Genomic DNA, 57,671 nt, shown 5'->3' with positions numbered 1-57,671 from the left:
TGTCCCTGGTGGTCGCCGAACTGCGCGAGGAACTGGAGGAGCACGGCCGTCAGGCGCAGGACCCGGACAGCATTCCCGTGCTCCAGGTGAACAACATCGACTTCGAATACGGCAACGTGCAGGTGCTGTTCGGGGTCGGGTTCGAGGTCGCGCGCGGCGAGTGCCTGGCGTTGCTGGGCACCAACGGCGCGGGCAAGTCGACGATCCTGAAGGCGATCTGCGGACTGGGGACACCGTCGCGCGGCGTGGTGCGGCTGAACGGCCGGACGATCACCTATGTCTCCCCCGAGCAGCGCGGCCGCTTCGGCATCCGGCTGCTGCCCGGCGGCAAGGGCGTGTTCCCCGGCATGACCGTGCGGGACAACCTGGAGATGGCAGCGTTCCAACTGCGCGACAAGGACGCCCGGTTCCGGGCCGATCGCCTGGCCTACGTCCTGGACGTGTTCCCTGATCTCGCCGCCCGGCAGAACCAGCGCGCCGGGTCGATGTCCGGCGGCCAGCAGCAGCAACTCGCCCTCGCCATGGTGCTCATGCACGACCCCGAGGTGCTGCTGATCGACGAACTCTCGCTCGGTTTGGCGCCGGTGGTGGTGCAGGACCTGCTGGCGATCGTCGAGCGGCTGAAGGCCGACGGCCTGACGATGGTCATCGTCGAGCAGTCCCTCAACGTCGCGCTGTCGATCGCCGACCGCGCGGTGTTCCTGGAGAAGGGCCAGGTCCGGTTCACCGGCGACGCCCGCGAACTCGCCGAACGCGACGACCTCGCCCGCGCGGTCTTCCTCGGCAAGGACGGGGGCTGACCGATGACCCTGACCCGCCAACTCGCCTTCGACGGCCTCGTCAACGGCCTCGTCATCGGGCTGCTCGCGATGGGCATCGTGCTCGTCCACCGCGCCACCCGCGTCATCAACTTCGCGGTCGCGAACATGGGCCTGGTCGGGTCCGCGCTGTTCGCGCTGCTCGACGTCCGCTACGGCGTCCCGTTCTGGATCGCCCTGGCGATCTCGCTCGTCGCCGGCACCGCGTTCGGCGCGGTGATCGACCTCGTCGTGGTTCGGCGGCTGTTCGCCGCGCCGCGCGTCATCCTGCTGGTCGCCACCATCGGCGTCGCGCAACTCGCGCTCGTGATGGTCATGGCCTATCCCGAAGTCGACGCGGCGCACACCTACCCGGTGTGGTCGAGCGGCACGTGGCATCCGGGCGGGGTCGACGTCACCGCGACCCAGCTCGCCGTGCTGGTCGTCGTCCCGCTCGCGGCCTTGGCCCTCGGCTGGTTCCTCGGCCGCACCACGCTCGGCAAGGCGGTGACCGCGTCCGCGGACAACCCGGACCTGGCGCGCCTCAACGGCATCAGCCCGAAGGCCGTGTCGACGGCGGTGTGGGCGATCGCCGGGCTGATCGCCACGGTCTGCCTGATCCTGATCTCCGCCCGGACCGGGTCCGTGAGTTCCCCGGCGGTCCTCGGGATGACCACGCTCATGCGCGCGCTCGCCGCCGCGGTGATCGCCCGCATGATGTCCTTCCGCACCGCACTCCTGGCCGGCGTCGGCCTCGGACTGCTGGAAGCCGTGATCCAGTTCAACTGGCTCGACCAGCCCGGCCTGACCGATGTGGTGGTCTTCGCCCTCGTGCTCGCCGCCGTGTTCGTCGCGGGCCGCGGCCGCGACACCGAGGCGTCCGCGTTCTCCTTCGCCCCGAAGGTCCGACCGATCCCGGAGCGGCTCCAGGGGCTGTGGTGGGTGCGGAACCTGGAGCGGTTCACGCTGCTGTTCCTCGGCCTGGTCGCCATCGTGGTGCCGCTGATCGTCACCCAGCCGTCCCGGCACCTGCTCTACACCGTCATCCTCGCGTACGCGATCTGCGCCGCGTCGGTCACCGTGCTCACCGGCTGGGCCGGCCAACTCTCGCTCGGCCAAATGGCGTTCGCGGGCATCGGCGCGCTCACCGCGGCGGCCCTGAGCCGCGGACTGCGCCTGGACATCGGCGGCGGCAAGGTCCTGGTCGTCGACCGCCTGACCTTCCCCACCGCGGTGGCGGCCGCCGCGCTGCTCCCCGCGGCGATCGCGGCGGTGATCGGCATCGGCGCCCTGCGCGTGCGCGGACTGCTGCTCGCGGTGACCACCGTCGCGTTCGCCGTGGCGTGCGAGCAGTGGGTGTACACGCAGGACGTCTTCCACGACAGCCCGACCCGGACCACCGCCACGTTCCGCCGCACCGACGTGTTCGGCATCGACGTCACGTCGCAAAGGTCCTACTACTACGTGGTGCTGGTCGCCCTTGCGCTCGTGCTGGCCGTCACCGGGCGGCTTCGCCGGACGGGTGTCGGGCGCACCACCATCGGCGTCCGGGACAACCCGGCGACCGCGGCCGCCTACACCGTGCAGCCGACCCGGGTGAAACTGCGCGCCTTCGCGCTCGCGGGTGGGATCGCCGGGCTCGGCGGCGGACTGCTCGCGGGGGCCCTGCAGACCGTGCCGTACAGCGACGCGTACTTCCGCAGCGAGGACTCCCTCATGCTGGTGTCCGTCGTCGTCATCGGCGGCCTCGGCGCCACCTCCGGGCCGGTACTGGGCTCGCTGTGGGTGATCGGCCTCCCGGCCTTCTTCCCCGGCAACTCGATCGTGCCGCTCCTGGCCTCCAGCGTGGGCCTGCTGCTCCTGCTGCTCTACTTCCCCGGCGGACTCGTGCAGATCGGCTACAGCGCCCGCGACGCGCTGCTGGCATGGGCCGACGCCCGGCTGGGCCCGGACGTGCCCAAGACCGCCACCACGCTCCCCAAGGCGCCCGCGCGCGCCGGCGACCGGGCACCGCTGCCCGACGGGAAGCCGGTGCTGGCGACGTCGGATGTGCGGGTGCGGTTCGGCGGCGTGACCGCGGTCGACGGCGTTTCGATCGAGGTCCGGCCGAACGAGATCGTCGGACTGATCGGCACCAACGGGGCGGGCAAGTCCACCCTGATGAACGCCATCGGTGGCTTCGTCCCGGCCACCGGCCGGATCGAGCTGCTGGGCCGGGACATCTCCGGCGCCGCCCCGGCCAAGCGGGCCGCGCTCGGACTCGGCCGGACCTTCCAAGCGGCCGCGCTCTTCCCGGAGCTGACCGTGGCCGAGACCGTGCAGATCGCCTTGGAGGCGCGCGGCCGCAGCGGACTGCTGTCCTCGGCGCTGTGGCTGCCGAAGTCGGTGAAGGGCGAGCGCGCGAAGAAGGCGGAGGCGCACGACCTGATCGACTTCCTCGGTCTCGGGCGCTACGCGGGTGCGTTCATCGGCGACTTGTCCACCGGCACCCGGCGCATCGTCGAACTCGCCGGGCTTCTCGCGCTCGACGCCCGGTTGCTCTGCCTCGACGAGCCCACGGCCGGTGTCGCCCAACGCGAAACGGAGGCGTTCGGCCCGCTGATCCTGGAGATCCGCCGGGAACTGGGCGCGTCGCTCCTGGTCATCGAGCACGACATGCCGCTCATCATGGGCATCAGCGACCGCGTCTACTGCCTGGAGACCGGACTCGTCATCGCCGAAGGCGAACCGGGCGCCGTGCGCAACAACCCCAAGGTCGTCGCCAGCTACCTCGGCACCGACGAACGCGCCATCAACCGAAGCGGGGACGACCCCGCGACGTCACCCGCCACACGCGTGCCGGCCGGGGACGGCGCTTAGCGCCGCGGACACCGTAAGCCGGTGCGCGGGGCTGCCGGGGAACCGCGCACCACCTCTTGGCCCGGGCCGCCCTCCGGCCCGGGCCAAGTCGCTCCGCAACCGAGCGGGGACGAGGGAGATGCGACAAGCGAGCGTGGGCGAGGCAATGCAACTGGACTTCGTGATTCTGGGGCTGTTGGCGCTGCGCCGGTTCTCCGGCTACGACCTGGGCAAATGGATGGACGGTCCGCTGCGCCCGCTCGGCTACCGGGTACAGCTGCCGCAGATCTACCGCCGTCTCGGAATGCTTGCCGAACGCGGATGGATCGAATTCGACGTCGACCCGCGCGCAGGCGGCCAGGACGCCAAGGTCTACCGGATGACCGAGGCCGGCCGCGACGCACTGTGGACGTGGGCCAAGTCGCCCTACGAGCCGTCGCCGCGCCCCGCCGACCCGGACTTCATGATCCGGTTCGTCTTCGCTGGACAGCTCGACCGCCGCATCGCCATCGCACTGACCCGCAGCGAACTACGGCACCGGGAGAAGCACGCCGCTGCGGGTGGCGCCTTCGACCACATCCTGATTCCGGAGGCTCAACCGCGCGACTTGGACCCGCATTGGGCACGGGAGATCCGTCTGCTGTCCCACGAACGCAGCTTCGCGGCGACCGCCGCATACATTTCCTGGCTGAAGCTCACCCTGAACAGGTTGGAGCGCAGTCCGCCGGGCTGAGTCCGCGGTAGGCCGACACGACGCAGAGTCGGGTGGTTCCGAGCTTCGACACCGGCATCGGCCGTCCCGGCAGCGACGACACCGGCGAGCCGATCCGCCGGACCCGCCCGGCATGACGAGGGCCTTGTTTTCCGCGACCGCGGAGAATAGATTCCTGCGCCCGCAGACAAATCGCATGCACGTGCGCCCCGCAGAGTCGCGCTCCACCGACGCTGCCGCTCCACCTGCCTCCGCCCCGCCAGGCCAAGGAGTTACCCGTGCCTCTTGCCCCAAAGATTGCCGCTCGTCGTCGTGGTGCCATCGCGCGGAGCTGGGTTGCCGTGGTCATGACGGTAACCCTCGCTGCCGCGGCGGCCGGCTGCACCGTCGAGGACAAGGCAAGCCAAACGGCGACCGGCGGCGGGCCCGGAACGGGTGCGGCCGCGGTGGCGCCCGGCGTGACCGCCGACGCGGTGAAGGTGGGTATCGCGTATCCGGACATGGAGAGCGTGAAGGCGTTCGTGAACATCGACCTCGGCGACTACGAGGCGGCGTACCAGGCCCTGATCGACAAGGTCAACGCGGCGGGCGGGATCAACGGCCGCCGCATCGTCCCGGTGTTCGGCAAGATCAGCGTCGTCTCGCCCGCGGCGGCGCAGGAGGCCTGCGTCAAGCTCACCCAGGACGAGAAGGTCTTCGCGGTGCTCGGCAACTTCGTCATGCCGAACCAGACGAACTGCTACACGGAGACCTACAAGACCGCCCTGGTCGCCGCACCGCAGCCGAAAGAGGCCTACGCCAAGGCCCAGGCACCGTGGTTCGCCGAGAACAGCGGCGACGACCAGTTCGCGGACGCGGTCCGCATCCTCCTCGACCGGGGCGTGTACGCGGGCAAGAAGCTCGCCGTCATCGGCGACGTCCAATCCCAGGCGACCGTCGAGAACAGCGTCCTGCCTCTCCTCCGCAACGCCGGCGCCACGCCGGTGGCGACGGGCTACCTCCCCGCGGTCGGACTCGACGCGGCGGCACTCGCCCAACAGTCCGGCGTCATGGTGCAGAAGGCCCGCGCGGCGGGCGCCGACACCGTCCTCCTGGCCGGCAGCGCGGGACAGACCATGCCCGCCGTGATCGAGAAGACCGACTGGCGGCCCCGCATGACCTTCGTCGGCATCCCCTACGGATACCTGCTGGACAAGGGCAAGCACGACTACTCCGTCCTCGACGGCGCGCAGACCGCGAGCGCCACCCTGGACTGGGACCACGACCCCGCGATGCAGGAGTGCATCGCCACCATGGAAGCCGCCCACCCCGACCTCACGGGCAAACTCGTCGACCCCAACACCGTCCCGTCCGGACAACCGAACCCCAGCGCGTCGCTGTGGACCGCCTGCATCAACGTCACGCTCTTCAAAGCCATCGCCGAGAAAGCCGGCCGCACCCTCGACTACCGCACCTTCCAAGAATCCGGCTTCGGGCTCGGCAGCTTCCACATCCCCAGCTACGCCGAGAACGCCACCTACAGCCGCGACAGCACCAGCGGCTCGATCCCGCTGCACCCGATGACCTACGACCCGGCGGCGAACCGCTTCGTGCCCTCGACGCAGTAGCGGCCGCACCGCGGCACCGCGGCCGCCGGGGGGTCGCGGTGCCGCACCGGTGTGAGCCTCCGTCGCGTCTCGCGCACGCGGGGGCTCACACCTGGCCGGCGCCCGGCATCCGCGCTCTGCCGCCGGTGCACACAAGATCTGCTCCGACGCCTGACCGGTAGGCTGTGCGGCAGGCAGACCGCTGCCGGAATGCGGTACGGCCCCGAGGAGACGGCGGATGAGCGAGGTCAAGCGGCGACCGGGACGGCCGCCCCTCATCAGCCGCCGCAAGATCATCGACGCGGCGCTCGAACTCGACGCCGCCGGACACGTGTTGAGCATGCAGGCCGTCGCCGACCGGCTCGGCGTACCCCGCGGCACGCTCTACCACCACGTCGCCGACCGCGAGGAGATGGTCGCGCTCGTCGCCGTCGCACGCCTTGAAGAGGCCTTCGACGAGTCCTGGATGCCCGCTCCCGACGCCGACTGGCGCACCTGGGCCTCCGCCTTCGCCCAGGTGATGCGGGACGCGCTCGTCGCCCACGGGACGCCCGTCGACCATGTGCTCCTGGAAGGCGTCGCCGGGCAGCGCCAGCTCGCCCAGGTCGAGCGCGTCCTGGAAGCCATGGTGCGCGACGGCTTCACCGCTACGTCCGCCGTGCGTGCCCTCGGCGTCGTTGCTGAGCTTGTCTCCGCCAATGCCCGCGCCGTGTTCGTCCAGCGGGCACAGCAGGCCCACGGTACGGAGACGCACAAGGCGTTCACGGCCATGATCCGCGGCCAGAGCGACTATCCCACGCCCTTGCTGGCGGCCGGTGTTCCCGACGAACAACCGGACCAGGAGGAGCAGTTCGCGACGCTACTCAAGGTAGCCCTCGAGGGAATCGCCGCGGTCTTCCTCGCTGAGCCCCCCACCGCCTGACCGGCGCTCTCCGTCAGGGCTCGATGGCCGGCCGGCCGGCTTCCCGAAGAAGCTGGGCGATAGCCGCCGCCGGGCCCGGCCGTTCGGAGTGGGCGAGGAATGCCCCGCCTTGTGTCGCGGCCGGAGGGATGGTGCCGTGGACGCCGAGGAGTTCGGCCAGTGCTGCGGCCGCGGTGGCCAGGCCGGCTCGGGCGGTCGGTGAGACGCCGATCATGCCCAGCGAGCCGTGCACCAGGCCTTCGATGTCGCGGTGGACCACGCGTACCCCGGAATCGGCGACCTTGCGCCCGTAGGCGACGGCCTCGTCGTGCAGCGGGTCGAACTCGACGGTGACCAGCAGCATCGGCGGGACCGCTGCGAGGTCCTTGCCGTGTAAGGGGGAGATGCGCGGGTCGGTGCGGTCCGTACCGGGAGCGAGGTACCGCCTCGCGGCGGTCTCGATGTCGGCGGTCTCGAAGAGGTAGCCGCGTTCGTAGGCTCGCCGCGAAGGGAAGTCGTCGGTGGCCGCGCTGAGGTCGGTGGCCGGACAGACGAGCATCTGGGCGGCGAGCGGCACGTCGTGCCCGGTGGTGTTCTGGCCGAGGACCGCGGCGAACGTGGCGCCCGCACTTTCGCCTCCCACGGCGATGCGTGCGGCGTCGCCGCCGAGGAGGCCGATGTTCGCCGGGATCCACCGCAGGACGGCGCCGCAGTCGTCGAGGCCGGCGGGGAAGAGGTGTTCGGGGGCGAGCCGGTAGTCGACGGAGACGACCACCACTCCGGCGCCTTCGCACAGGGCGCGGGATTCGACGTCGGCGGTCTTGAGACTGCCGGACGACCAGCTGCCGCCATGCATCCACATCAGCGTCGGCACCGGGCCGGGCTCCGCCTGGACAGGCCGGTAGATCCGGATGCCGACCGGGCCGCCCGGCCCGGACACGGACGCATCCTGGACCGAGGCCACCGTGCCGCGCTGCTCCACGGGCGTCAGGAAGTCCACCGAGGCGTCGTGCAGTTCACGGCCCTGCTCGATCGGCATGGCATCGGATTCCCGCAACTCCGCCGGCAGGTCGCGCAGCATGCTGAGGAACTCGGCGATCTCGGGAGCGAGCGGCATGGCGGAGAGTCCTTTCTCGTGGACGCCCGGGTCGGGGTCGGCGGCAGCTCACCTGCGAGCGGAGAACCGTTCCACATGCGGGCGCAGCACTTCCACCCACGCCGCGTAGCCCGCACCGCCGAGGTGGAGCTTGTCGCGGGTGTACTCGGCACGCAGGGCGCCTTCCCTGTCCGCCAGTGCCGGCCACAGATCGATGTACTCGGCTCCGGCGCCTGCGGCGATGTCCCGGTTGACGGTGTTGAGCTGCCGGATGCGGTCGGCGAACTTCGTCTGCCTGGGCATGACGCTCTGGATGAACAGCTCCGTCTCGGGGGCACGTTCGCGGATCAGCGCGACCAGTCCGCGCATCTCGTCGGCCACCCGCTCCACGCGGTAGCCCAGACCGAGATCGTTGGTCCCTACCAGCAGGAACACGGCGGCGGGATTGTCGATCGCCGTGTCGATCCGGGCCCGCAGGTCCTCGATGGTGTTCCCGCCGATGCCCCGGTTGATCAACGCGGTGGTCGGGAACCACTCGTCCCAGAGGCCGCCTTCGGTGATGCTGTCGCCGAAGAAGACCACACGTCCGGTGGCCGGCGGGAGTTGGGCGAACTGGCTCGCCCGCATGTGCATCGACGTCCTCAGCATGTAGCGGCGGCCCAGCTTATATACGAGGTTCACGGCCGGTCCTTCAGTTCGGTGCGGGTGCCGCCGGTGATGTCGCGGGCCAGGGCTCCCAGCCAGCGCGCGGACGGCTTCGGGGTACGGGCGAAAGTCGTGTGGTCGACGGCGATGAGGCCGAACGTCGGGATGTACGAGCCCCATTCGTAGTTGTCGAGGGCCGACCAGTGCAGGTAGCCGCGCACGTCGCAGCCGTCCTGGATGGCGTCGGCGAGTGCGGACAGCGCGCCGGTGGTGTAGGCAATGCGGCGATCGTCGTCCGTCGTCGCAATGCCGTTCTCGGTGACCAGCATGGGGACGTCAGGACCGACCACGGCAGCGGTGTGCCGTACGGCATGGCCGATCGCCTCGGGGTAGAACTCCCAGCCGGTGAGCGTGCGCTCGGCGTCCTCCGGCACGGGCAGCGGACCGTCGGGCCCGATACGGGTCCGGGTGTAGGCCTGGACGCCGACCCAGTCGTCTCCGCGGGCGGCTTCGAGGAGCACGTCCTCACGCGGGTACGAGGTCGCGGTGGCGACGTCCTCGCCCCGGGTTCCGCCTGGTAAACCTGGTTGGCGACGGTCCAGCCCACCCGGTAGCGGGGATTGGCCCGCTTCAACGCCGTGGCGGCAGCCTTGTGCGCACGGATCAACGCGTCGGTCGTCTCGCGGTCGGGTTCGACGGCCGCCGGGTTGATCTCGGTCAGGGCCTCCGGCGCCAGGCTCAGGAAGGCGGCGGTCAGGGCCGGCATGTTGGGCTCGTTGATGGTGGCCACGTACTCGACGTCGTCGCCCAGCACCTCCACGGCCGTTTCCACGTACCGGACGAACGACTCCACGGCGCCGGCCGCCGTCCAGCCGCCGCGCGCTGCCAACCAGCGCGGGCTCGTGAAGTGGTGCAGCGTGACCACCGGGGTCAGGCCGCGTTCGACGGCACCGCGCACCATGGCCCGGTAATGCGCTATCGCCGCACGGGAGACAAGGCCCTCCTCCGGCTCGATACGCGCCCATTCGATGCTGAAGCGGTAGGCGTTGAAGCCGAGTTCCCGCAGCAGGTCCATGTCCTCGGGCCAGCGGTGGAAGCTGTCGACCGCGTCCCCGCTCGGCTCGCGCAGGTGGCCGCCGAGCGCGCCGGAGCCGGCCAGGCGTTCCAAGCCCCACCAGTCGGCGGAGACGTTGTTGCCTTCCGTCTGGTGGGCGGAGGTGGATGCCCCCATGAGGAAGCCCGCAGGCCACCGGCCGCCCTCGGCGAGCATGGGCGCTGCGCCGGCGTTCGAGCCTTCCGGGCCGATGGTGTCCGTCATGTGCGTTGTCCGTTCACGGGGTGGTCGCGAGGCGCTCGGAGAGACTTCCCGACCAGGGCCGGGTAATAGTCTGCGGGGGCAGAAATCTATTATCGGCGCCCGCAGAAAACAAGATCTCCAGTGATCGGGCCAACCCGGCGAGCTGAGCGGTCGCCGGACCGGAGAGTGGCGAGAGCCGCCGGCGACAGGCGGCGTCCCGGACGGTGACAGAGGCGCCGAATCGCGCTGGACGCGGACCGCGCTCCGGGTCCGGCCCTCGGCCGTGCAGCGCACGATCAGCGTCGCCGGTTCGTCGGGTCGCCCGGGTGGGCGCGCCGGCCCCGACGCAGCGCCCAGGCGGCGGTCCCACTGCGGCTCGCATTCGACGCGACGACCACGTCGTCGTGCAGCGGCCACCCTCGTTACACAGCCCTCGCCGCCACCTGCCCCGTCCGCGTCAGCGGCGATCTGAGCGTCCGGGCCGCCCGTCCGCCACACGCGCGAATCCCGCCATGGCGGGGCCGGAAGCACGTCGTGGACGAGGCGAGGGCCCGCCGGGGGCCCTTATGCCTCGGGCAACCGCAGCTCGGAACCGCCGACAATTTTGGAGATAGGGATCGGACACATAATTGCCCCACGAACTTCGGTTTGTGGGCAGCATCGATCGGCACCCGTGCTTGGCCTCGGCCGAGGCGGGTGTTCGTCGTTTCCGAGGTCTGGGTCTGGCGGCCGCCTCCTTGCGGTTCGGGGTGGGTGTCGGTCGCGCTCTGACCGGGTGTCCGAGACCGGTCGGCGCTGTGGGTTCTATCGGCCGATGGCGATCCTCTCCTTCTTGTCGGTGTCGGCGGTCACAGTGCGACCGACCTGGTTGTAGATCAGTCCGATGCCGTCAGAGCGGAGACGGGCGAGTGCGCCCGCCGGGTCAGGTGCCGCGTCCTCTCCGGTGCACATCAGATGGAGCGCCGGCAGGCGGGCGAGGACTCGGTCCTCGCGCACATACGCGTTCGGCGTCCGGCTCGGGTCCCGAGGCATGGCGCTGGAGTGTCCGTGGCGGCAGCGGTACGCGGCGCGGCCGTTCGACCAACACGATTCCATCCGCCGTCGGCAGTGCCCGCAGCGCAGGAGTCCGGCGAGTTGGTAGGTGTGCTCGGGTGCGGTCTTGTCGGGGTGGATGCTCTGTGCGGCGACGAAGTCCGCCTCGCTGACCAGTGCCGGGTGGGCTTGCTTTGCGGAGATGACCCACTCGTCCGGGGTGTTGCGTCGTTGGACGTCGCGGTGCCCGAGGGTGGTGTTGTCCGGGTCAAGCAGTTCGTGGTCGGTGCGTTGCCGGTTCCAGACCTGGCGTCCGGTGTAGCGGGGGTTGCTCAGCACCGAGTGCACCGAAGTGAGCGTCCACGCCTCTGCCGGCAGAGTAGAACTTACCCCTGGGATTTACGGCGCATCACACTAGCTGCTGCGGGACTTGACGTTGTTGACATCGGTGAGCAGCCGGCTGTCCTGGCCATACGGCCAGCGCCGGCCGCCGCAGATGGTGACAGTCACCGTGTGGATGCGGGAGCCGCCGCCCCTACGTCGTTCACGCGTGCAGCGACGTCGGCGGGGGCGGCGGCGATGACGTTGTCGAGCGCGAACCGGGAGATTTCCAGGTCGGTGATGGCCTTGGTGATCCGCGCGCGTTCCTTGAACAGGTCGGCGAGAAGGTCGGAGCAGGTCGGCACCAGGCGCTCGTCCTCGTCGCGCAGGCAGGGCAGGATCGTGGCGATGGTGGCGGTGTTCAGACCGGCGGCGAGCAGGCTCCGGATGCGGCGCACGGTGTCTACGTCCGCCTCGTTGTATTCGCGGTAGCCACTGGGGCGGCGCTCCGGCTGGAGCAGGTGCTGCTCCTCGTAGTAGCGCAGCAGTCGTTCGTGTACGCCGGTTCTGCGGGACAGCTCACCGATCCGCATGTGTTCCTCCTGGGGGATGCTGTGGCGGTGGCAACGCCGCTTGACTCTCACATCGATGTGAGACTCTAGCGTCCCGGCATGAGTAAAAGCTTCGCCTCGCTCGCCGCCTTGTGTGCGAGCACCTTCGTTGTCGGAACGTCGGAGTACCTGGTCGCAGGTCTGCTACCCGAGGTGGGTTCGGATCTTCAGGTGTCGGAAGGTACTGCCGGGCAGGCGGTGACCGCCTACGCGCTCGGAGTGGTACTCGGCGGTCCCGTGGTGACCATGGCGACCGCTCGGCTGCCGCGCAAGGGACTGGCGCTCGGTCTGATGCTGCTGTTCGCCGCAGGCAGCGCGCTCAGCGCCATGGCCTCATCCTTCGAAATGCTGCTGGCAGGGCGGCTGATCTCCTCGCTCAGCCACGCCGCGTTCGTGGCACTGGCGCTGGTGATGGCCACAAGCTTGGTGCCCGAGCACAAGACCGGTTCGGCGATTGCCGTCGTGGCCTCCGGGTTCACCGTGGCCACCTTGCTCGGAGTGCCCTTGGGCTCGCTGCTGGGGCATGCCGCCGGCTGGCGCGCCCCGTTTGCGGTGCTCACCGCGCTCACCTTGGCCGCCGTCGCGTTGCTGGCGCTGGCCCTGCCCAAACAGCAGGCGCCGGCTTCGAGGTTGCGTGACGAGTTGCGCGTGGTGACCCGCAAACCGGTGCTGCTGGCCATCGCCACCACCGCGGTCGGCTTCTCGGGCGTCGCCGTCGTGTTCACCTACATCGCGCCACTGCTCACCCGCCTCGCCGGCTTCTCCCCGGCCGCTGTCTCCGCCCTCCTGCTGGCCTACGGCGCCGGCAGCTTCCTGGGCAACCTGGCTGCCGGCAAGCTGACCGACAAGTCCCTGTCCGCCACCGTGCGCGGCGTGTTCGGCGGTCTGACCGGCGTGTTGGTGGCCATGCCGTTCGCTGTTGCCTGGCAGCCCACCGCCGTCCTTGCCGTCCTCGTCCTCGGCCTGTTCGCCACCGCCACCATCGCCCCGCTGCAGGGCCTGATCCTGCGCCACGCCGGGGCAGCACCGGCCCTGGCGGCCTCCGTCAACGTCGGGGCGTTCAACCTCGGCGCCGCAGTCGGCTCCGCTCTCGGCGGGCTCCTCATGGCCGCGGGCGCGCTGCGCTGGACCGGGCTGGCAGGTGCCGTGCTGAGCCTGACCGGTCTGGCCCTGACCTATCTGATTCTGCCCCGCACCCGTACTGCGTCGCGTACCGGCAACGCCGCCGTCTCTACGGTCGCTTGAACATCCACCCTCCCCGGAAGGTCCTCTCCCGACCATGCATGCTGTACAGATCGACCGCCACGGCGGCCCCGACGCCCTGACCGTCCGCGAGATCGCTGTACCCGCCCTCGCCGACGGCGAAGTCCTCATCCGCACTACAGCCAGCAGTCTCAACCCGGTGGACTGGAAGACCCGCGCCTGGCAGGTCGGCCCGCCGTTGCCGGCCACGCTCGGCTGGGACCTGGCCGGCCGTATCGTCGCCAGCACCGACCCTGCCCACGAAGTAGGCCAGCCGGTGGTCGCCATGTCCGCGCAGATCGCCACCGGCCGCGGTACGTGGGCCGAGCACGTGGCCCTGCCCGGCCACTTGGTCACCGCTGCGCCGACCACGGTGCCGTTGGCCGACGCGGCGGCTTTGCCCCTGGCCGGGGTGACCGCCCTGCAGGCCCTGCGCAACGCCGAGTTGACCCCCGGCGAGCGCATCCTGGTCATCGGCGCGGCCGGGGCGGTCGGCGGCCTGGCCGTCCAACTCGCCCGCCAAACCGGTGCTCAGGTTGATGCTCTGGTCTCCCGCCCCGGACACGAACATGCCGCCCGGGAACTCGGTGCCCAGGAGGTCTGGCACCGCCGCGACGACCTGCCCTACGGCCGTTATCGGGTAATCCTCGACACGGCCGGCATCGACGCAGCCGCCGCCCTCGCCCCCGGCGGACGCTACGTCTCCATCGCCGACCGCCCCCTGCCCGACGTACCGGGCGCCCGCAAGAGCTACGTCCAGGAGAACGCCACCGACCTCGCGCAACTCGCCAAGCTCGTCGACACCAACGAACTCCACCTACGGATCGCCGGCCGCTACCCCTACACCGACATCCGTGCCGCCCACGAACGCTTCGAAGCCGGCGGCCTACTCGGCAAGATCCTCATCACCTTCTGAAGAGCATCCCGCCCCCGCGCCCGTCCTCCGCAGTCACTGCCGGAAGACTCCCCTTCTCACACGCCAACGCCCCGGCTGTCCGTCGAAGGACGCCGTTGCCTCATCGGACGCTGCGAGAACCGCCCGATGCCCATGTGGCTGCCGAGATGGGAATCTCGCGGGCCTGCGCCTCCAAGTGGGGCAACCGCTACCGTCACAACGGTGCACTCGGCCTGATGGACCGGCCGTCAACACCTCGACACCAGCCGACCGCGACGGGTTCAGCCGACTCGCCTACACCGAGGCACTCTCCGACCAGAAGGCCGTAACCGCCGTCTTGTTCATGCACAGAGCTCGCGTGGTTCGCAGCCCACGGCATACACCGCATCGAAATGATCGTCACAGACAACGGCGCCTGCTACCGGGCCGACGCCTTCGCCCATGCACTAGCAAGAGCATCATCAGCGACCTCGAACACGCACGCCGCTCACCCACACCCCGCATCGCCCGAGCCCTGGACAAAGCCCTCGGCGCGCACGGCAAGCTGGTCTCCCTGGCCGAAGCCGGGCGGCACGCACCCGACGGCAGCCCCGCCGCCGCGGCGTCCGACGGCCTCTTGGCGGAATAGGACGACGTGTGCCGCAGAGAATTTCTCCAATGCACCGGCGCCTCCTTGGCCGCCGGCCGCGCCGCTGCGACAGCCGCGACCTCGCGGACGCCCACGCCGAACTGCGGGCAGCCCACGGACGCCTGGACAACCTCCGCGGAGCACCCGCCCTCTACACCCAAGCCCTCGAGCACCACCACCGGCAGATCACCGCCGGGCACGCCGCCGCAGCCACCACCGCCGAACGCCGACGGATCTCCGTCCTGCCCGCCGACACCGGAGGCTTCGTCGGATTCCTCACCTACGACCTCGGCAGCACACACGACGCCGCGGCGCTACAAGTCCAACGGCGCGCGTCGATCTGCTCACCTTCGTCGCCAATGACGGGCGAACTGTCGTGTGGCTGGGTCGTACCATAAGCGACAGCGTGGCCTAGGTGGTCGTGATTCCGTACTTGGACCTTGAGGACGTCGGCGAAGCTCACATCTTGAGCCGACCACTTGATGGACGCACCACCGCCCCGCCCCCAGGAGGCCGCCCACATGTCCGTTGAAGCCGAACAACTCGTACTGCGGCCGGCCGGCCCTGCGGATGCGGAGGCGGTTGCCGACATCTGGTACCGCGGATGGTGCGACGGGCACCTAGGGAACGTCCCCGACGCGCTGGTCGCGGTGCGGACGCAGGCGTCGTTCGTGGACCGCGCCGCGCGGCGCGTCGGCGATACCACCGTTGCCGTGGTCGACGGCGACGTGGCGGGATTCGTCATGGTGGTCGGCGACGAGGTCGAGCAGGTGTACATGTCCGCGCGGCACCGAGGCAGCGGAGTGGCGGTGGTGCTGCTCCGGGAAGCGGAGCGCCTCGTTGTGGCGGGCGGCCATCGGCAGGCATGGCTGGCCGTGGTGCCTGGGAACGCGCGGGCGCGCCGGTTCTACGCCCGTAACGGCTGGACGGACGAAGGCCTGTTCGAACACGCTGCACCGAGCGACGAAGGCGATGTGTCCGTGCCCGCACATCGGTACGTGAAGGAACTCGCCACCGAGGAGTCTCCGGAATCCAAGCGGTGACAGGGGCCACGGATGTAGTCGTCAAGACCGGTGGATCGAGTGGGATGTCGCCTCGCGCTGCGCCACGGTGGCGTCGACGGTGAAGCTTCGTGTCTCCGTAGGCCGTGGCCGCCCCAGGCGAAGTCTGTTGCGGTGATGCCGTCGGGAGAGCAATGGTCAAGACTTGTGGATCGTGACCAGGGGTAGGGCGGCTCCCGCCACCGACGCACCGCCATCGAGACGTGCTCGACGCAGCCTGCCCGTATGTTGGCTCGCGCTTATCAGGGCACGGTGTCGTCGACCTGCTCCGGTACGGCGCGCGGACGCAGGACCATGAGCGAGTCTTCCAAGGCTGCCACCATGGCAAAGGGAAACCGGTCGAGCTCAAGGCAGAGTGCGACGTCGTCAGGATGCACTCCCTGACGCACCCCCTCGGCAAGCTCGGCAGCGGCGCGAGACTCGGCGGCTCGGCGGAGGAACACGGAAGCATCCGCCTCGGCGTCGTTCGACCGGCGAGCGATGTATTCGGCGCACGCCAAGTCTTCATCGGCCCGTCCCTCTTCGCCGGTGACCACGAAGGTGACACTGTCGCCCTTGCGTGCCCGCAAGAGCCGAGCGGTCGCCTCCGCCACCACGAAGCCGGCGCACAGCACGAGCGGTGCATCCTTGACGGCAAGAGCGCCGACCGTCCCTGCGGTGGTCTTCTGCACAACGATCCGTCCGCGAAGGTCAGCTGCCCGCAGCATGCCTGGAGAGTTGACCATGTCGAACCCGGCCGCGGGCGGACCGTCTTTGAGTGCCACCCAGTCCGGGTGGTGGGCCTTCAGGGCCAGAGCGTCGTCCAGCGACTCGGCAAGAACGATCATTTCCGCCCCCCGGGCAAAGGCCCAGGCAGCCACGGTGAAAGCGCGCATGACGTCGACTACGACCGCCACGGACGGGGCCTCGGCCAGCTCGGGGATACCAACGAAACGAGCGTTCATTCCGATCATGCCGGCGCAGCCTACTCAGGACGCTTGCGTCTCAATGCGTTCGACGCGACGCTCTCCCTCGTCACGACGATGTTCGCCGAAGGGCCCGCGCGTAACCGCGCCCTCGGCCTGTGGTCGGTTTCCGGGGCGGCCGGCCTGAGTCTGGGGTCGCTGCTCGGCGGAGCGCTGACCGGGGCGTTCGGCTGGCCCGCGGTGTTCTGGGTGAACCTGCCCCTGGCGGCCGTCGCGTGGACGGGTGCATGGGTGCTGCTGCCGGCCGACAGGTGTCGTGCCGAATCCGGACGCGGTCGAGGGGGGTTCGACATCGCCGGTGCGGTGACCGGCACATGCGGCATCACGCTGCTCGTGTTCGCACTCGCCCAGGGGGAGCGCTGGGGCTGGACGAGCGCCCGGGTGGTCGGCTGCGCCGTTGCCGCCCTGGTGCTGCTGGCCGGCTTCGCAGCTGTCGAATCGCGTGCCCGCGAGCCGCTCGTGCCGCCCCGCCTGGTGCGTACCCGCGCGCGCACGCTCGCCGTCGTCCTCGCGTTCGGGGCCACGGCCCAGTCACTCACCTACTTCCTGACGCTGTACCTGCAGGACGACCTGGGTTTCTCCCCCGTCCGTACGGGTGTCGCGTTCCTCGCACCCACGCTGGCCATCACCGCCGGCAACCTGCTGGGCGAGCGGGCCATCGGCCGCTGGGGAGTACGCGCCACGTTGTGCGCCGGCCTGGTGACCTCGGCGCTCGGGTCGGCGGCGGCCGCGCTCGTCCTGGTCCTTGTCCCCGACGCCGGCTACACGTACCTGCTCGCCGGTGTCGTCTGCCACGGGCTGGGCACCGGGACGACGTTCACCGCGCTGTGGGTCATCGTCGGGCAGGGAGTGCGGGCAACGGAGCAGGGCACCGCCTCCGGCCTCGGGTCCACCGCTCTGCAGTGCGGCGCCGGGATCGGTCTCGCCCTGCTCGTCCCGGTCGGCGAAACGCGCGACGTCATGTGGCTGATAGCCGCCGGCTGCCTCGCCGCCGCGGCCCTGGTCCTGACGGGCCCGCGTGACGAGGCGCGTCACCCAGCGGGCGGCGCGGCACTGCCTGACCACCCTCCCTTGCCCGCACGGACAGCGGCGGATCACGACACGATCGAAGGAACGAACGAAGGAGGCCCCTGGACCGCCCGCTGAACCTCGCGATCATCGTCGGATCGACGCGTGAGGGACGCCGCGGACCCGTCGTCGCCGACTGGTTCGCCGAACAGGCCGACGAACAGGGCCGTTTCGCGATCGACACGCTCGATGTTGCGACTCTCGACCTGCCATCCGGGCACCCCGGCCCCGAAGCCGTCCGCCCGCCCGCGCTGCGGGTGCTCGCAACCCGGGTGGCCGCAGCCGACGCATACGTGATCGTGACCCCCGAGTACAACCACAGCTTCCCGGCACACCTCAAGCACGCCATCGACCTGCACCGCGACCAATGGCACGCCAAGCCCGTCGGATTCGTCTCCTACGGCGGGTTCTCCGGTGGCCTGCGGGCCGTGGAGGCCCTGCGCCTGGTCTTCGCGGAACTGCATTGCGTGACCGTCCGAGACGGCGTCAGTTTCCACCAGGCATGGGACCTGTTTCCTTGTCAGAGCCGACGGGTACCGCCCTCGTCGAGGAGATCCTTGATCCAGTGGTTGGCGGCGATCCGGATCTTCCGGCCTACGTCGAGGTTCGCGCTTTCGGAGGCCCGCCGCCGGCCCCCCGCGAGGCCCTGGCGCCGTCGGCAACCGGGCTTCGCCCGCCGATGCCGGATGTGCACCGCGACGACGGGTGTGACGGAACGCGCCGTCTGGGAGTCGGACCGTACGAGGAGGAGTTTCCTCCGCACCCGATTCTCGTGGGAGCAACGTGTCGATTCGTTTGCGTGGCCGCATGGTGCGGTCTGCCGTAAGTGTGCTCGTGGGAGGTGCGGTGTTGGCCGGGGTGTTCGCGAGCCCCGCCGTCGCCGAGGACCGGTGGCGGGACGTCAGCCCGCCGGATCTGCCGCTGAGCAGGCTGCATGATGTGGAGAGCGTCGGGACGGAGACTTGGGCGGTCGGTTTCGGGGACCGTGCCGACGGGGGCACGTCACCGATAGCGGTGCGTTGGAACGGCAGGAGTTGGGACGCGCCGCCGCAGCCGTACGACGGCGGGCGTCTCGTTGACGTCGCCGTGGCGGGACCCGGCCAGGTATGGGCGGCCGGCGCGGTGAGCCGTCAGATCGCCCCCAAGCGTTTCGAGACCCGCCCCCTGCTGCAACGGTGGAACGGCTCGGCCTGGTCGGAGGTCGCCACGCCGTTCCCGGGTGGCGACGGAGCCTGGGGCTACCTGGAAAGCGTCGCCGCGGATCCCGGCGGCAACGTCTACGTGGCCGGCGGGTGGGGCAACGACAACACCGGCCAGGAAACGTACGGGGTGTTCCGCCGGGACCCGGCCGGGAACTGGTCGCTGACCCCGGGATCGGAACTCGTGCGGTACGCCCACGGGTTGGCCTTCAGCCCCGCGGGCACCCTGTACGCGGTGTCCGGGAGCACGGTGGCGCGGTTCGAGCGCGGCGGGTGGGTTTCCCAGAAACTGCCGGACGACCTCGGAGACGTCTACTACGACGCGATTGAGTTCCACGGCAATCAGATCTGGGTAGTCGGGAACGAGTCCGACGCCGAGGTGTTCCGGCGGTCGCTCGTCGTGCACTTCGACGGGCGCCGGTGGACGAAGATGGCGACGCCGCACGAGGAGTCGCAGCTCTTCGACGTTGCCGTCACCCGTGACGGCAGGCCGGTGTTCACCGGCGAAACCCAGAACAAGGAGGTGAACCCCGACGGCAACTACGTTCTCACGGTCGGGTCGGACGGGGCGCTGACCCGCTCCCAGGAACCCCCGGGCTCCGGGCCCGTGTTCGGAGCCACGACCGCGTCGGACGGCACCGTCTGGGCCGTCGGAACGAGCACCCTGCCGGCGGACGGCGGACCGGGCTCGTCCTGGGCGGGCATCCGGCGCTGATCCGGACCGGCTGCCGACTCGAACATCGCAGGGCGCTGGTCGAGTCCGCAGCCGCCGCCACAGTGAGCGAACCATCCAGTACTGCAACGGCGTTTGTTCTGTCAGGTGGGGAGTGGGTGTCCTCGTTGTTTGTAGTGGCTGGTGTGGGCTTGGCGTTGGCGGCGGCGTCGCCAGTGTGACCAGTGGAGTATGTGTTCGACGGGGCCGGTCGTCGTTGTGTGAGGCGGTGGATCAGGCGTCGGATTTCGGCGAGGCTGAGGTGGATCAGTTCGGAGGATCCGTTTCTGCTTTCCCGGCGTCGAGTTGTCGGGCGCGCAGGACGGTCAAGGCTGCGTGGGCGGCCATGGCCAGGGTCATGTGGCGGGGCCGGTCGTCGTAGCGGCGGACCTGGTAGTCGTCCAGGCCGCATTCCTGCTTCGCGGTCTGGAAGCATTCCTCGACTGCCCAGCGGCTGCCCGCGATGCGGATCAGCTGGTCGAGGGTGGTGTCGGCGGGGAAGTAGGCGATGTAGTAGGACACCTCGTCGGGCCGGGTGATGCTGCGTCGGGCCAGGACCCGGTGTTTGCGGTCGGGGCGGTGCCAGGGTCGGACTTCGACCCGGGCCCAGTCGTAGAGGCGGCGGCCGTGGGCGCCGTCGCCGCAGGACCGGCGCTTCCACTTCTGCCGCGGCAGGCCCGGGAACAAGTCGCGGACAGGGTGGTCGACCGCCCAGCGTGTGACGACCGTGTCGTGGCGGGTGGTCGCCATCATGTGGAAGACGTCCCGCCGTTCCAACTCCGAGCGCCAGCCCTTGCTGTAGCCGTAGCCGGCGTCCGCGGTCACCCACCGGAACGGGATGCCCTCGTCGATCGCGCGGGCGACCATCGCCTCCGCGAGAAGAGCCTGGAGGGCCAGGCTGCGGGCCGCCGCGAAAGGCCATTACTTGGCCGGATGCCGAACCCGATCGGGCTGGTGGGCGGCGTCCGGGTGGTTTGCCGCGGTATATCTCCAGGCGTTGTTCCGAATCCGTGGCGCATCCGGGTCCCGCACACGGACTCCGTGGCCCGCCCGGCGCGTCCCGAGCGGCCCACGGAGTCACCGAGCCCTGTCCTCTCCTCGGGCTCAGCCGCAGGAGTTGCCGGCCTGGACGACCTGGCCGCCCTCGGCGACCACCGTGCCGTAGCTGGTGGCCACCGGCGCGGCTCCGGCGGCGAGCGGGGTCGGTTCCCAGGTGAGCAGGGCCGTCCCGAGGTTGGCTCCGACCACCTTGGTCAGGGCGAGGAACATGTCGCCGAGCTTGTTCCGCACCTGGCCGACGGCGGCGAGAATCTCCTCGCGGCCTGTGGCCGTCCAGTTTGGGTCGATGATGCGGGCGTCCGGCGCGAACAGGGCTTCGAGCGCGGCGTCGCGGCGGTCGGCGTCCAGCTCGTTCCATGCGTCGAAGCCGGCGCGGACGAGGTTGTCGGTCGTGTGGTTCACACGGCGGTCTCTTCTGGTGTGGTGGTGGATTCACGCGGTAGCGCGGCAGTGGGCCGACGCTTCAGCGCGAGGGCGAGGAACGCTCCGAGGATGGCGGCTGCGCCGGCCACCAGGCCTGCGTTGCGCAGACCGCGGACGAGGTCCTCGGCGGGGACGTGGCCGCCGTGGGCATGCACGCCCGCGTTGGCGACGGCGACGAGCAGGGCGAGTCCCGCGGCGCCGCCGAGTTGCTGGGCGGTGGTCGCCATGGCCGAGGCGACGCCCTGTTCGGCGGCGTCCACGCCGGTGGCCGCGGTGACGAACATGGCGGTGAAGGTGGCCCCGCCGCCGATGCCCCAGATCGCTATCCCGGGGAGCAGGGTCCAGAACGGCGCGCCGGTCGACATGCCGAGGGCGAGTGCCCCGATTCCGAGTCCGTTGACGAGCATGCCGGCGAACAGTGTCGTACGGACGCCGTGGCGGCCGATCATGGCGGGGCCCAGCCGCATGCCGGCGAGGACGGACAGGACGGTGACCGGGAGGAATGCGAGGCCGGTGGCCAGCGCGCTGTAGCCGTGGCCGGTCTGCAAGTAGGTGGTGAAGATGTAGTAGGCGCCGCCCAGGGCACTCTGGAACACCAGGATCACCGACATCGCCACCGCGAGGTTGCGGTTGCGCAGCAGGCGCGGCGGCACGAGCGGTTGCGCCGCACGGCGTTCCACGGCGACCAGCACGCCGAGCAGGAGCACGCCGGCGGCGATCGCGCCGGTGCCGCGCACGGAGCCCCAGCCTGCCTGCGGTCCGCTCGCCAGTCCGAAGACCAGCAGCGTGGATCCGGCGGTGACGGCGAACGCGCCCGGGAAGTCGAAGCCGCCGGAAGTCTGTTCCCTTGCGGGATCCTGTGCGAGCAGCCGAGGGGCTGCGATCGCGATGAGCAGTGCGGGCGGGACCATCACCAGCATCACCCAGCGCCAGCCGCCGGCCTGGGTGAGCACGCCCCCGAGCAAGGCCCCCGCCGCCAGGCCGGCGCTGCCGGCCGCCGACCACATCGACAGGGCCCGCGTCCGCTCCGGCCCTTCGGCGAAGCCGGTGTTCACGAGCGAGAGTGTCGCGGGGGTGACCATGGCGGCGCCGACGCCTTGGACCGCCCGGGCGGCGAGCAGCACGGCGGGGCCGGTCGCGAGTCCCGCTGCCAGGCAGGAGACCGCGAACAGTGCGATGCCGAGGACGAACAGGCGTCGGCGGCCGACGAGGTCGACAAGGCGGCCTCCCAGCATGAGCAGGCCGCCGAAGGCCACGGCGTAGGAACTGACGACCCATTGGAGGGATTGGGGGCTGAAGCCCAGTCCGTCCCCGATGTGGGGCAGGGCGACGTAGACGATGTTGTAGTCGAGGGCGACGACGAACTGGGTCGCCACCAGCAGCGCGAGCCGGAGCCCGGTGCGTTGCGGCAGGGAAGCCGGAGGGGGCATCTCAACCCTTCTTTACGGTGTTCATTTACTTCACGCCGTATAGTTACAGTACGGCGAGCAGTAGTGCAACGCTGTAAAGTGACGCCATGGACTCCGAGCCGCGCAACAGGAGGGCCCGTCTGAGGGCCGAGGCTTCGCAGCAGATCAAGGCCATCGCCCTGGACCTCATGGCCCAAGGGGGCCCTGACGCGATCACGCTGCGCGCCATCGCACGCGAGATGGGCATGACCCCGAACGCGATCTACGGCTACTACGCCACGCGAGACGATCTGGTCACGACGCTGATCGCGGACCTGTACACGTCGTTCGTGCAGTCCGCGGAGGCTGCCCGCGACGCCCTTCCGCAGGAGGACGCCGGAGGCCGGATCATGGCCTGGGCACAGGAGTTCCGCGACTGGGCGCTGGCCGATCCCGCGGGTTTCCGCCTCGTCTACGGCGATCCCATCCCCGGATACAAAGCCCCGCCCGAAGGTGCCGCGGCCGACGCCGAGGCGCGCGCGTGCGCGGGCCTGACCGGGCTCGTCGCCGGCGCGTGGCCCCAGGCCCACCGGCTCCAGTCCGACACCGCCTACGCCTGGTCGGACTTCGATCCGGCGCTGGTCGCCACGGTGCGCGAGCTGTTCCCCGACCTCCCGCCCGAGGGCGTGGCGCTCGCCCTGCGTGTGTGGGGGCGCATGCACGGCCTGGTCTCGCTGGAGATCTACGGCCATCTGCGCCACCAGACCTCCGATCCCGGCAAGGTCTACCGCAGCGAAATCGGCGACCTGATCCGATCGCTGGGCCTGCCCGCCCCCTGAGGCGCCGTCCACTCCCGGAAGGGCGGGCGGTAAGGCGCATGGCTACCGAGCGCCAGGGCGACCGCCACACCACTGGAACGAGATCTGTTACCAAGCCGCCTTGGCCAACACAGCGGTCGTAGCGTGTTCAGGTGGTCAAGACGTAACGGACTTGCCCGTGCGTGAATTCGCCATGCTGCGGCTGGTCGGGACGACGCGGCGGCAGATCCGGGCGATGCTGCGCTGGGAGACCGCGACCGTCGTCGCGCTGGGGACGGCGATCGCGTACAGGACACTGAGTGCCTACGGCCGCGGCATGACGGCGGCGGATCTCCGTACGCTCCACCGCTCGCCTACCTCGGAGTGGTAGTGGCAGCCGCCATGCTGGCGTTCGCTGCGACCGCGCTGCCCCTGCGACGCGTCCTGCGCGCGAACCCGGCCGACACCATCGGCAGCCACGAGTAGCACGGTTGACACTCCAGCCCCGCGATTGCCGCGGCGCTTGGAGCCTTCACGCACTCGCCGAAGCGGCGCGGTCGCGCTGGCCCGGAGGCGCTGAACGTCCACCGCACCTGGGCCGATGCCCCGCAGCGGCGCCGCCTCCTCCCGGTCCGAAGGGCGTTCGTGTTTACGCTCATCCGATCGTGGACTGGGGCCCCGCGATGCTGCTACGGCGCGAGGAGGCGGCTGCCGCTGCCGGGCGCCTGTCGGCGCGCTGACGGACGGAGGTCATGCGCGGGCCGGGAGGCGCATGCGCCGGGCTCATGTCTCCGTCACATCCGGGGGCGTTCGGCTGGTGGGCCGGATGGTGCGGGTGGCTTCCGCCTCCATGAAATGCCGGGCCTCCGGCCGCCCTGGCCGAGCAGGTCGTGGATGTGGTGCCGGCGCTCGCGGTTGGTCAGGGCGCGTTTGCTTCGCATGGTGGCGACCCGGCCTTGGCCCAGCAACCGCTGTGCGCGGCAGCCTCCTTCCGTGTCACGGACCAAGGCCGTGTACCGGCTTCGCAGAGATCAGCCACTCTTCCGGGGTGTTGCGGCGCGTCACGTCGAAGTCATGTGATGTCGTGGCGATCCCAGCCCGGGGGGACTTTGGGGAGGCTGATGAGAACGTCCAGGCCGAGGTGCTCGGCGAGCATGGCACTGGCACGCACAGGCCCAGCGGCACCTGTTCAACCGGATGATCGGACAGCTCTACCACTGCCTGCAGCGCGGCGAACACTTCGACGAGAACAAGGCTTTCGCCGCCACACTCCTCGCCGCAGCTTGACGCCCTAACACCGTGCGATGTCTATCGGCGAGTGGCTCACCGAGGCTCCGGCCGAACCGGTATTCCTCGGCGGCGATAGGTAGGGCCCGGGGACACCGGACTCACCGACCAGGGGCTGCAACGGCCGGTACCCCGGCCGCATTCCCCGGCACGGGGCCGGTTCAGCGGGCGCGGGTGCCGGTGATTTCCATGTCGGGGCAGGCGGCGGCCTGGTCGGCGAGTGCTGCGCGTAGGCGGATGGCTGGGAGCTCCCGACCGCCGAACAGTCCCGTTCAGGAGCAGTCGAAGCGGTACGCCCAGGGTGTTCCTGGACAACTCCGGCAGACGAACAGGTGCATCCCACCCATGTCACCGATGCACAGGCTGGTTGGACTGAAGCCCCGTTCGATTGAGTCGACTCGCGGATCGATGTCGGCGCCGACGTGCTGGATCGGCGCCCAGCGCTTTCCGCTCTCCACGTCGTACTCTCGGCTGGAGACCGTGATCAGGTGCTCCATCCGGCGGCCGCAGGCGCACTCGGGCCAGCGCGGCGGCTGAGTCCAACCCGGCCAGCCGCCGGCCTTGACCCCCGGTGCCACGGACAGATGGCGGAAGTACGACCAACCCGTCGCCGCCTCGAGAGCCGCGATCCGGCTGGCGCGCTCGGGCTGGTACTCGAGTTCGTCGGGGTTGGGGTACTCGACGACCTGCTCCGGATCGACGAGGCACGGCCGCGGCACCGTCCCGAAGGGATTGCCTTCGGACGGCTCGGGCGGGTCGGCGGCCAACTGGGCGCCGACAGCGGCTTCGTCGCGCCAGTACAGCGCCGGCCGCGGCCAAGGCCCCTCATCGTCGTCCGGGTGGTCGAACGGGCACCAGAGAACCTGCAGTACGTCCGTCCCGGGCGGAAAAGGCAACTCCGGTACGTCCCGTGCGTACAGCTGGACGACCGGTACCAGCGGCACCGGCCCCCGAGGCTCGTGGACGCCGTCGGTCGGGGCGTCGTGGGGCGTGGTGCAGTGCGGCCACGGCTCGACGGCGGGCCAGCACAGCGGCCCGCCCACAGAACTGTCCGACGTCGATGGATTCCCCGGGCATGGGTGCAGCCGGGTTGTCGTCCGGGCCATCGGCAGTAACTCGGGGAGGCAGTCGGCGAGATCGACCGGCTGCGCGCGAGTGGTGTGCATGCCGAGCCGGTGGACTTCCCTCGGTAGGGCCACCTCACAACGCGGCAGCGAGATCCGCGTCTTCTGGCCGAAAATGAAGACGTCTGCCCAGACCTGCCCGTCGTCGACGCTGTCCAGCGCCGACGGCATGCCCGCGAACGGGCCGCTGAGTATCTCGACGCCACAACTGAGCGTGCCATCGCCCGTTGTTCCGTGGCCTGGAGGCCGACCGCCCGTTGTCACTGCCGCCCGTTCCCTTCCATGAGCAGGGAAGCTTACGGCGAGTCGGACATGGAGACATCAAGACCGCCAGCTCACGATGATCTCACGGGCCTTTTCGGCTCACCTGTACTCATCTGGGCACACCTCAGGTATGTCTGCCCGACCTTCCCGGGTACCACTCAAGCCCCCGGGCCTGTGTTGTGGTTGCGCCGTTGCCGCTAATGGGGAGCCTTGGCTGTTCGTTCGGGGTGTGCGGCGGTGATGTAGCGCATGGCGGTGCTGCTGCTGATGCCGAACAGCCGCATGAGGTGGAGCGGGTCCGCGGTGAAAGCGGCTTCGTCGCGGATGCGGTCTTGGCGGACGTCCGTCATGGTCAGGCCGAGTTCGGTGGAGCCGCGTCGTGCGGAGACACGGCTGATCTGCGGACCCTCGGGGTCGAGAGCGGTCTGCGAGGAGACCACCAGATGTGGGTTCGTGGAGGTTGGCCGGCGGACGTGGCGTTCGCGGAGCCAGTAGGCGGCGATCCGCTGTGTGAGTGGGTTGACCTCGCCGCCGGGTTCGGGCAATCACACGGATATGCCGTGGGGCGCGAACAGCGGTGCCATGGTGGCGAACTGTTTTCCGTAGAAGGCGCGTTCGCTTGACCCGATGACGATGGCATCAAAGCCGCGATCGGGGTCCGCGAGCGCTGCGACCGGTGCTGCGGCATCGCGGCGATTGCTGCAGCGGTATGGGCCTTGGCGCAGAACCTCGCGTAGCCGGTTCACCGCCGCACGGGTGACCTCAAAGGCCTACCCTGGCGTTGGTTTCTCCGGGTGATCGGTCGTCAGCCGGTGGCGGCGACGGGGGCGTCCCAGGCGTTGCGGTCGACGGTGAGGGTGGCTCCGCCGTAGGTCTCGCGTGAGTTGACTTGGTATTGGTGGGCTCGGCGGTGGCCGGTGAACAGGCCTTGGGCGTAGGGGAAGCTGCCGGTGGTGTCGGCGGCGCCGTCGTACTTGGCGTACCAGAGTGCGTCGGGCATGTCGGCGGCTCCCTGGGCGGTCGCCTTGGCGATGTCCGCGGCGCTGGAGGAGGCGAAGCCGTAGAAGCCGGGCCGGTAGGAGCGGGCTTTGACGGCGCGGTTGAAGGATTGGGTGTAGGCGAGCACCGCGGCGGCGCAGGAGGCGTCGGCAGTGTTGTACGCCTCCATGTCGAGGTAGAGGGTGCTGCCGGTGCGCATGCCCAGGGCCGAGGCCTTGGCGACCGCGTCGGCGCCGTCCGCGGCGCCGAGGGACACGGCGGTGGCGGCGGTGATCTTCTCGGGGCTGGAGCCGGTCTGGCACGGCGGTTGCGCGCCGACGTACAGCGGGATCAGTTTCCAGCCGGAGCTGCTGACCGCGCTCACCCAGGAGGCGGTCAGTTGCGGCTGTGCGCAGCCGCGGTTCTTGCCGCCGACGTAGACGGCGATGGCGCCGTAGGGGGAGGTGCCGCGCCAGGCGTTCATGGTGGCGAGCGGGGGTGCGGTGCAGGTGTCGAAGGCCAGGCCGGTGAACACGTTCCCGTTCGAGGTGCCTGCGGGCGCGCTGCCTGGTGCTTCCGGGGCCTTGGGGGCTCCCGGCGCGGCCGCCGACGGAGCCGAAGCGCCAGGTGACGCAGAGGCCGACGCCGATAGTGAGGCAGAGGGCGAGCCGGACGGTGACGCGGACACGGACGCGGACGCGGTGGCCGACGCCGAGGGAGCCCCGGGCTCCGCCGCGGGGGCCGCCGCTGCGGATGCTGCGCCGGCCGCTTCCGTAACCGTCGTGCCGCGAGCCTCGTCTCCCGGCTTCGCGCACGAGCTGAGCGCGAGCCCGCCCACCAGGATCAGACAGGCTGCGGACAACGTGGCGCTGTGGGGCGCTTTGACGGGGCCGTTGGTCACGGATTCCTCACGGGGAAGTATCCGCCGAAGCGGAGTGCGAATAGCGATATGAATATCACCTATTGATCAGTTCGCTGCCGTCGGCCTGGCACGGATCGGCGTCCCTCCGTGTCGAGCGGGTCCAGGAGCATCGCGGTGACATGCCGGGCCGGGTGGTGGTGGCCTTTACTCACCGGGCAGGTTGCACGGCGACGCCGCGGTGGGGCGCGGGCGGCTGCCCTGATGGTGTTGTGAGGTGCGGGGCGGGACCCGGTCCCGCGGATGGCGGGACTCGGAGGACCGCGGGCTTGAATCCGTTCCCGGCCAGGTCGCGTTGCCGGGCTGATGGGGTGGAGGATGCGGTCTCGGGCCAGGCGGAAGACCGCCGCCCCGCTCGGGGCGTTCGCGGCGCCTTCACACCGAGCCGGGCCGGAAGTCAGGCTGTCCGGCCGGCTTGTTCGTTGCTCGGCGGTCTGACGCCAACGAATTTTTTAGTGGCGATCGGGTGATCAGACGGTTGTGTCCCCCGGCCGCAGTGGCTGAAGCGGGGGTATCTCGCCATGGAGAGTTGGCGCGAGGTGCCGCTGTCTGCGTGGGGTGAGGCCGTGCCCCCCCCAACCAACAGGGGGGTCGGGCCCCGGGCCCCCGCGCGCGGGGGCCGCAGGCCAGGGCCGGCGGGGGCTGTCCCCATCCGCGCCGTAGTGGGTGAGCTTGCCGGCGGTCTGGGCCCCATTGCCGCCGGTGGCGATGGGCAGTCCGGCCCCGGTCAGGGGGAAACCCGTTCCACGGGGCGGGCCGGCGTGGCCGCGAGGCGCGGTGCGGCGGCGACGAGGGTGCGGGTGTAGTCCTCCCGGGGGGTGTCCAGGACGGTGTCCACGGGACCTCGTTCGACGACGTGTCCGTGGTGGAGCACCACCACGTCGTCGGCGATCGCGCGCACTACGCCCAGGTCGTGGGTGACGAACAACGTCGCGAGCCCGTCGGCGCGCAGCCGCGCGAGCACGTCGAGGACGCCGGCCTGCACGGACACATCCAGTGCGGAAGTGATCTCGTCACAGATCAGCACCGCGGGTTCGGCCAGGAGCGCCCGGGCGACGGCGACGCGTTGGCGCTCGCCGCCGGACAGATCGCGGGGTCGGGCGTCGGCGGTGCGTGGGGGCAGTGCCACGCGTTCGAGGGCCGCCAGAACGCGGCGCTCGGTTTCGGCGCGGTCGGTGCCGAAATAGTGCCGCACGACCGCGCCCAGTGTCCGACGCACCGTCAGGCGCGGATTCAGCGCGCGGTAGGGGTTCTGGAACACGTACTGCACGTCGCGCCGCACGTCCGCGTCGCGGGATTCCACCGGCCACGGCACGCTCGCGCCGCGCACCGACAAGTCCCCTCGACCCGGCACGTCGAGACCGGCGAGGACCCGGGCGAGCGTCGTCTTGCCCGCTCCCGACTCGCCCACCAGCGCCGTGCAGGCACCGGGCCGCAGCGTCAGCGAAACTCCGCGCAGGACGGCGGCGTCGCCGTAGGCGACGTGCACGTCCCGGGCGTGCAGCACCGGCTCGTCGGTTACGCCGGCACGGCCCTCGGGAAATCCGACGGCCGACGACGCGTACCCCGCGGCCGACAGGCCGGTGAACGCGGTTTCCCCGTCCACCGGATGGTGGCAGGCCACGGTTCCTCCCGACCCGGTCGGCACGGACTCGGGCCGCTCGGCGCGGCACACCGCCGTCGCGGCGGGGCATCGGGGCGCGAACGCGCATCCGGGCGGCCGTTCCCCGGGCGCGGGGGCGTGCCCGGGAATCGGGGTCGGGCGACCGTGCCGCGCCACGTCCGGCGCGGCGGCGAGCAGCCCGAGCGTGTACGGGTGTCGAGGTGCCGCGAACAGGTCGGCGGTGGCCGCTTCCTCCACGACGCGCCCGGCGTACATCACGGCGACCCGGTCGGCCAACGACCGCACCACGGCCAGATCGTGCGACACGTACACAGCCGCGGTGTCGTGGGTGCGGCACAACTCGCGGACGGTCGCCAGCACCCGCGCCTGGGTGGTGACGTCCAGCGCGGTCGTGGGTTCGTCGAGCACCACGACCTTGGGCCGCAGCACGAACGCCAGTGCCAGGAGCACGCGTTGTTGTTGTCCTCCGGAGAGTTGGTGGGGGAAGCGGCGTCGGAACGCGGGGTCGCCGCCCGGCAGACCGGCTTCGGTCAGGACGGACTCGACGCGTTCGAGGCGTTCGGGGCGCGACAGTCCCGGTTCGTGGACGCGGAGCACTTCGTCGAGGTGAGCGTGCACGCGCCGAGCGGGGTTGAGCGCCGTCGCGGGGTCCTGCGGTACGTACGCCGCGCGGCCCCCGCGCAGCGCGCGCAACGCGGAGGACGACGCGGTGGTGACGTCGAGGCCGTCCACCGTGACACGACCTGCGGCGATGCGTGCGCCGCGCCGGGCGTGGCCGAGCAGCGCGGTCGCGGCGGTGGTCTTGCCCGAGCCGGTCTCGCCGACGATGGCGAGGATCGTTCCGGCCGCGACGTCGAACGCCACGTCGGACACGATGTCGGTCCCCGTCCCGCTCGCGGAGGCGGCGGACCCGGTGTCGAATACCACGCGCAATCCGGACACCGAGACCACCGGCGGGATCGGCGGAGTGCCGTCACGCGTGGCCGACTCGTGACGGTTCGTCGGCACGCTCACGCCGCGCGCTCCCTTCGGTTCGCCTTCACGGTGTTCGTTGTCCCGCTCGGATTCCCCGCCCCGGTCCGCCCCGTGCCCGGACGACGCCACGTGCGCCGACGCCCGGCACGGCGCGCCCCGGTGCCGTCACCCGTGGCGCGTGCCGCACCCTCCGCCATCGCGTTGGTGCCGAGCGCGAACGCCGCCACGAGCAGGACGGGCACCACGACGCCCCACGGCTGAAGCCGGAGCCCGCCGCGGTTCTCGTTGATCATCAGGCCCCAGTCGGCGGCCGGCGCGGTGACGCCGTATCCGAGGAAGGCCATGCCGGCGAGCAGTTCGACCGCCCAGGTCAGCATCGTCCCGAAGTGCACCAGGAGGGGCGCGGCGATGTTCGGCAGTACTTCCCGCGCCACCAATTCCCGCTTGGGATAGCCGATCAGCCGCGCGGCCTGCACGAACTCCTGGTGGATGACGCCGATCGCGGACGCCCGTGCGAGGCGCAGGGTGCCCGGAAGCAGCGTCAGGGCCACGATCGCCACCATCAGCCACCGTTCGCGGCCGAACATCGCGACCACGAGAAGCACCATCACCACATTCGGGAAGGCCAGCAGCACATCCGCCGTCCACACGAGGACGCGGTCGAGGGCCCGTCCGCGTCGGCCGGGCCCGAACCCGGCGGCGAACGCGGCGGCGACGCCCAAGGTCGTCCCGGCGACGAGCGCGAGCGCCGCCGCGCTCATCGTCATCAGGACCACCGAGCGCCCGCCGGAGAGGGCGCGCGAGAGGACGTCGTGGCCGAGGTAGTCGGTGCCCAGCGGTGCGCCGGCCCGCGGTCCCTCGTACGTCGCTCCGACGAGCGCGTCGGCGGCGTGCGGGGCGACGACCGGCCCGACGAACGCGACAAGCACGACCAACAGCGTGACGACGCCGCCGACGCGGACCTGAGCGTCACGCGCCACGGCGGCGAGCAGTCCGCCGTCGCGCCGGGTCGGCCCCGCCGCGGCGCCGGATTCCGCCGGTTTCGCCCGCGACACGTCCACCGCGCTCACGACGCCGCCCCGGTTCGCAGCGCGGGCGTCAGGAGCACCGTCGCCAGATCGGCGAGCAGGTTCACCGCGACCACCCCGGCCGCCACCACGAGCACCACCGCCTGCACCACGGGCACGTCACGCACCTGCACCGCCCCGTTGAGCGCGCCGCCCAACCCCGGGTAGGTGAAGGCGGCCTCGACCACCAGCGACCCGCCGAGCAGCACGCTGGACGTGAGCGCGGTCGCCTGCACCAGCGACACCAGGGAGTTCGGGAGCGCGTGCCGGACGAGCAGTCGTGCCTCGGGCACCCCGCGCAGCCGGGCCGCCGCGACGTAGTCCGAGTTCAGTGCCTCGGCGACCGCGGCCCGCACCTGGCGCAGCAGGTACGGCGTGACGGACAGCACGAGAGCCGTGGCCGGCAGTACCAGATAGTCGGGTCGGTCCCACGGCGACCGGCCGGGTTCGATCAGCGACGCGGCGGGCAGCGCGTGGAACACCGTGGTGGAGAACACGATGACGAGGATGACGGCGGTGACGAACGCGGGGAGCGCCTGCGCCGCGACCGCCGCGGACGTGACGACGCGATCGACGAGCCGGTCCCGGTACACCGCGGCAAGCGTGCCCAGCAGCAGTGCGAGAAGCGTGGACACCACCGTCGCGCACGCCACCAACGCGAGTGTGTTGCCCAGGCGTTCGGAGACGATGTGGCCGACCGGCACATGCGAATCGAGCGACGTGCCCGGGTCGCCGCGCAGAACTCCGCCCAGCCACGACCAGTACTGTGCGGGGAGAGGGCGGTCCAGGCCGAGTTGTCGGCGCAGTTCGTCCACGGACGACTGCGGCGCTTCCGGGCCCAGGACGGTACGTGCGGGATCGGACGGCAAGGCCTGGGTGGCGGCGAACACCACGACCGACACCGCCGTGACGGCCAGGGCTCCCGACAGCACACGGCGCACCAGCCACGAGGGCCAGCCGGGAGAGTTCCGGCGCCCCGACGCCTGCGCGCGGTCTTCGCCGGCCGCGCGGTTCGGGTGGACGACGTCGCTCACGACACCCAGAGTTTCTCGAAGCGCCACGTCGAGAACTGGGTGTGCTCCGCGGCGACACCGCCGACACGCTTGGCGACCGCGTCGATGTTGTCCACGAAGCCCCAGATGACCAGGCCCCCCTTGTCGTACTGGATTTTCTGCATCTCGGCGACCAGCGGGGCTCGCTTGGCCGTGTCCGGCTCGGACAGTGCCCGCGAGAACAGCTCCGTGAAGCGCGGGTCGGAGAAGTGCGTCTTGTTGTTGTTCGACCCGGGCGCGTCCAGATGCAGGCCACTGACGAGGAACGACTCGGCGAGCAGTTTGTTGGTGCTGATCGTCCAGTCGGTGCGCTGGGGGCCGTTGAACGTCGCCGAGTCGACCTTCTTGACGTTGATCGTGACCCCTGCCTGCTTCGCCTGCGTGGCGAACACCAGGGCGGCGGCCTCGCCGGTCGGATCGGGGCCCGTGACGAGGTCGAGGGTGAGGTCGCCGGCGCCCGCGTCGCGCAGGAGTTGCCGCGCCCGCTCCACATCGTGCGTGCGCTGCGGCAGCGTCTTGTCGAACGTCGGATCGTGCGGCGAGTAGAGGTCGTTGCCGACGCGTCCCTGGCCGGACAACGCCCGGTCCACCAGTTCCTGACGATCCACCAGGAGCCGGAACGCGGTGCGGACCCGCTCGTCGGTGAACGGAGCCTTGGTCAGGTTGAGGTCGAAGCTCTGCCAGCCGTTGGTCTGCGACACGACGGTCCCCACTCGGCCGTCGCCGCGCAGCAGCCGGAGCTGGTCGGCGGCGATGCCGTTCGCGAGGTCGATCTGCCCGGCCTGGAGGGCGGCGATACGGGACTGCTCGTCCTTGAAGTCGATGATCTCCAGTTCGTCGGCGTACGGATGCCCGTCCTTGAAGTAGTTCTCGAACCGGGTGAACAGCGAACGCCGTCCCGGAGTGAACTCCTTCAACTTGTACGGTCCGGCGCCGACGGGGTTGCGGGGGTCGTAGTCGACCGGCACGATGCCGCCGAAGTTCGTGAAGTTCTCGGGGAACGGCACGAAACCCATGCCGTTCTTGAAGTGGAAGCGGACCGTGCGGTCGTCCAGCTTCTCGATCCGTTCGCGGTCCACGTACGACAACAAACCGGCGTACGGCGACGCGAGCCCGGGGTCGGTCAGGCGCCGCGCGGAGAACACGAAATCGTCGGCGGTGACGGTCTTGCCGTGGTGGAATTCCAGACCTTGCCTGAGCCGGACGGTCCAGGTCGTCGCGTCCGGGCTGATCTCGGCGAACTCGGCCAAAGCGAAGGCCGGTTCCATCTCGGCGCTCCACTCCCAAGGTTTCGCGTACAACGCGAAACCGCGGATGATCGAGCCGTTGCCGATCGGCTTGTGCGCGTCCAGATCGCCGCTCTGGTTGCCGTCGATGACGCCGAGCCGAATCCGACCGCCGCGCACCGGTGATCCGGAGGCACCTCCGGCGGCGGGCCGAGCCGCGGCGCCGTCGGAGCCGCCGCACGCGGCGAGGAGTCCGCCGCCGAGCAGCACGCCGGCGCCGACCGCGGCACCGCCCAGGAATCTGCGGCGGGAAGGATGACGTGACGAAGAGGGATCGGGGTGGCTCACGGTGGGACTCCAGGTTCGGGACACGGGGCGCGTGACGCGTCCGGGCAGGATGCGGACGCGATCTCGGCACGATGGGGGTGGGATTCGGGTGGCGGGGCGAGCGCGGCGGAGGGCCCGCAGGGGCGCGTCCTTGGGTGCTCCGAACGCCGACGCCGTCGCTCCGGCAGTGCGCCGACCGCCCGCTATTCACGCGGGCGGGGCGCGGCGGAGCGCACGTCAGACGACGACCGGCAGCGTGAGTCCGGTGTCGGCGGACACACCGTCACCGACCGCCGGGGCGGGACGGTGCGCGGCGGACGCCGCTCCGACCGCGCCCTTGCCGCCCGCGTCCCACGCCGCGCCGCGCGAGGCTTCGCCCAGCACGGGGACGTCGAAACCGTGGTCGAGGTCGAGCAGCGGGAACAGAAGGTCGGCGACCCGCTGGGCCTCGGTGATCAGCGGGAATCCGGACAGGATGAACGCCTCGGTCCCGTGCACGCGGTACTCGCGGATGCGTGCCGCCACGTTTTCCGCGCTGCCGACCAGGTAGAGGCCCGCGCCGGGCCGGACGACGTCGAAGCCGAACATGCTCGGTCCGGCCCACACGTTGGGGTAGATCTCCAAGTCGCGGACATCGGGCAGGCGCCCGGCGCGCAGAGCCGCGAGACGGCGGATGACCTTCGGGTCCGCGTCGGGCGCGGGCTCGTACGATTCCACGTCCTGTCCGGGGGGAAACTGGCGTGCCGTGAGCGCACGTGCGGTGTCCACGCCGGTGCGTGCCAGCAGCCTCGCCGCGGCGTCCCATGCTTCTTCGTCCGTCTCGCGCACGACGACCTGGAGCCGAGTGCCGAAACGCAGCGTACGGCCGAGCTTGGCGGCCTCGGCGCCCACGTGTCGGAACTTCTCGCCCAGTCGCTGCGGCGTGTCCGCGAAGCTGAGATACACGTCGAACAGATTCACCGCGTGGGCGACTCCGGCCGGAGACGTGCCGGCGCCCCACAATTCGGCGCGCTTGCCCCCCGGGAAGGTGTGACGCCACGCGGACAGCGGCCCGTCGTCGTTGCGGCGCGCCGCGATGTTGGTGAACTTCCCCCGATATGAGCCGAGTTCGCCCTGATACACATGCTGGAAGGCGTCCCAGTACTCGGCGCTGAAGTCGTAGCGCGTGTCGTGGTCGAGGTGCAGGCCGTAGCCGGCCATGCCCGGGTCGTTGCCGTTGACGACGTTGAACAGCAGGCGTTCGCCGCTGACGCGGTCGATGGTCCGGGCGATCTGGGCGAGTTTGGCGGGCGCCACCAAACCGGGGTAGACGGCCGTCAGGAAGCGCATCGTCCGCGTTTCCGCGGCCAACGCCGCAGCGGTGGTCAACCCGTCGTCACTGCTCGTGCCGAGGAGGGCGCCGTGGAAACCCAGGCGATCGATCGCCACGGCGAGCTGTCGCATGTGGTCGAAGCCGGTCTCCCAGCGTCCGGCGGCTTCCCACGGGTAGGGGCCGTCGGGAGCGGTCAGGTACCACAGGATCTTGACCCGCTGGTCGGGCATGGTGCGTCACCTTTCGGCAGCGAAGCGAAGGAAGGAAGGGAACGGCGGGCCTTGGCGGTGGCGGTGGCGGTGGCTGCGGCGTCGGGGCGCGGGGGACCGAGGGGGCGCAGGCCGGATACGCGGCGCCACGACACCGTGGGACGCGGGCACCCGCTACACGGGACCACCGTCCGCACGACACGGGCACGCAGGGGCCACGTCTCGGCGGGACGGAATCGAGGGGGCGTCGTCAGTCGGTCAGCGACAACACGAGCCGGCGACCAGCACGAGGTCGATGTAGCGGCGCGACGTCAGTAGGACACAGGGGTGGCGGCTCGTCGTCGGCACGGCATCCTCCTGCTCTCGTCGCGCGAATGTCCGGCGTTCCGGACCCGGAACGGCGCTCTCGGGCGGCGCCGTGCGAAGAGGCTGGCACGGCCCACCCGATCCGGCAACTCGTCCCATGATGTGGGAGAAGATGTTGCGTGCCCTTTAAATCCACGCCGTGCAGTGGACGGGTGGTTACCGCAACGTGAGATCCTGCGGCCGAGCCACCGATGTGGCTCCGCGCCCGCACGCACCTCCCGACTCAGGAGCGAACCCGCGATGGCTTCGCCACCCGCCCCCGCCGGCGCGCAGGCGGTGCGGCGCGCCCTCGGCATCCTCGACTGCTTCCGCGAGAACGGGGCCGACGACCTGAGCGCGTCCGACCTGGCCCGCCTGACCGGCCTGTCCGTGTCCACCGCGCACCGCCTGGCACGCACGCTCGTCGCGGCCGGCTTCCTCGACCAGGAGCCGGTGACCGCCCGCTACCGGCTCGGCCCGGCCGTCGCCGAGCTCGGACAACTCGCCTTCCACCAACGCGGACTCCACCACGCCGCGCCGGAACTGGAACAACTGAGCCGACGCACCTCCGCCACCGCCGATCTGGCGATCCGCAGCGGGCACCACGCGCTCATCCTGGTGGGCCGCTCCGTCCAACCCGGAACCGGACTGGGCCTTCGCCGGCCGCTGCACTCGACAGCCCTCGGCAAGGTCCTGCTCGCGTGGGCGGGCCCCGACGCCGGCGACGATCCGGTGGCCGAGCTCCTGCCCCTGGCGCCGGTGACAGCGCGTACGATCACCGACGCCGACGCGCTGCGCGCCGAACTGCGGACCGTCCGAGCCGTCGGGTACGCGGTCAACGACGGCGAGTCCGCCGAACACGTGCGCACCCTGGCCGCCCCCGTTCTCGACCGCACCGGCACCGCGCACGCCGCCCTCGCCGTGCGGTCGACGCCGGCCGTGATGAGCGAGGACCTGCTCCCGTGGTTCTTCGCCCACACCCGTACCTGCGCCGACGCGCTGGAAGTTCTTCTGCTCCCGCCGCACCGCCGACCACTCCGGCACCACCAACGTCCGCTCTGATGGCCGCCCGCGGCGTCGGACGGCCGCGCGTCGCACACACAATCGCTTTCGTGCCGTGCTCGGGCGGCGGGTACGGCCTGCAGCACGTCACCCCGCCTCGCCCACTCCGTGACCCCGACGCAGGCCGGGATGGGAATGACCGTCAAAGCTGCCCTTTTGCTCTCTCGCCGGGGCTGAGGACAACGCCGTGCCCGCACCGGTGGCCCGTACCGGGCGAGACCGGACCAGCGAAGGCTTTGGCGAGCTAGCGGGGTGCCTGGAGGAGGTCCGCGGCGCTGGTCCGGCTGTCGGCGGTGGCCGCGGTCGCCATCGCCGCAAGGGCCACGTCGGTTTCGGTGTCGGGTGGCACGACGAGCAGCAGGATCTGATCGCGCAGGCTGCGGGTCAGCACCACGGTGTGGGCTGTGGTCGAGACCGGACTGACCCGGACGGGGAGGTTTCCGCTGATCAGCACCGTGTGCGGGATCCGGCGCCAGTGCGGCCGGTGGATCCCCACGCGCACCACACGCCCGGCGTGCGCGCTGATCGCCGCGACCAGATCCGGGAGTTCCCCGGTGGCGTCGTCCGAACGCGGCCACCATGCCCCGTCGAACATCCCGCGCCCCGTCGACGGGACCTCCAACGCCAGCCGCGGCAACCGCACCGACGAAGCCGTCCTTCCAGGACGGTCCGCTCCGGCGGCCATCGGCTCGGGCATGACACCATCCTCCGTTCCGGGCCGCACCGCGGGGGAACCATTCGGGCTTCATCGAGCTTCAACGGCAGGATCCGGGTCTGCGGGCCGTTCCCCACGCTACTGCCGTTCCCCACGCTACTCGTTGCTTCGGCGAATCCGCGTAGAGTGAGCTATCACCCAGGGTACTTCGCATGCCGATGGTCAAGTCGGCTTCGTCTTGGACCGGCCACCAGACGGGCCGTATCCGCGTCTGGAGCAAAGAGTCCTCGCCATGGTGCCCATTGCCCCACCGGCCTCTCACACCGCCGCCGACGTCCTGCAACCGTGCGGTCCCAGCATCGGCGAGCACACCACCGTAGACGAAGCGAACGACCTGTTCGCCGCGCGCCCCGACATTCCCCACCTGATCGTGGTGGACGAGGACGGCCGCTGCGAGGGCGTCCTCACCCGTGCAAGCCTCGCCGCGTTCCTGGCCCGCAACTGGTACAGCGAACGCACCCCCGTTCGCGACACCCACCACCAGCGCGGCCCCTTCGCGTGGCCTGACCTGCCCCTCGCGTTGGCCGCCGCTTCCATGCGCGCGAAACACCACACCGTCTGGCCCGTCACCGACGACCAAGGCCGCGTCCTCGGCGTCCTGACACCCGGCGCTGTTGCCGATGCCATGCACGCCCGCAGGCAACCGGTAAGCCCCTGAGCACCCATCCGGACGGGCCGACGACCGGGCTTGTTCAGACCCATCGGAACGTGCTTGACGGAGGATAATCTGTTGCCGCGGAGTGAGAAATTGCCGCGATCCGCAGCGAGGTTTTCTTTCTCGACAGGCCAAACGAGTTCACCTGTTTCAAGAATTTCGTCACAGCGTGCTAGTGTCTTTCTTAGTTGCAGTTGTGGTTCCCGGAATCCCCGAGTGCCCCCGCCGTGTTTTCACCCGCCGGGAAGCGCTTTTGAAGGTAGGGGCGATCATCGCGGCGACGCGGAGTCCGTGAAGTTCGGGCTCTGGTCCGTGCCCCTTGAAGGAGATTTGACATGGCTGCCGGTACAGTGAAGTGGTTCAACGCGGAAAAGGGCTTCGGTTTCATCGCGCAGGACGGCGGCGGACCTGACGTCTTCGCCCACTTCTCGAACATCGCCGCCCAGGGCTTCCGTGAGCTTCAGGAAGGCCAGAAGGTGACCTTCGACATCGCGCAGGGCCAGAAGGGCCCGACGGCCGAGAACATCGTTTCCGCCTGACGCGCGCACGTACTTCCCAGCTGGGGCCCGCACCTGAGGGTGCGGGCCCCGGCTGCGCTTCCGTTCGGCCACACCCGGGGCCTCGCCTTTGGGTCCGCTCCCGCCGTTCTCGAGTTGCCGAGGCGCCTGCCCTGGCCGCATCCGCCCCGGCCGCTCCCTCGTTCCGATTTTCCGGATCCGTCGGCCGACCTTCACGCCGGCCCGGCTTCCGGCGAAATTCTCTCGGCTCGTTCCTGCAATTCTCCGTACGGCATGGCCTGCCGCGGGAATTCCTTGGCGCGCGCCGCATCAAGGAAGGTTCCGCATGAACCGCACACGCACGAACGATCCCTTCGCCCGCACCCGAACCGGCCGTACGGGCGCCGGACAGCGCGGCAACCGCTTTGGGGCCGCCCCTTCCGGCCGATCCGGCGGCCCGAACCGTTCGGGGGGCAACGGACGCCGACCGTCCGCACCGCGGAGCGAGTTCGCGCTGCCCGAGACGGTCACCCCGGCACTGCCCGCAGTGGCGGCGTTCGCCGACCTCGCCATGCCGGCGCCGCTGCTGACGGCGCTCGGCCGCCAGGGCGTGACCGAGCCGTTCCCGATCCAGGCGGCGACCCTACCCAACTCCCTTGCGGGGCGGGATGTTCTCGGCCGCGGCCGCACCGGCTCGGGCAAGACCCTCGCCTTCGGCCTCGCCATGCTGGCCCGTACAGCCGGAGAGCGCGCCGAGCCGCGGCAGCCGCTGGCGCTGATCCTGGTCCCGACGCGCGAGCTGGCCCAGCAGGTCACCGAAGCGCTCACTCCGTACGCCCGCGCCGTGCAGCTGCGCCTCGCCACGGTGGTCGGCGGCATGCCGATCGGCAAGCAGGGCAACGCACTTCGCGCCGGGGCGGAGGTCCTCGTCGCGACTCCGGGCCGGCTCAAGGACCTCATCGACCGGGGCTACTGCCGCCTGGACCGCGTCGGCATCACGGTCCTCGACGAGGCCGACCAGATGACCGACATGGGATTCATGCCGCAGGTCACCGAGCTGCTGGACCAGGTGCGGCCGGACGGACAGCGGATGCTGTTCTCGGCCACGCTGGACCGCAACGTCGACCGGCTGGTGCGCCGCTACCTGACCGACCCCGTCGTGCACTCCGTCGACCCCTCGGCAGGCGCCGTCACCACGATGGAACACCATGTGCTCCACGTTCGCGACGCGGAAAAGCACCAGGCCGCCACGGAAATCGCGGCACGCGACGGCCGGGTGATCATGTTCCTGGACACCAAGCACGCCGTCGACCGCCTGACCCGGCACCTGCTGGCGAGCGGGGTACGTGCCGCGGCACTGCACGGGGGCAAGTCCCAACCGCAACGCACGCGCACGCTCGCCCAGTTCAAGTCCGGTCACGTGACGGTGCTGGTGGCCACCAACGTCGCCGCGCGCGGAATCCACGTCGACAACCTCGACCTGGTCGTGAACGTCGACCCGCCCACCGACCACAAGGACTACCTCCACCGCGGCGGCCGCACGGCCCGCGCCGGCGAGTCCGGCAGCGTCGTCACCCTTGTCACGCCCGACCAGCGCCGCAGCATGATCCGACTGATGGCAGCCGCGGGTGTGACCGCGCAGACCACCCAGGTACGCTCCGGCGATGCGGAACTGAGTCGCATCACGGGCGCACAGGCGCCCTCGGGCATCCCGGTCACCATCTCCGCACCTGCCGCGGACCGCACTCCCCGTGAACGGACCCGGGGCGCTTCTTCCCCTCACCGAGGCCGACGGAGCCGTCCCGCGCAGGGCCGGGACACCGGCCGGGCCCCGCGCCGCGCGTCTTCTTGGCCGTCCGCCTCCGACGCGGCGGCCTGACACCTTGGCGACCGAAGCGCCCTCCCTGCCGTCTGTCCTCGTGGAGGCCCCATTGACACCGATTCAGACGCGTCCCGCGGCGGACCACGCCCGTGCCGTCCTTGTCGACACCCCATACGCGTCCGGACCGCGGGTCGGCGTCGACATGACCGTCGAGGTGGCCCTGGCCGTGATGTCCGGCGCCCGAGCCGAGCATCTGTTCCTCTGCGATGAAGACGACCAGTGCACGGGCCTGGTCACCCAGGCCCAACTGGCCGCCGTACGCGACAGCCCGTCGTACACGGACGTCGTCCGCCTCCGGGACGTCATCGACGCGGACCAAGCTCTTGCCATGGCCGTGACGGCGACGCGTGGCGGGGAACTCGCGGTCTGACACCTCCGGTCGCCTGCATACGTCACTTCACGCCGAAGGGGTGGCGGCCACCAGGCGTCCCCGTCCTCTGCCCCCGCTCTTCGGCTCCCTTCGACCTTCTGCGAGGCACAATGCGCTGCGTCATCGCCGGTTTCGCATTCGATCTCTCCCGGCACGGAGTGCTGGAAGCCATGAAGGGCATAAAGCCCGAGCCCATCACGGGCGGCTCCGTGGTCATCGGCCGCCGCCGGTACCCGGTCAAGCAGGTCGGGGGCATCCTCACCCGGCAGGACCGCCGTGACTTCACCGCGGACGAAGTCACCCGAGCCATGAGCCGCCTCGGTTTCACCTGCCGCGTTTCCGAAGATGCACCGCCTCCCGGACTGACACGATTTCAGACCGCCTCGGCGCTGCCCGGCACCGCTGCCCCGGCGTAGCACAGTCCTGCGGACGGGCATCAGCGCATCGCAAACGCCGCCGCGTGGACGGCCGTTCATGCGTCAGGACATGGTGCCCGCGGCGCCGACGCCCCCTCCTGACGATCCGCGGCTCGAACGTGCCGGTCACGTCGCGGGGGCACTCCAATGCGGACTCCGGCACGCGCCAGGTCGGCTGCTGCAACAACCCGCCCTGGCACGTGAGTTGAAGACCCTCCGAACGGGCACGGTCGACCGGCATCGCGATCAACTGCTCGTCCGACACAGCAGCTTCCGACAGCTCACCAGCCGCCCGCTCAGGGGGCGTCTCGGTCGTCATCTCTGGCGTCTCCTTGATCATCAGATCCGCCGTGGATGAGACACTCCCGGCTGCGTGCGCCCGGCGCGGGGCGCCCGGACGTGTCCGTTCAGTACCTGGGGGTGAGGTCCAGGGCGTACAGCTTCTTGTCGAGGCTCGCGACGTAGATGGCGTCCTGGGTGATGGCAGGTGCGGCGACGACGGAGTCTCGGGTCTGGAACGTCCAGCTCTTGAAGCCCTGGGTCATGTCGATCGCGTAGAGCCTTCCGTCTCCGCAGCCGATGTGGACGCTTCCGTGCGCGAGTGTCGGAGCCGCAACGGTGTCGCGGGCGGCGAATGTCCAGCGCCTGGTGCCGGTGCTGCTGTTGACCGCGTGCACCAGCTTCCCGCTGCCGACGACGAGGATGCCGCTCTGGAGGGCGGGGAAGTCCGCCGGTGCACCCGTGTTGTAGGCCCACCGCTGGGTACCCGAGGCGGCGTCGACGGCGTACACGTTGGTGTCGTAACTCGCCGCGTAGACCATCCCGTCCGCAACCACCACCCGGGTCCGCACGGCACTGCCGGTCTTGAACGCCCAGCGCTGCCGGCCGGTGGCCGTGTCGATGGCGTACACGGTGCCGTCCATGCAGCCGATGTAGGCCACGCCGTCCACCACCGTGGGGCGGGCGTAGAACGCGTGCGCGGCGTCGAAGGTCCAGCGCTCCTGCCCGGTGCGTGCGTCCACGGCATGGAGGCGTCCGAGATAGCCGGTGGTGCCCTCACCGGTCGGTTCGGCCCCCCCGCCGACGTAGCAGACCCCGTCGGCCACGGTCGGGTCCCCGCCGTACGGCGTCACCGGGTACGACCACAGCGCAGTTCCGCGCGCGGCATCGACGGCGTGCAGCGCGCTCGAAGCACGTGTGCCGCCGCGGACGTAGGCGATTCCCTCGCTCGTCGTGGGCCTGGACACCTGGTCGCCGCCCAGCTGGTAGACCCAGCGCCGGGCACCGGAGGCCGCGTCGATCGCGTAGAGGCCGCCGTCGTCGCTGGCGACGTAGACCACGCCCTCGTCCGTCACCGGCGCGGTCGGGTTGCCGCCGCCGGTGGCGAACTCCCACTTCTTGGGCGGCGCGTCCGGGTCGGCGGCGCCCGCATCGTCCCACGGGTAGGTCGCGATCGCGGTGCCGGCGGCCGCCGCCCCGCCAAGCGCCAGCAGCACGGCCGAACGACGCGAGAGCCCGCGTCGTCGTTCCGGTACGTCCCGGGGGCCGAAGGCGCCCCAGCGGGCATCGCCGGGGTCGGCGACCGTATCGGTGGTCTCCGGGGCAGCGAGGGGCCGTGGGCCGTGTGCCACAAGGGAGTCGACCGCCGTGGCCGTCTCGGCTCCGTGCCGCGGCGGCGGCGCGTCCGGTGCGGCCGATGCTCGGCCGGGCCGCGGGGCCGACGCCGGGTCGAGGGGGAGGGCCCTGAGCCGGCGGTGGACCTCGTGTGCGGAGGTCGGGCGCTGCGCGGGGTCCTTGGCGAGCAGTTGGGCGGTCAGCTCCGCCACACCGGGAGGCAGATCGGCGCGTAGGGCGCCGAGCGGGACGGGTTCCTGGCGCAGGTGCGCGAACATGAGCGCCATCGGATCCGGTGCCGTGAACGGCGGCTGACCACAGATGAGTTCGTAGAGCATGCAGCCCAGCGCGTACAGGTCCACCCGGCCGTCGCCCGACTGGCCGGAGAAGCGTTCGGGGGCGATGTACGCCGGGGTGCCCACGACCTGGCTCGACCGGGTCGTGGCCGCCGCGTACCGGGCGATCCCGAAGTCGACGACCTTGACCGTGCCGTGGGGTGTCAGCAGAACGTTTGCGGGCTTCAGGTCGCGGTGCACGATGCCCGCGTCGTGCGCGGCAGCCAGCGCGTCGGCGCACTGCGCCGACCAGTCGATCGCGTCGCGCACATCGGGCCGGCCGACCTCCCGCAGCACGCGGGCCAGGTCTCGCCCCGCGACCAGTTCCATAACCACGAACACGGTGCCGTCAGGCTCGCGCCCCAGGTCGTGGACGGTGACGATGCCGGGATGGCTGAGCGCGCCCGCGGTCCGGGCCTCGCGCAGCAGCCCCTGCGGATCACCGCCGCCCGACGGCATGACCTTCACCGCCACACGGCGGGCGATACGGGCGTCGACCGCAGCCCACACCTCCCCCATACCGCCCCGGCCCAACAACTCCTCGAACTGATAGCGCCCGGCCAGCACACGCCCGCCCGCCATACTCGCCCCCGAAATCTCGTCCGCTCGCCCGCCGCCCAGACCCGACGCCGCACGGCGGCAACGCCCGCATGCGGCCAACACCACCGACCCTAGGCCCTCTCCTCCGACGGCCGTTCAGCTTGTCGTGTCCCGGACGGTCTCGGCTTGCGTGACCGCGAGGTCTGCCCGGAGTCACGACGCGAGCAGGACCCGCTTCCGCAGCAGGTCGAAGCCGGCGCGGCCGAACATCCGGCGTTCGAGCATCTTGATGCGGTTCACGTGGCCCTCGACGACACCGCAATGCGAAGGGAGTGTCAGGCCCGCGATAACGGCTTCCCGGTCGCGGTCGATGCCCGCGGCAAGGGTATGGAGGCTGGGGCAGGTCGTCGCAGCGGGCCGCGCCGAGCCAGGCAGACAGGCGTTCGCCGCGGCGCTCGGAAAGCGTGGCGATGTTGGCTGGTCCGTGTCCGGCGCGGATCTTGGAGGCGTCCTCGGCGAACGTGGTGCCGCGGATGTGGTGCAGGGCTTCGATCCGCCAGTGTGCGCGGGCGAGTTCCGCGATGCGCTGTGGGGACGCTTCGCGTGAGGGCATGTCGGCGGCGCCGCCTTCTCGCGGGGGTGCCGTTCCTCGGTCAAGGGACGGCACCTCAGAACAACGGCACGACGGACCGGGCCCGGATCTTGAAACCCGTCGCGCGCCGCAAGGTGGGCTTTTGCAGCGACTCCTGGAACCCAAGATCAGGGAGAGGCCTCTGACGGTGTGCACAGCAGCAAACGACAGCAGCCGCTATACGTCGCGGTGTTCGAGCAGCCAGGCGGCGACCGCGGTTGTGGCTGCGGAGTACAGCGCACATGCGGCCAGGGCTGCGGCCGTTGAGGGGCGGTCATGTTGGCCTGACGCAGTGGTGCTGGACAACGACTGGAACACCGGTTGCAGGGTGTACCGGTGGAGGGCCGGCGTGGCCGCCGTGGCCATCGGGGCGACGAAGAACAAGCCGAACAGGAGCGCAAGAGCCCCTGCTGTGTGGCGGACGACGAAGCCGAGGGCCAGGCCCAGAAGAGCCATGACTGCGACGAACGCGCCAGTCGTGGCGACTGCACGCAATACGTGGGGCGTGCCCAGGTCGACGTCGAGGTGCTTGGCGGCGAGGATTGATTGCCCGACGAAGAACGTCGCGAAGGCGATCGCTTCGCCGACGGCGAGCGTGGCCGCTCCGATGACCGCGGTCTTCGCCGCGAGGAGGCGGCGGCGCCTGGGTGCCGCCGTCAGGGTCGTGCGGATCAGGCCAGTCCCGAACTCGGAGCCCGAGGCGAGTACCCCCACGGTGCCTGCGCACAGGATGACCACGTAGAAGCCGCCGCTGAAGCCGAAGCGCACGGGGTCGAAGTCCGCGCGTTTCTCGGCACTCATGCCGTCCCAATCGTCGACCAGTTGGTGATAGTCGAACGCGCCGAGCGCGATGGCTGCTGCGGCCGCGAGCAGAATTGCGCCGTAGGTCGACCGTACTGATGCGAGTTTGATCCACTCCGAGCGCACCAGTCCGCGCATGGTCATCGCCGTCCCTCGACCGTGTTGTCGACCGCTGCCGCGTAAGCGTCTTCGAGTGTGCCGCCGCGGACGAATGCGGTCATCGGCGCGTCGGCAACGACCTGCCCGCGGGCGAGGACGATCACGTGGTCGGTGGTGTTCTCCATCTCGCTCATCAGGTGGCTGGACACGAACACGGTGCGCCCCTCGGCAGCCATGTCGCGCAGCAGCGTGCGGATCCAGCGGATGCCTTCCGGGTCAAGGCCGTTGACCGGCTCGTCGAGGACGAGGATCCGCGGGTCGCCCAGCAGCGCACACGCGATCCCCAGCCGCTGCCGCATTCCGAGCGAGTAACCGCGGACCCGGCGCCGCGCCGCATCCGCGAGTCCGACGAGCTCCAGCACCTCGACGACCCTGCGTCGCGCGATCCCGTGCGTGGCCGCCACGCTCTCCAGGTGCCGGAACCCGCTGCGCCCCGGATGCACAGCGCCCGCGTCCAGCAACGCCCCAGCCGTGTGCAGCGGTTCGGCAAGGCCGCGGTAGGGCCGACCGTCTACCAGCGCGTGGCCGGACGTCGGTGCGTCGAGCCCGAGGACGACCCGCATGGTCGTCGACTTGCCCGCGCCATTCGGGCCGAGGAAGCCGGTCACCCGGCCTGGAGCCACCGTGAAGGAGACCCCGTCGACGGCGGTCTTGGGTCCGTAGCGTTTGACGAGCCCGCGGACTTCGATCATGTCTGCTCCTGTCGACCGATGCGATACACCCGACAGCCTCGCGACCGAGGGCGTTGCGAGCGTCTCGCCGCGGTGAGAATTCCGCCCGGCGTTCTCCGACCGTGGTCATAGGTCTCGCGAGCGATGGCCGAACGCGCGGCCGTGATTACGCTCGCCTGCATGAACGCGGAACGATTCGCCGCCCCCGGGACTCCGCTTCACCGGCGGCTGAAACCCAGCCAATGGGTTCTCGTGGACGTCGCGGCTGCCGCGTTGGCGCTGCCGATCGCCTGGACGCGGGTGCTGGACGCCCGCGACAGTTATGACCCGCACGGCCGCGGATACCCACCTCCAGGCTCCGGCCAGGTCGTGCTCGCCCTGGCCGCGACCGTGGTGTTCGCATTCGCGTTCGCCCTGCGCCGGTTCGGCCCGGTGTGGGCGGCGGGTGCGGTGTTCGCCGCGTGGGTCCCGGTGGTCGCCGTGGACGGCGAGGTGACGCTCTCCCTGGTCGTCGGCGGGCCGTTCATGGTGCTGGCGGCGATGGGAGTCGTGTACACGGCCGCCGTAGTCCACCGCCCGCGCGCGGGGGCCGCGGTACTCGCGCTGATGCTGGGTGCCGGTGCGTCGTGGTGGCTGGGCATGGGCGATCTGCGGCGCACCGCGTGGCTGGCCATCGGTTTCCCCCTCGCGGCGTGGGCGGTCGGCTCCGCGGTCGGCCGCAACCGTGTCTACGCCGCCGAGCTACGCCGCCGCGAGGCCGAGCTCGTCCGCGCCGAAGCCACCGAAGAGCGGCTGCGCCTCGCCCGCGAGCTCCACGACGTGATCGCGCACAGCCTGAGCGTCGTCAACGTCCAAGCAGGTTACGGCGGTTACGTGCTCGAGAACCGACCCGACCAGGCCCGCGAGGTGCTTGCGGTGATCCAGCGCACCAGCCGCGAGACGATCGCGGAGATGCGCGGCTTGCTGTCCGTTCTCCGAGGCGTGGACGACGCCGAGCGCGTGCCGGCGCCGACGTTGGCCGACCTGCCGGAACTGGTGCGCGGAACATCCCGCGCCGGCCTGCGGGTCGAACTGTCTTGCAACGGCCCCGCACGCGCACTGCCGCCGGGCGTCGAGCTGTGCGCGTACCGGATCGCCCAGGAGGCACTGGCGAACGTCGTTCGGCACGCGGGAGCCCGCTCGGCCCGGGTCGTACTGACGTACAGTGACCGCGACCTCGCTGTCGAGATCGGCGACGACGGCACGGCCAAGCCGACTCCTGCGGCCGTCGCTGACGGTCACGGCCTCGGCGGGATGCGCGAACGCGTCGCCCTCTACGGCGGCACGTTCACTGCCGGCCCGCGTCCGGGCGGCGGCTTCCGGGTCACCGCCGTGCTGCCGATCCCGGCGCCCGCCGACACCACCGGGGTGGCGGCGTGACGATCAGCGTCCTCGTCGCCGACGACCAGGCCCTCGTACGCGTCGGCCTGTGCGGCATCATCGACGCGGCCGAAGGCTTCACCCTGGTCGGCGAAGCGGCCACCGGCCGAGCGGCGGTCGACCTCGCCCGCCGAGCACTCCCCGACGTGGCCCTCATGGACATCCGGATGCCCGACCTCGACGGCCTCGCCGCGACCCGCGAACTGACCGGCCCTGCGGGCGTTCCCGGCACCCGGGTCCTGATCCTGACGACCTTCGGTCTCGACGAATACATCTTCGAGGCCCTGCGCGGCGGGGCCAGCGGCTTCCTGCTCAAGGACACGCCGCCGGCCGAACTGCTTGCCGCCATCCGCGTCGTCGCCGCAGGTGACGCCCTGTTGTCCCCGGCGGTGACTCGGCGGCTGATCACCGAGTTCGCCGCGACCGACCGCCGGCCGGCATCCCCCCACAGCACGTTGGCGGGGATCACACCGCGCGAGTCTGAGGTCCTGGCCCTCATCGCGGCGGGGCTCACGAACAACGAGATCGCCGCTCGCCTCCACGTCGGTGAAGGCACGGTGAAGACGCACGTCGGTCACCTGCTGACCAAACTCCGTGCCCGGGACCGCGTCCACCTTGTGATCATCGCCTACCGCAACGGGATGGCGGTGCCGTAACGAGCACTGTCGTCCTGCACGGCGGGCCCGATACGTCAGCGGGATCCAATCGTCATCGTGGCGCCTTTCGGGGGACGGCCTCCACGCGCGTCCGACTCGTCCGGCATCAGCCGACCGTCTCCTGCCGCGACGTGCAGCACGTCCACGACCCGCTCGGGGTCCGCGCGACAGGCCCGCAGGAAACGGTATGGGGGTTCAACTCCACCCAGCGTGCGCATCCGGGCGTCGCCCCTGCCGTACGCGCGCACCGGCTGCCGGATCTCCAGCACCGGACCGCGCCGGACGGGCGGCATCGGAGCACTCCGGCAGGCGGGCGGATCCGCGGTGTACCCAGGCATACCCACGGGCCGGCACGTGTCCACGGAGACCCGCTCGTCCCGCCCGGCGTCCGCCGGCCCGGCGCGCGGTGTCCGTTGTCGTCCGCGCGGCGGTGCAAACCGTGGAGAATAGGGCTCAACCGCGGTGCTAGCCCGCCCGCCTGTCGGCATTCCCCGGGTTCCCCATGGGGGCATTATGGATTTTCGTCACCTTGAGTACTTCAGAGCTGTTGTGGAGGCCGGCTCGGTCTCCCAGGCCGCCAAGAATCTGAACATGACGCAGCCGCCGGTGAGCCAGGCCATCGCGAAACTGGAGGCGGAACTGGGGGTGCGCCTGCTGGAGCGGACCGCGAAAGGCGTCCATCCCACCCAGGCCGGGTTCTACTTGCTGTCCAAAGGCGGGCGCCTCATCGCCGACCGCGATCGCACGGTGGAGACGTTGCGGCTGATGGGGGAAGGCGCCGTCGGGGACCTGCACATCGGCGTGGAACCCATGGTCATCAACGAGATCGTGGCGGACGTGCTGGCCGAGTTCCTCAAGACGTCGCCGGGTGTGCGGGTGTCGCTGACCGACGTCACTCCCGACGTGATCGTCCAGGGCATTCGGACGGGCGAGCTCGACATGGGATGCGTCCCCTTCACGCCGAGCCAGTTCGCCCCCTTCGTGAACGAGTTCTGCGACTGGGAACCCGTCATGGGAATCGAGATCAAGCTCGCGGTGCCGCGGAACCGTGCGCGCGAGCATCACCCCGACGGCCGGGGATGGGGCCGCTGGATTCTGCCGTACCGCATCCCGGCGTTCGTCGGCATGCCGGACATCGTCGAGCGCGCCCTCGCCGACGACGAAACGTTCGAGGTCCTCGAGGTGTCCACACCGCAGACGGCCGTGGCCTTCGTGGCGGCCGGGCTCGGCGTGGCTCCGGTGACCTGGCGCATCGCGGGAAAGTCCGACGCCGTCGTCCTCCTCGACGCCCCGAAATGGCTGGCCCCGATGGCGGCGACGCTGCTGTGGCGGCGTGACAGGGAACTCAATCCGCTGATGCAGGGATGGCTGCGGGCCACCCGGAGTGCCGCGGAATATCGGCGCACGTTCATCTCCTGAGAAGAATCCTCCGGAGCCATATGGGGAAGTAGCACCCCCTCCCTTGCGGCGCATATGGGAGGGGTTCGAGAAACGCAAGACCGGGGCGCGAAAAGCAGTCGAGAAATCCTGTGACCTGCGTCACGAAGAGCCGTCGGCCCGCATTGGGTCCAACCCTTTGGTTGCTTAAGAAGTGCCTGGTCATGCCCGCTTTTCTCGAGGACGGCGAGCCTCGTCGGAAGCCCCGGGCCGCGTCGCGCCGCGTGCTTCATCCGCGTGCGCCGGCCGACACCTATTGCGGCCGCCTGGGTGCCGTGTAAGTCTCCCGTCAATTCAACGCCGCAGGTGGTGTCCAACATTCCGTCGGGTGGGCAATGGCAGTCGGAACCGACTGCGTCCCCTGTTTCCCGAATTGATGACGGTCGCCTGGTCGGGCCGCTAGTGGGAGGTGTCGTGTCATGCATGCGGAAAGCGCCGGTATTTCGGTAGGGAATCGTGGAGATCGTGATTACATCCCCTTCACCGGGGAGGAGTACCTCGCGAGTCTCGACGACGGCCGGGAAGTCTGGATCTACGGCGAGCGGGTGGCGAACGTCGCCGAGCACCCCGCGTTCCGCAACTCGGCCCGCATGCTCGCCCGCATGTACGACGCCCTGCACGACCCGGCCCGCAAGGACGTCCTGACCGTCCCGACCGAATGGGGAGGGTTCACCCACCCCTTCTACCGCGCGCCGCACAGCGTCGAGGAGCAGGTGGCTTCCCGGGACGCGATCGCCGAATGGCAGCGGATCACCTGGGGCTGGATGGGCCGTTCTCCCGACTACAAGGGCTGCTTCCTCGGAACCCTCGGCGCGAACGCGGAGTTCTACCGCGGGTTCGAGGACAACGCGCGCAACTGGTACCGCAAGGCCCAGGAGAAGACGTGGTACATCAACCACGCCATCATGAACCCTCCGGTCGACCGCGGCCTCGGTGCCGACGCCGGCAAGGACGTGTTCATCCGGGTCACGAAGGAGACCGACGCCGGTTTCTACGTCTCCGGCGCCAAGGTCGTGGCGACCGGTTCCGCGTTGACGCACTACACCTTCGTCGGCCACGTGGGCCAGGTCGCCGTGCAGGACCCGGCGTTCTCGCCCGTGTTCATCACGCCGACGAACGCGCCCGGCGTGAAACTGCTCTGCCGTACGTCCAACGAGTACCGGGCAGCGGCGCTGGGCAGCCCGTTCGACTACCCCCTGTCGAGCCGGCTGGACGAGAACGACGCGATCCTGGTGCTCGACAACGTGTTCGTCCCGTGGGAGAACACGCTCATCTACAACGACCTGGAGCAGGCCAACAAGTACAACATCCACTCGGGATACCTGGAGCGCGCGTCCCTGCACGGCTGCACCCGGTTCGCCGTCAAGATGGACTTCCTGGTCGGCATGCTGGCGCGTGCCCTCGACGTCACCGGGGCGGGCCAGTTCCACGGGGTCATGTCCCAGCTCGGCGAAGTCATCGCCTGGCGCAACACGTTCTGGGCGCTGTCGGACGCGATGGCGAAGAGCGCGGTGCCGTGGAAGGGCGGCATGATCCAGCCCGACCCGCAGTTCGCCGGCGCGTACCGCGTCATGAACCAGCTGGCGATGCCGAAGATCAAGAACATCATCGAGCAGGTGGTGGCCAGCGGCCTGATCTACCTGAACTCCCACGTCGACGACTTCAAGACCCCGGAGATCCGCGGCTACCTGGACACCTACCTGCGCGGCACGGGCGGCATCGATGCCGTGGAGCGCGTCAAGGTCATGAAGATGCTCTGGGACTCCATCGGTACGGAGTTCGGCGCCCGGCACGAGCTGTACGAGATCAACTACATCGGCAGCAACGACGTCACGCGCCAGACCAACCTGTTCAGCGCGCGCGGCACCGGACTCCTCGACTACTGCAAGGACTTCGCGCAGAGCGCCATGGACGAGTACGACCTGGACGGCTGGACCGTGCCCGACCTGGTCGGTCCCGGCGACGTCAGCATCCTCAAGCGCTGACGTTCCCGCCCGCCCGAGGACTCCCCCCGCACATCGGCGACGGTGCACACCGATCCCGCGCCGAACGCTCACCCACCACAGGAGGATTCCGTGGCAACGGCAGTCGATGCTGCCCAAGTGACCTACGAGGCACCGGATCTCGTGGTCATGGAGAAGTTTCTGACCGCCTTCGGCATGACCAAGGCGGCAGGCAGCGACGAGAACGTGCTCTACATGCGGGGCACGGGCACGCAGCACCACATCCACGTGACCCGCAAAGCCGACCGGCAGCGCTTCATCGGCGCCTCCATCGAGGTCGCCGCGTTCGACGACCTCGTCGAACTCGCCACGAAGCCCGGTTCGTCCCCGGTCCGGAAGTCGACCGAGCCCGGCGGCGGCCACGAGGTCGCCATGACCATGCCCGACGGCATCGAGATCCGGGCCGTCTGGGGCAGGGAGCGCGCGGAACCGCTGCCCGACCGGCAGCCGTTCGCGATGAACAACCTGCGGGACAAGCACCGGGTGAACGCCGTGGTCCGCCAGTCCGTCGGGCCGTGCGCGGTGGCGCGGTTGGGCCACTTCGTGCTGCATGTCCGGGACCATGACGCGTCGATGGCCTGGCTGTACGAACGCTTCAACTTCCTGCCCTCGGACCATTTCGTCCCGCCGGGCGAAGAGAGCCCCGTCGTCGGCACCTTCGTCAGGCTGGACCTGGGCGAACGGCTCGTGGACCACCACTTCATGCTCGTCCTCCAGTCGGACTGGGCCGGTGTGCACCACAGCGCCTACGAAGTGGCGGACCTGGACGCGGTGATGGCGTCGCACGAGCACCTGCTGAGCCTGGGCTACACCCATGACGTCGGAGTCGGCCGCCACCTGCTGGGCAGCCAGATCTTCGACTACTGGAAGGACCCGTTCGGCTTCCGCATCGAGCACTACACCGACGGCGACGTGGTGGATGCCGGACACCGGCCGGCCAAGTTCAACGGGACCGCGAGCGACACCACGCAGTGGGGGCATCGCCCGCCGCCGGAGTTCTTCGGATGACCGGCGCGGCGCACGAGCGCTCTCCCGAAGCCTGGCGGGCGGACGTCCGCGAGCAGTTGGCGCGCGCGGGCTCGGCCACCGTCGCGAACATGCTCCTGAGGCGCGGCTTGCGCAACACGGTCATGTCCGGAGTCCGGCCCCTGGCATCCGACCAGCCCCCACTGGTGGGCCCGGCCTACACGCTGCGGTTCATCCCCGCGCGTGAGGACATCGACACCCTCGCCAACTACGCGAGCGACGACAACCTGCATCGGCGGGCGATCGAGGAGTGCCCGCCGGGCGCGGTACTGGTGATCGACGCGTTCGGCTGCACGGCCGCGGCGTCCATGGGCGACATGATGGCGGAGCGGCTGAAGCACCGCGGCGTGCCGGGAGTGGTGACCGACGGCGGCTACCGCGATTCCGCGGCGATCCGGGAGACCGGGCTGTCGTGCTTCCAGCGGGACAACGCGCCGAAGGCGACGCCGATCGCGCTGCACCCGGTCGCGTTGGACGAGCCTGTCGGCTGCGGCGGCGTGGCCGTATATCCCGGCGATGTCCTGGTGGGCGATGCCGACGGCGTCGCGGTCATTCCCCGCGATCTCGTGGCGGCGGTTGCCGCGGAAGCCGCCGACGCGGTCGCCTACGAGGCGTTTGCGGCGGTCGAACTCCGAAATGGCCGGAGCCTGTTCGGCCTCTTCCCCGGGACACCGGAGAGCTTCCTGGAATACCGAGCATGGGTGGCCGCGGGCCGCCCGGGTCTGGAGTAGCAGTGGACGTCAATCCCGAATTCGTGAAGTCGCTCGAAGTGCTGATCCACGCCGCCGACCTCAAGGACGAGGACTGGATCGACTACCCGGAATACGGATTCCGCCAGTACTTCCTGTTCAAGAACGGGGACACCGGGGCCAGCATCGCGCTGTTGGAATACCACAAGGGCGGCACGATCCCCACCAAGCACACCCACGCCTCGAACCAGTTCATGTACTGCCTCGAAGGCGACTACGAGTACACCGACACCGGGATGCGGCTGCGGCCGGGCTCGTTCTACATGAACCCGAAGGACCACCCGCACGGGCCGACGCTGGCCCACGAGCGCAGCGTCCTCATCGAGATCTACGACGGCCCGCACTACTACGAGAAGCCCGAATACCACACCGACGCGACGATCGGCGGATTCCTCGCACAGAAATGACGGCCCAGAGGCCGCCGAAGTCTGTTGCAGGACCGCGCACTGGATAGGGACTGATGATGACCGGGAAAGTTTTCGACACCGCCGAGGTGCTCGCCGCGTTCGGTCTGGACCGCGTGCACGCCGGCACTTACACCGACTCCCTGGGCTGGGGCACCGCCGAAGGAAAACCGGTCGTCGAGGCAGTGTGCCCGGCCGACGGCGAGGTCGTGGGCCGGGTCGCGGCCTCGGACGAGCGGGACTACGAGGCGGTTGTGGCCGCCGCCGTCGCGACGCAGCAGACGTGGCGGATGGTTCCGGCCCCGCGACGCGGCGAATTCGTGCGCCGGATAGGCCAGTTGGTCGAGGAGAACATCGACAGCCTGGCGGCCGTCGTCTGCCTGGACACCGGCAAATCGACGATGGAGGCCAAGGGAGAGCTTCGCGAAGTCGTCGACATGTCGGTGCTGGCAGCCGGCCAAGCGCGCATGATGTACGGCTTCACCCAGCAGTCCCAGCGCGCCGAACACCGCATGTACGACCAGTGGTTGCCGCTGGGTGTGGTCGGGCTGATCAGCGCGTACAACTTCCCCGCCGCGGTCTGGGCACAGAACGGCTTCCTCTCCGCGATCGCCGGGAACACGGTGGTCTGGAAGCCGAGCCCGAAGGTGCCGCTGACCGCCATCGCGATGCAGAAGCTCGTCAACACGGCGGCGGCCGAGTTGGGCTGCGAAGGCGTCTTCTCGCTGCTCATCCCGCAGGACAACGCCGTCGCGGAGCGGCTGCTCTCCGACACCCGCATCGCCATGATCTCGTTCACCGGCTCGACCGCGGTGGGTCGGAAGGTCGCCGACATCGTCGGATCGACGCTCGGCCGCCGGTACCAGCTGGAGTGCTCCGGCAACAACGGCTGCATCGTCGACGAGACAGCTGATCTCGAACTCGCGGCCAAGGCACTGACGTTCGGTGTCCTCGGCACGACCGGGCAGCGGTGCACGAGCACGCGGCGCGTCATTGCCCACGAGAGCATCGCCGAAGAACTGGTTGCGCTCATGAAGACGGCGTTCGACCGGATCGCCATCGGCGATCCGCGTGACGAGGACACGGTCGTGGGCCCCCTGATCGACCGTCAGGCGGTCGCGGACTACCAACGCGTCCTCGCCGGCGCCCAGCGCGACGGGGCCACCGTCGTGTACGGCGGCAAGCCGATCGACCGGCCGGGCCTGTACGTCGAGCCGGCGATCGTCACCGGCGTCGAACCGCACTTCGACATCGCCCAGTCGGAGACCTTCGCGCCGATCGTGTCGGTGCTGACGTACCGCGACCTCGACGAGGCCATCGCGATTCACAACGGCGTCGCCCAGGGACTGGCTTCCGGGATGCACAGCACCAACCTGACCAATATCGAGACTTTCCTGTCGGCCCGCGGCAGCGACTGCGGAATTGTCCGCATCAACATGGGCACCACCGGCGCCGACGTGGGTTCCGCGTTCGGCGGAGAAAAGGAGACCGGCGGCGGCAGGACCGCCGGATCGGACGCCTGGAAGGGGTTCATGCGGCGCCAGAGCGTCTGCGTGAACTGGGGCGGAACCTCCGCCTGGGACAACCGGATCGAATTCTGAGGGACCGTGCCATGAAGAAACAGCGTATTTACTCCGACGCCGTGCGCGAGCCGGCCCCGAAAATGTGGTCGAACTGCGTCCGGGCCGACGACCTGATCATGGTCTCGGGCATGACCGCGCGCGGCGCGGACGGCGAGACCGTCCTCGGCGATACCGCGTACCAGCAGGCCAAAACCGTCTTCCAGAAGATCAAGGACCTGATCGAAGCCGCGGACGCGGCCATGGACGACATCGTCAAGATGACCATCTTCGTGACGGACATCAGCGACAACACCCAGGTGTGGAAGGCCCGTCAGGAGTTCTTCTCGGGAGATTTCCCCGCCTGTTCCCTCGTCGAGGTCGCGGCGCTTGCCAAGCCGGAGATCTTGCTCGAAATCGAAGCCATAGCCATCGCGGGATGCAGCCGAGACTGACCGCCGGGACAGATTCCAGGCACGCCCCGCGGACTCCGCATCCGGCTCCCCTTCATTGACGGGTAGGAACTGTGTCCGAACAGTTGAGAACAAGACGTCCCCTGTCCGCCGATTCCGCGTTGGCCGCCGCCGCCGAAGACCACGCCCTGGTCAGCGTGCCGACTGCCGAACGCAAGAGCGGATACCAGCTCGCGCTCAGCCCGATCAGCGTGGCAACCGCGCTCGTCGTCTTCGCCATCGCGGGCTTCACCGTGGTACTCGCCGGATTCGCGCTGGGGATGCTCGTCGGCGTCCTCGTGGCCGCCTTCGCCGTCGTCCTCGGCAAGGCACTCGGGCGCATGGCCTTCGAGACCGGCATGTCGAGCACCCTGACCTCCCGGTTCTTCGGGTTCGGTTTCGCGGGCTCGGCGATCGGCTCGGTCATCTTCGCGGTGATGATCCTCGGCTTTCTCGCCGTCGAGGCCGCGCTGCTGTACCACGGCACCCTGCTGATGTTCGACCTGCCCGATTCGTGGACGATGCGCATCCTCATCTACGGCGGCATGACGCTGCTGTGGATCGCGCTCGCCATCTTCGGCATCAACCTGGCCCTGCGCGCGTCCGGCGTGCTCGTGGCCGTCACCCTGCTGGTGGCCGTCTACATGATCGTCAAGATCTACGCGGTCGACGGCGCCGATCCGACCGACGTCTTCACCTATCGGGGCGTCGTTCCCGGGGGCTGGTGGCCCCGGTTCGAGGCGGCCGTCTCCGTCATGGGCGCCACCGCCGGAACCATCGCCCTGGTCACCGCGGACTTCGCCCGGTACTGCCGCACCCGCCGCGACGTGACGATCCTGGCCACGGCCGGCCCGGTCACGCAGAACATCCTGATGACCGTCCTGGGATCGCTCGTCGTGATCGGCGGCATGCCGGACGTCATCGCCTACCTGATGGACCACAACACAGGCATGACCCCCGAAGCCGCGGGTGCCGCGGGCAGCGCGTACGTCATGGGGAACACCGGGGCGTTCTTCGTCATCTTCGCCGGCTGGGCGGGCTTCATCACGATCTATGCCGCGCAGGCCAAAGCCCAGGCCATCAACGCCTATTCGGGGTCGCTGTCGCTCGTCAACCTGGTGAACTCGCTCACCGGGCGCAAGCCCGCCCGAGCGGTGATGGTCGTCGTCGGCAACATCGTCGCCCTGCTGATGATCTGCGCGGGAATCCTCGAGAAGTTCACCACCTACCTGGCCTACCTGGGCGCGATGACGCTCGCCATGTGCGGGGTCATGATCGCGGACTACTACCTGGTCAGGCGGGCGCGGTTCGACCGGACCACCCACCGGGTGGAGAAGTGGAACTGGGCGGGCGTCCTCACCCTGGTCGCATCCGCCGCGGTCGGCATCGTGCTCATGCACACCGACGTGTTCGACCTGGGATTCCTCGTGTCGTTCGCCTGCGCGTGCCTCCTCTACCCGGTGCTGCGGTACTGGATGCCGGAAGGCACCGGCACCTCGTTCGTCGCGGGGGAGGAAGCCGTCCACGAGGCCCATTGACCGGACGCCGGCGCCCCGGCGGGCCGCCGCGGCGGCGGCGCCCCCCAAACCCCCCCGCGCAGCGGGCGGGGCCCCCCTGAGTACAGGGGGTTGGGGGT

At 70.2% G+C, this 57,671-nt stretch carries 48 protein-coding genes and 6 pseudogenes (1 of these 54 only partly in view); 32 read left to right on the top strand and 22 right to left on the bottom strand.

Translation table 11 applies throughout. The features are described from left to right. From ACPA54_RS03065 to ACPA54_RS03045, 5 genes are all read left to right on the top strand, one after another. Positions 1–800, top strand: the final stretch of a protein-coding gene (locus ACPA54_RS03065) for an ATP-binding protein (protein ID WP_423526469.1). Its footprint begins 1,462 nt before the window's first position; the window shows 800 of its 2,262 coding nt (coding positions 1,463–2,262); its start codon lies beyond the left edge, outside the window; it ends in the stop codon at positions 798–800. A 3-nt stretch (positions 801–803) separates the two neighbouring features. After that, positions 804–3,656, top strand: a complete 2,853-nt coding sequence (locus ACPA54_RS03060; RefSeq protein WP_423526467.1) for an ABC transporter permease subunit — start codon at positions 804–806, stop codon at positions 3,654–3,656. Positions 3,657–3,774: 118 nt separating this feature from the next. Then, positions 3,775–4,368 carry a PadR family transcriptional regulator gene (locus ACPA54_RS03055; protein ID WP_423526465.1) on the top strand — a complete coding sequence of 198 codons (594 nt, stop codon included), beginning with the start codon at positions 3,775–3,777 and terminating at the stop codon, positions 4,366–4,368. A gap of 326 nt (positions 4,369–4,694) precedes the next feature. Then, the gene (locus tag ACPA54_RS03050) at positions 4,695–5,954 is read left to right on the top strand and encodes an ABC transporter substrate-binding protein (protein ID WP_423526464.1); all 1,260 of its coding nucleotides are present in this window, start codon (positions 4,695–4,697) and stop codon (positions 5,952–5,954) included. 217 nt (positions 5,955–6,171) lie between these two features. Continuing rightward, positions 6,172–6,855, top strand: a complete 684-nt coding sequence (locus ACPA54_RS03045; RefSeq protein ID WP_423526462.1) for a TetR/AcrR family transcriptional regulator — start codon at positions 6,172–6,174, stop codon at positions 6,853–6,855. A 13-nt stretch (positions 6,856–6,868) separates the two neighbouring features. Here the strand turns inward: ACPA54_RS03045 and ACPA54_RS03040 are convergent, their stop codons facing one another. The 5 genes and pseudogenes from ACPA54_RS03040 to ACPA54_RS03020 form a co-directional block, all read right to left on the bottom strand. After that, the gene (locus tag ACPA54_RS03040; RefSeq protein ID WP_423526460.1) at positions 6,869–7,951 is read right to left on the bottom strand and encodes an alpha/beta hydrolase; all 1,083 of its coding nucleotides are present in this window, start codon (positions 7,949–7,951) and stop codon (positions 6,869–6,871) included. A gap of 48 nt (positions 7,952–7,999) precedes the next feature. Next, the gene (locus ACPA54_RS03035) at positions 8,000–8,611 is read right to left on the bottom strand and encodes a GDSL-type esterase/lipase family protein (RefSeq protein WP_423526458.1); all 612 of its coding nucleotides are present in this window, start codon (positions 8,609–8,611) and stop codon (positions 8,000–8,002) included. Then, positions 8,608–9,845 (bottom strand): annotated as a pseudogene (locus tag ACPA54_RS03030) (glycoside hydrolase family 1 protein). Before ACPA54_RS03030 ends, ACPA54_RS03035 begins: the two are co-directional and overlap by 4 nt. Before the next feature lie 831 nt (positions 9,846–10,676). After that, entirely contained in the window at positions 10,677–11,243 is a 567-nt protein-coding gene (locus ACPA54_RS03025; RefSeq protein WP_423526456.1) for a recombinase family protein, read from the bottom strand. Between the two features lie 167 nt (positions 11,244–11,410). Beyond that, positions 11,411–11,818: a MerR family transcriptional regulator gene (locus ACPA54_RS03020; RefSeq protein WP_423526454.1), complete on the bottom strand. Its 408-nt coding sequence runs from the start codon at positions 11,816–11,818 to the stop codon at positions 11,411–11,413. Between the two features lie 78 nt (positions 11,819–11,896). Between ACPA54_RS03020 and ACPA54_RS03015 the strand changes: the two genes are divergently transcribed. The 5 genes and pseudogenes from ACPA54_RS03015 (at position 11,897) to ACPA54_RS02995 (ending at position 15,644) form a co-directional block, all read left to right on the top strand. After that, complete coding sequence (locus ACPA54_RS03015; RefSeq protein WP_423526452.1) at positions 11,897–13,081, top strand: MFS transporter; 1,185 nt, start codon at positions 11,897–11,899, stop codon at positions 13,079–13,081. Positions 13,082–13,115: 34 nt separating this feature from the next. Further along, positions 13,116–13,994: an NADP-dependent oxidoreductase gene (locus tag ACPA54_RS03010; RefSeq protein ID WP_423526450.1), complete on the top strand. Its 879-nt coding sequence runs from the start codon at positions 13,116–13,118 to the stop codon at positions 13,992–13,994. A 253-nt stretch (positions 13,995–14,247) separates the two neighbouring features. Continuing rightward, positions 14,248–14,455, top strand: a pseudogene (locus ACPA54_RS03005) (IS481 family transposase); the annotation flags it as partial. 175 nt (positions 14,456–14,630) lie between these two features. Then, a complete protein-coding gene (locus ACPA54_RS03000) occupies positions 14,631–14,999 on the top strand; it encodes a hypothetical protein (RefSeq protein WP_423526891.1) in 369 nt (122 codons plus the stop codon). Between the two features lie 123 nt (positions 15,000–15,122). Continuing rightward, a complete protein-coding gene (locus ACPA54_RS02995) occupies positions 15,123–15,644 on the top strand; it encodes a GNAT family N-acetyltransferase (RefSeq protein ID WP_423526449.1) in 522 nt (173 codons plus the stop codon). A 260-nt stretch (positions 15,645–15,904) separates the two neighbouring features. Here the strand turns inward: ACPA54_RS02995 and ACPA54_RS02990 are convergent, their stop codons facing one another. Then, a complete protein-coding gene (locus tag ACPA54_RS02990) occupies positions 15,905–16,606 on the bottom strand; it encodes a 2-phosphosulfolactate phosphatase (protein WP_423526879.1) in 702 nt (233 codons plus the stop codon). 33 nt (positions 16,607–16,639) lie between these two features. Between ACPA54_RS02990 and ACPA54_RS02985 the strand changes: the two genes are divergently transcribed. The 3 genes and pseudogenes from ACPA54_RS02985 to ACPA54_RS02975 all read left to right on the top strand — a co-directional run bounded on the left by ACPA54_RS02985 (position 16,640) and on the right by ACPA54_RS02975 (position 19,609). Continuing rightward, positions 16,640–17,773, top strand: coding sequence for an MFS transporter (locus ACPA54_RS02985; RefSeq protein ID WP_423526447.1), 1,134 nt, complete (start codon positions 16,640–16,642; stop codon positions 17,771–17,773). After that, positions 17,758–18,201 (top strand): annotated as a pseudogene (locus tag ACPA54_RS02980) (NADPH-dependent FMN reductase); the annotation flags it as partial. The gene ACPA54_RS02985 and the pseudogene ACPA54_RS02980, both read left to right, overlap by 16 nt. A gap of 301 nt (positions 18,202–18,502) precedes the next feature. After that, positions 18,503–19,609 carry an NHL repeat-containing protein gene (locus tag ACPA54_RS02975; RefSeq protein ID WP_423526445.1) on the top strand — a complete coding sequence of 369 codons (1,107 nt, stop codon included), beginning with the start codon at positions 18,503–18,505 and terminating at the stop codon, positions 19,607–19,609. Between the two features lie 264 nt (positions 19,610–19,873). Here ACPA54_RS02975 and ACPA54_RS02970 read toward each other — a convergent pair. The 3 genes and pseudogenes from ACPA54_RS02970 to ACPA54_RS02960 all read right to left on the bottom strand — a co-directional run. Continuing rightward, positions 19,874–20,485, bottom strand: a pseudogene (locus ACPA54_RS02970) (IS701 family transposase); the annotation flags it as partial. 225 nt (positions 20,486–20,710) lie between these two features. After that, the gene (locus tag ACPA54_RS02965) at positions 20,711–21,067 is read right to left on the bottom strand and encodes a nuclear transport factor 2 family protein (RefSeq protein WP_423526443.1); all 357 of its coding nucleotides are present in this window, start codon (positions 21,065–21,067) and stop codon (positions 20,711–20,713) included. Next, positions 21,064–22,518 (bottom strand): MFS transporter, encoded by a 1,455-nt coding sequence (locus ACPA54_RS02960; RefSeq protein ID WP_423526441.1) that lies wholly within the window; start codon positions 22,516–22,518, stop codon positions 21,064–21,066. The genes ACPA54_RS02965 and ACPA54_RS02960 overlap by 4 nt, the downstream gene beginning before the upstream one ends. Before the next feature lie 86 nt (positions 22,519–22,604). Here ACPA54_RS02960 and ACPA54_RS02955 point away from each other — a divergent pair, with 86 nt between their 5' ends. The 3 genes and pseudogenes from ACPA54_RS02955 to ACPA54_RS02945 all read left to right on the top strand — a co-directional run. Continuing rightward, entirely contained in the window at positions 22,605–23,315 is a 711-nt protein-coding gene (locus ACPA54_RS02955) for a TetR/AcrR family transcriptional regulator (RefSeq protein ID WP_423526439.1), read from the top strand. A gap of 157 nt (positions 23,316–23,472) precedes the next feature. Then, complete coding sequence (locus ACPA54_RS02950; protein ID WP_423526437.1) at positions 23,473–23,664, top strand: FtsX-like permease family protein; 192 nt, start codon at positions 23,473–23,475, stop codon at positions 23,662–23,664. A gap of 740 nt (positions 23,665–24,404) precedes the next feature. After that, a pseudogene (locus tag ACPA54_RS02945) lies at positions 24,405–24,560 on the top strand (IS110 family transposase); the annotation flags it as partial. Positions 24,561–24,832: 272 nt separating this feature from the next. On the opposite strand, the gene ACPA54_RS02940 reads toward ACPA54_RS02945, so the two are convergent. The 9 genes from ACPA54_RS02940 to ACPA54_RS02900 all read right to left on the bottom strand — a co-directional run bounded on the left by ACPA54_RS02940 (position 24,833) and on the right by ACPA54_RS02900 (position 35,658). After that, positions 24,833–25,855, bottom strand: a complete 1,023-nt coding sequence (locus tag ACPA54_RS02940; RefSeq protein ID WP_423526436.1) for a DUF1963 domain-containing protein — start codon at positions 25,853–25,855, stop codon at positions 24,833–24,835. 290 nt (positions 25,856–26,145) lie between these two features. Further along, positions 26,146–26,493, bottom strand: coding sequence for a hypothetical protein (locus ACPA54_RS02935; RefSeq protein WP_423526434.1), 348 nt, complete (start codon positions 26,491–26,493; stop codon positions 26,146–26,148). After that, the gene (locus ACPA54_RS02930; RefSeq protein WP_423526432.1) at positions 26,494–26,694 is read right to left on the bottom strand and encodes a hypothetical protein; all 201 of its coding nucleotides are present in this window, start codon (positions 26,692–26,694) and stop codon (positions 26,494–26,496) included. It lies immediately after the preceding gene. Positions 26,695–26,753: 59 nt separating this feature from the next. Further along, positions 26,754–27,461 (bottom strand): glycoside hydrolase domain-containing protein, encoded by a 708-nt coding sequence (locus ACPA54_RS02925; protein ID WP_423526430.1) that lies wholly within the window; start codon positions 27,459–27,461, stop codon positions 26,754–26,756. Between the two features lie 1,111 nt (positions 27,462–28,572). Continuing rightward, positions 28,573–30,483 carry a dipeptide ABC transporter ATP-binding protein gene (locus ACPA54_RS02920; protein WP_423526428.1) on the bottom strand — a complete coding sequence of 637 codons (1,911 nt, stop codon included), beginning with the start codon at positions 30,481–30,483 and terminating at the stop codon, positions 28,573–28,575. Then, positions 30,480–31,514: an ABC transporter permease gene (locus ACPA54_RS02915; protein ID WP_423526426.1), complete on the bottom strand. Its 1,035-nt coding sequence runs from the start codon at positions 31,512–31,514 to the stop codon at positions 30,480–30,482. The genes ACPA54_RS02920 and ACPA54_RS02915 overlap by 4 nt, the downstream gene beginning before the upstream one ends. Continuing rightward, complete coding sequence (locus ACPA54_RS02910; protein WP_423526424.1) at positions 31,511–32,545, bottom strand: ABC transporter permease; 1,035 nt, start codon at positions 32,543–32,545, stop codon at positions 31,511–31,513. Before ACPA54_RS02910 ends, ACPA54_RS02915 begins: the two co-directional genes overlap by 4 nt. After that, positions 32,542–34,137: an ABC transporter substrate-binding protein gene (locus tag ACPA54_RS02905; RefSeq protein ID WP_423526422.1), complete on the bottom strand. Its 1,596-nt coding sequence runs from the start codon at positions 34,135–34,137 to the stop codon at positions 32,542–32,544. The genes ACPA54_RS02910 and ACPA54_RS02905 overlap by 4 nt, the downstream gene beginning before the upstream one ends. Before the next feature lie 216 nt (positions 34,138–34,353). After that, the gene (locus ACPA54_RS02900) at positions 34,354–35,658 is read right to left on the bottom strand and encodes an LLM class flavin-dependent oxidoreductase (protein WP_423526420.1); all 1,305 of its coding nucleotides are present in this window, start codon (positions 35,656–35,658) and stop codon (positions 34,354–34,356) included. 585 nt (positions 35,659–36,243) lie between these two features. Between ACPA54_RS02900 and ACPA54_RS02895 the strand changes: the two genes are divergently transcribed. Continuing rightward, positions 36,244–37,044, top strand: coding sequence for an IclR family transcriptional regulator (locus tag ACPA54_RS02895; RefSeq protein WP_423526418.1), 801 nt, complete (start codon positions 36,244–36,246; stop codon positions 37,042–37,044). Positions 37,045–37,288: 244 nt separating this feature from the next. On the opposite strand, the gene ACPA54_RS02890 is transcribed toward ACPA54_RS02895, so the two are convergent. Then, a complete protein-coding gene (locus ACPA54_RS02890) occupies positions 37,289–37,741 on the bottom strand; it encodes a DUF5994 family protein (protein WP_423526416.1) in 453 nt (150 codons plus the stop codon). A gap of 250 nt (positions 37,742–37,991) precedes the next feature. Between ACPA54_RS02890 and ACPA54_RS02885 the strand changes: the two genes are divergently transcribed. The 5 genes from ACPA54_RS02885 (at position 37,992) to ACPA54_RS02865 (ending at position 41,579) form a co-directional block, all read left to right on the top strand. Beyond that, the gene (locus ACPA54_RS02885; protein WP_423526414.1) at positions 37,992–38,417 is read left to right on the top strand and encodes a CBS domain-containing protein; all 426 of its coding nucleotides are present in this window, start codon (positions 37,992–37,994) and stop codon (positions 38,415–38,417) included. Positions 38,418–38,749: 332 nt separating this feature from the next. After that, on the top strand, positions 38,750–38,953 hold the full coding sequence (locus tag ACPA54_RS02880; RefSeq protein WP_423526412.1) for a cold-shock protein: 204 nt from the start codon (positions 38,750–38,752) through the stop codon (positions 38,951–38,953). Between the two features lie 304 nt (positions 38,954–39,257). Continuing rightward, a complete protein-coding gene (locus ACPA54_RS02875) occupies positions 39,258–40,790 on the top strand; it encodes a DEAD/DEAH box helicase (protein WP_423526410.1) in 1,533 nt (510 codons plus the stop codon). Positions 40,791–40,842: 52 nt separating this feature from the next. Further along, positions 40,843–41,163: a CBS domain-containing protein gene (locus tag ACPA54_RS02870; protein WP_423526408.1), complete on the top strand. Its 321-nt coding sequence runs from the start codon at positions 40,843–40,845 to the stop codon at positions 41,161–41,163. A gap of 110 nt (positions 41,164–41,273) precedes the next feature. Further along, positions 41,274–41,579, top strand: coding sequence for an SCO5918 family protein (locus ACPA54_RS02865; RefSeq protein ID WP_423526407.1), 306 nt, complete (start codon positions 41,274–41,276; stop codon positions 41,577–41,579). A 407-nt stretch (positions 41,580–41,986) separates the two neighbouring features. Here the strand turns inward: ACPA54_RS02865 and ACPA54_RS02860 are convergent, their stop codons facing one another. From ACPA54_RS02860 to ACPA54_RS02850, 3 genes and pseudogenes are all read right to left on the bottom strand, one after another. Further along, a complete protein-coding gene (locus ACPA54_RS02860; protein ID WP_423526405.1) occupies positions 41,987–44,110 on the bottom strand; it encodes a protein kinase domain-containing protein in 2,124 nt (707 codons plus the stop codon). Between the two features lie 766 nt (positions 44,111–44,876). Continuing rightward, the gene (locus tag ACPA54_RS02855; protein WP_423526403.1) at positions 44,877–45,644 is read right to left on the bottom strand and encodes an ABC transporter permease; all 768 of its coding nucleotides are present in this window, start codon (positions 45,642–45,644) and stop codon (positions 44,877–44,879) included. Between the two features lie 59 nt (positions 45,645–45,703). Continuing rightward, positions 45,704–46,351 (bottom strand): annotated as a pseudogene (locus ACPA54_RS02850) (ABC transporter ATP-binding protein); the annotation flags it as partial. Between the two features lie 159 nt (positions 46,352–46,510). Between ACPA54_RS02850 and ACPA54_RS02845 the strand changes: the two are divergent. The 10 genes from ACPA54_RS02845 (at position 46,511) to ACPA54_RS02800 (ending at position 57,573) form a co-directional block, all read left to right on the top strand. After that, the gene (locus tag ACPA54_RS02845; RefSeq protein WP_423526402.1) at positions 46,511–47,749 is read left to right on the top strand and encodes a sensor histidine kinase; all 1,239 of its coding nucleotides are present in this window, start codon (positions 46,511–46,513) and stop codon (positions 47,747–47,749) included. Next, positions 47,746–48,405, top strand: a complete 660-nt coding sequence (locus ACPA54_RS02840) for a response regulator (RefSeq protein ID WP_423526400.1) — start codon at positions 47,746–47,748, stop codon at positions 48,403–48,405. Before ACPA54_RS02845 ends, ACPA54_RS02840 begins: the two co-directional genes overlap by 4 nt. A gap of 513 nt (positions 48,406–48,918) precedes the next feature. Then, positions 48,919–49,824 (top strand): LysR family transcriptional regulator, encoded by a 906-nt coding sequence (locus tag ACPA54_RS02835; RefSeq protein WP_423526399.1) that lies wholly within the window; start codon positions 48,919–48,921, stop codon positions 49,822–49,824. 437 nt (positions 49,825–50,261) lie between these two features. Continuing rightward, positions 50,262–51,827: a 4-hydroxyphenylacetate 3-hydroxylase N-terminal domain-containing protein gene (locus ACPA54_RS02830; RefSeq protein ID WP_423526397.1), complete on the top strand. Its 1,566-nt coding sequence runs from the start codon at positions 50,262–50,264 to the stop codon at positions 51,825–51,827. A gap of 90 nt (positions 51,828–51,917) precedes the next feature. Continuing rightward, positions 51,918–52,853, top strand: coding sequence for a VOC family protein (locus ACPA54_RS02825; RefSeq protein WP_423526395.1), 936 nt, complete (start codon positions 51,918–51,920; stop codon positions 52,851–52,853). Next, entirely contained in the window at positions 52,850–53,602 is a 753-nt protein-coding gene (locus ACPA54_RS02820; protein WP_423526393.1) for an RraA family protein, read from the top strand. The genes ACPA54_RS02825 and ACPA54_RS02820 overlap by 4 nt, the downstream gene beginning before the upstream one ends. 2 nt (positions 53,603–53,604) lie before the next feature. After that, the gene (locus ACPA54_RS02815) at positions 53,605–54,027 is read left to right on the top strand and encodes a cupin domain-containing protein (RefSeq protein ID WP_423526391.1); all 423 of its coding nucleotides are present in this window, start codon (positions 53,605–53,607) and stop codon (positions 54,025–54,027) included. 56 nt (positions 54,028–54,083) lie between these two features. Beyond that, complete coding sequence (locus ACPA54_RS02810) at positions 54,084–55,625, top strand: aldehyde dehydrogenase family protein (protein ID WP_423526390.1); 1,542 nt, start codon at positions 54,084–54,086, stop codon at positions 55,623–55,625. An 11-nt stretch (positions 55,626–55,636) separates the two neighbouring features. Continuing rightward, complete coding sequence (locus ACPA54_RS02805) at positions 55,637–56,038, top strand: RidA family protein (RefSeq protein WP_423526388.1); 402 nt, start codon at positions 55,637–55,639, stop codon at positions 56,036–56,038. A gap of 83 nt (positions 56,039–56,121) precedes the next feature. Next, positions 56,122–57,573 (top strand): purine-cytosine permease family protein, encoded by a 1,452-nt coding sequence (locus ACPA54_RS02800; RefSeq protein ID WP_423526387.1) that lies wholly within the window; start codon positions 56,122–56,124, stop codon positions 57,571–57,573. Positions 57,574–57,671 lie beyond the last annotated feature (98 nt).

This window comes from Uniformispora flossi (assembly GCF_049534875.1).
GTDB classification, from domain to species: domain Bacteria; phylum Actinomycetota; class Actinomycetes; order Streptomycetales; family Streptomycetaceae; genus Yinghuangia; species Yinghuangia aomiensis.
The sequence above is the reverse complement of the archived record's forward strand: the minus strand, read 5'-3'. Positions and strand labels throughout refer to the sequence as shown.

Excerpts from the sequence above, each read along its gene's own strand:
- ACPA54_RS02805 (WP_423526388.1), top strand. The coding sequence starts at position 55,637 with ATGAAGAAACAGCGTATTTACTCCGACGCCGTGCGCGAGCCGGCCCCG.
- ACPA54_RS03040 (WP_423526460.1), bottom strand. The coding sequence starts at position 7,951 with ATGCCGCTCGCTCCCGAGATCGCCGAGTTCCTCAGCATGCTGCGCGAC.
- ACPA54_RS02875 (WP_423526410.1), top strand. The coding sequence starts at position 39,258 with ATGAACCGCACACGCACGAACGATCCCTTCGCCCGCACCCGAACCGGC.
- ACPA54_RS02830 (WP_423526397.1), top strand. The coding sequence starts at position 50,262 with ATGCATGCGGAAAGCGCCGGTATTTCGGTAGGGAATCGTGGAGATCGT.
- ACPA54_RS03000 (WP_423526891.1), top strand. The coding sequence starts at position 14,631 with ATGCACCGGCGCCTCCTTGGCCGCCGGCCGCGCCGCTGCGACAGCCGC.
- ACPA54_RS02885 (WP_423526414.1), top strand. The coding sequence starts at position 37,992 with ATGGTGCCCATTGCCCCACCGGCCTCTCACACCGCCGCCGACGTCCTG.
- ACPA54_RS03050 (WP_423526464.1), top strand. The coding sequence starts at position 4,695 with ATGACGGTAACCCTCGCTGCCGCGGCGGCCGGCTGCACCGTCGAGGAC.
- ACPA54_RS02880 (WP_423526412.1), top strand. The coding sequence starts at position 38,750 with ATGGCTGCCGGTACAGTGAAGTGGTTCAACGCGGAAAAGGGCTTCGGT.
- ACPA54_RS02900 (WP_423526420.1), bottom strand. The coding sequence starts at position 35,658 with ATGCCCGACCAGCGGGTCAAGATCCTGTGGTACCTGACCGCTCCCGAC.
- ACPA54_RS02990 (WP_423526879.1), bottom strand. The coding sequence starts at position 16,606 with ATGAACGCTCGTTTCGTTGGTATCCCCGAGCTGGCCGAGGCCCCGTCC.
- ACPA54_RS02860 (WP_423526405.1), bottom strand. The coding sequence starts at position 44,110 with ATGGCGGGCGGGCGTGTGCTGGCCGGGCGCTATCAGTTCGAGGAGTTG.
- ACPA54_RS02895 (WP_423526418.1), top strand. The coding sequence starts at position 36,244 with ATGGCTTCGCCACCCGCCCCCGCCGGCGCGCAGGCGGTGCGGCGCGCC.
- ACPA54_RS03055 (WP_423526465.1), top strand. The coding sequence starts at position 3,775 with ATGCGACAAGCGAGCGTGGGCGAGGCAATGCAACTGGACTTCGTGATT.
- ACPA54_RS02960 (WP_423526441.1), bottom strand. The coding sequence starts at position 22,518 with ATGCCCCCTCCGGCTTCCCTGCCGCAACGCACCGGGCTCCGGCTCGCG.
- ACPA54_RS03020 (WP_423526454.1), bottom strand. The coding sequence starts at position 11,818 with ATGCGGATCGGTGAGCTGTCCCGCAGAACCGGCGTACACGAACGACTG.
- ACPA54_RS02855 (WP_423526403.1), bottom strand. The coding sequence starts at position 45,644 with ATGACCATGCGCGGACTGGTGCGCTCGGAGTGGATCAAACTCGCATCA.
- ACPA54_RS02865 (WP_423526407.1), top strand. The coding sequence starts at position 41,274 with ATGCGCTGCGTCATCGCCGGTTTCGCATTCGATCTCTCCCGGCACGGA.
- ACPA54_RS02975 (WP_423526445.1), top strand. The coding sequence starts at position 18,503 with ATGGTGCGGTCTGCCGTAAGTGTGCTCGTGGGAGGTGCGGTGTTGGCC.
- ACPA54_RS02955 (WP_423526439.1), top strand. The coding sequence starts at position 22,605 with ATGGACTCCGAGCCGCGCAACAGGAGGGCCCGTCTGAGGGCCGAGGCT.
- ACPA54_RS02995 (WP_423526449.1), top strand. The coding sequence starts at position 15,123 with ATGTCCGTTGAAGCCGAACAACTCGTACTGCGGCCGGCCGGCCCTGCG.
- ACPA54_RS02940 (WP_423526436.1), bottom strand. The coding sequence starts at position 25,855 with ATGCCGTCGGCGCTGGACAGCGTCGACGACGGGCAGGTCTGGGCAGAC.
- ACPA54_RS02810 (WP_423526390.1), top strand. The coding sequence starts at position 54,084 with ATGACCGGGAAAGTTTTCGACACCGCCGAGGTGCTCGCCGCGTTCGGT.
- ACPA54_RS02845 (WP_423526402.1), top strand. The coding sequence starts at position 46,511 with ATGAACGCGGAACGATTCGCCGCCCCCGGGACTCCGCTTCACCGGCGG.
- ACPA54_RS02835 (WP_423526399.1), top strand. The coding sequence starts at position 48,919 with ATGGATTTTCGTCACCTTGAGTACTTCAGAGCTGTTGTGGAGGCCGGC.
- ACPA54_RS02820 (WP_423526393.1), top strand. The coding sequence starts at position 52,850 with ATGACCGGCGCGGCGCACGAGCGCTCTCCCGAAGCCTGGCGGGCGGAC.
- ACPA54_RS03045 (WP_423526462.1), top strand. The coding sequence starts at position 6,172 with ATGAGCGAGGTCAAGCGGCGACCGGGACGGCCGCCCCTCATCAGCCGC.
- ACPA54_RS03015 (WP_423526452.1), top strand. The coding sequence starts at position 11,897 with ATGAGTAAAAGCTTCGCCTCGCTCGCCGCCTTGTGTGCGAGCACCTTC.
- ACPA54_RS02890 (WP_423526416.1), bottom strand. The coding sequence starts at position 37,741 with ATGCCCGAGCCGATGGCCGCCGGAGCGGACCGTCCTGGAAGGACGGCT.
- ACPA54_RS03010 (WP_423526450.1), top strand. The coding sequence starts at position 13,116 with ATGCATGCTGTACAGATCGACCGCCACGGCGGCCCCGACGCCCTGACC.
- ACPA54_RS03060 (WP_423526467.1), top strand. The coding sequence starts at position 804 with ATGACCCTGACCCGCCAACTCGCCTTCGACGGCCTCGTCAACGGCCTC.